The sequence below is a fragment of the Mesorhizobium sp. C416B genome (assembly GCF_030323165.1).
In the GTDB taxonomy this organism is placed as follows: Bacteria; Pseudomonadota; Alphaproteobacteria; order Rhizobiales; family Rhizobiaceae; genus Mesorhizobium.
Genome location: NZ_CP100471.1, coordinates 671,803 through 729,473, shown reverse-complemented (window position 1 = coordinate 729,473; position 57,671 = coordinate 671,803). Strand labels below are relative to the sequence as shown.

Below are 57,671 nucleotides of genomic sequence, written 5' to 3'. Positions count from 1 at the left end.
CGGGCCGGAAGGCGCCAGGTTCGGCAAAGGCAAGCGGATCATGATTGGCCATGCCGAGCAGCAGGCCGACCGTCTCCCCCGGTTGTACGACAACCCCGGATGTCACCTCGACCTCCTGACAGGCGTAGCGGGTGAACATGTGCAGCGGCGCGTCGAAGCGCAGGCACTCCTCGACCGTCGCAGCGGTTGCTTCCGGCGAGGTGAAGAAACGGCCGGGGTCGCCGCCTTGCGCCAGCAACGTGCGCACGGCGTTGCCGGTTTGATGGACGGTCGCCTCGTGGCCGGCATTGAGCAACAGGATGGCGGACGAGACCAACTCGTCTTCCGACAGCTTCTGGCCATCCTCCTGCGCCGCGATCAGCAGCGACAGCAGGTCGTCGCCAGGCTTCTTGCGCCGCTCGGTGACATAGCCGCACAAAAAGTCGGAAAAATCGCGCGCGGCGCGATTGGCCGCTTCCTCGGTCTCGCGCGTCCGGCCATGCATGTACATGGCCACCATCCGGTGCGACCAGTCGAGCAGTTGCGGCCCCATTTCGACCGGCACACCGAGCATTTCGGCAATGATGGTGATCGGCAAAGGTGCGGCGAAGCTGGGCAATAGATCGACCTGGCGCGGTTCGAAACGGTCGATCAGCTCATTGGCCAGCGCCTCCACGCGCGGCCGCAGCCGCTCGACCTGGCGCGAGACGAAGGCGCGGTTGACCAGGGTTCTGAGCCTGGTGTGCACCGGCGGCTCCAGCTCCAGCATCGAATTGCTCTCGATGCCGTCGAAAGCGGCCAAATGCGAGCGATCCTCGCCGATGCCGCGGCTGTCGGGAATGCCGGCCGGGTTCTGGCGGCCGAAGCGGCGGTCGCGCAACAGCCGGTTGACGTCGTCGAAGCCGCCAAAGCACCAGAAGCCGAATTCCTCCCAGAAGAAGGCATTCGATGCGCCATGCAGGACGGCATAGGCGTCGTAAGGGTTCTGGAAAAACGCCGGTTCGTGCGGATCAAGCCGCAGGCGGCGCGTGGCTGGATCAAAGGCGAGGTAGGGCGGCATGGATGTGGTCATGCCAGACCATTAGCGCGGCTTGCCAGCTTGGTGCCAGACCGGATGTTGGCCCCCGACGGGCCTATGAATTGAGCCAACCGAGACGGACCTCGGCGAAGTACCGAAGTCTAATCCTGGCAATGCCTGGCAATATGCACGCGGCGCCAGCTGGTCGAGCCTTCCTGCACCACCACCCGGCGCGCCACCCTCTGGTATGACGGCGCTATCTGGGTGACGTGCCGCCGCTCGGGCCGCACCAGCACTTCATGGGCGACGCTTTCATATTCGGCCGGCAGCACAACCCGGCGTGTGCGCTCCGGTTCAAGCATCACCGTTTCGGCGACACGCGCGTAGCGGGCCTTGCGCCACACCTTGCACAGCACCTTGCGGCCGTGGATGACGCGCCATTCCCAGGCATAGCCGCCATCGTCGACCTGGACCGTGCGGTAAACGGTGCGGGTTCTCGCCGGTACGATGTCATAGGTGACTCGGGGCGGCGCGATCTGCTCGACGCGCTCCATGGTGCCATAGATCGGCGGATCATAGTCGACCAGCTGCCCGCCGGGACTGACCATGACGTCTTCATAGACGGTGTCATAGAGCGCCGGCCTGTGCACCGGCTCATAGCATTCGGCGGCCCGGCCGTCGGCAACCGCATCGGACACCATGCCGAGACCGGCAAGGCCGGAAATGGCGAGGCAAACAGTTTTCCTGATCATGGCACTCCCCCTGTTTGAACGCGAGAAGGTGAGGTTCAACGTTGAACTGTAGGGGATGGTTCTCCGGGGGAAAGCGGTTTCGCCGCGTTTCGTTAAGCGACGCGGTTAAGGAATTGCTACACCGCAAAAACGCCGCTGGCCGCGTTCGGACTTTCCCTTGCGCGGAAACCTTGATTCGACTTAACCAGATGGCTAGGAGGAGGCGGCCTTGCGCTAGGGTGAGCCGGCATCCTATTTACATTCTAACCGTCAAGAACCGATTCTGCCCGATGTTCCGGCGCCGGAATCCCCATCTCCAAAAAGGGTAGTCCATGAAGAACCCCGTCGAAACCTACATGAACCTCGTTCCGATGGTGGTCGAGCAGACCAATCGCGGCGAGCGGGCCTACGACATTTTCTCGCGCCTGCTGAAAGAGCGCATCATTTTCATCACCGGCCCGGTCGAAGACGGTATGGCGACGCTGGTTTGTGCACAGCTTTTGTTCCTCGAGGCCGAGAACCCGAAGAAAGAGATCAATCTCTACATCAACTCGCCGGGCGGCGTGGTGACCTCGGGCATGGCGATCTACGACACCATGCAGTTCATCAAGCCGGCGGTGTCGACGCTGTGCATCGGCCAGGCGGCGTCGATGGGCTCGCTGCTTCTGACCGCCGGCCACAAGGACATGCGTTTTGCCACGCCGAACGCCCGTATCATGGTTCACCAGCCTTCCGGCGGTTTCCAGGGCCAGGCCTCCGACATCGAGCGGCACGCGCAGGACATCATCAAGCTGAAGCGCCGCCTCAACGAGGTCTACGTCAAACACACCGGTAAGAGCTACGAAGACATTGAAAAGACGCTTGACCGCGACCATTTCATGACAGCCGACGAAGCCAAGGATTTCGGCCTCATCGACAAGGTCATTTCGTCGCGCGAGCCGGTCGAAGGCGCTGCGGCATAAGCGCTGCATGGCAGTTGCGTGGCTGGATAACGCGCTTTTGCTGGGATTTGCGGCATTTCGGCCACAATTGGCTGTTCCCTCGGTGGATGGGATTGCCTACGTTAAGGCTATGTTGATTTTCGACGGCTTAGCTTTGTGCAGGGTTGGCGCGAATCATTGCGACGTTTTCTGATTTGTGTTTCGTACGGAATGCGTTGCGGGAGCCGGGACACTGGCGGCGGCGAATTCCCGCGATAGATAGAATATGCGCCCTTTCAGCCAGACCATCGGCGGGCGGCCATGAAAGGACAGGAAAATGAGCAAAGTCGGCAACAACAGCGGTGATTCGAAGAACACGCTTTATTGCTCGTTTTGCGGCAAAAGCCAGCACGAGGTGCGCAAGCTGATCGCCGGCCCAACGGTGTTCATCTGCGACGAGTGCGTCGAGCTATGCATGGACATCATCCGCGAGGAGAACAAGACCTCGATGGTGAAGTCGCGCGAGGGCGTGCCGACCCCGCAGGAGATCCTGAAGGTTCTCGACGACTATGTCATCGGCCAGCCCTACGCCAAGCGCGTGCTGTCGGTGGCTGTCCACAACCACTACAAGCGCCTGGCGCATGCCGGCAAGAACAACGACGTCGAATTGGCGAAGTCCAACATCCTGCTGATCGGCCCGACCGGCTGCGGCAAGACGCTGCTTGCCCAGACGCTGGCCCGCATCATCGACGTGCCCTTCACCATGGCCGACGCGACGACGCTGACCGAAGCCGGTTACGTCGGCGAGGACGTCGAAAACATCATCCTGAAGCTGCTGCAGTCGGCCGACTACAATGTGGAGCGCGCCCAGCGCGGCATCGTCTACATCGATGAAATCGACAAGATTTCGCGCAAGTCCGACAACCCATCGATCACCCGCGACGTGTCGGGCGAGGGCGTGCAGCAGGCGCTTCTGAAGATCATGGAAGGCACCGTTGCCTCCGTGCCGCCGCAGGGCGGCCGCAAGCATCCGCAGCAGGAGTTCCTGCAGGTCGACACCGCCAATATCCTGTTCATCTGCGGCGGCGCCTTCGCCGGGCTGGACAAGATCATCTCGGATCGCGGCAGGAAGACTTCCATCGGCTTCGGCGCCATCGTGGCTTCGCCCGAGGATCGTCGCACCGGCGACGTGTTCCGCCTGGTCGAGCCCGAGGATCTCTTGAAGTTCGGCCTCATCCCCGAGTTTGTCGGCCGTCTGCCGGTCCTGGCGACGCTTGAAGACCTCGACGAGCCGGCGCTGATCCAGATCCTGACCGAGCCGAAGAACGCGCTGGTCAAGCAGTATCAGCGGCTGTTCGAGATGGAGAGTGTCGACCTGACCTTCCATGAGAATGCGCTGTCGGCGATCGCCAAGCGCGCCATCGAGCGCAAGACCGGCGCCCGTGGCCTGCGCTCGATCATGGAAGCAATCCTGCTCGACACCATGTTCGAACTGCCCGCTCTGGAAGGCGTGCGCGAAGTGGTGATTTCGGAAGAAGTGGTGACCGGCAGCGCCCGGCCGCTCTACATCTATTCCGAGCAGAAGGAAAAGAAGGGCAACGTCAGCGCCTGATCTGGCATCTGGCCTAACCTTTTTATGGAACGGCGCCCGCGGGGCGCCGTTTTGCTGTGGTGAGGTACCGATCCTTGTGACGGAGTGGATGAACGTACGTGTCGACCCTTGATCTTTGCCCCTCGTGCATCCAACTAACATCGGAAGGCCGAGGTGCCGAATTCTGTGCTGTAAAACTCCCGTCACAAACGGTGGTAGGCGGAACGATCCCCGGTCGTTAATATGAGATTCGCGGTTGGCTCAATTAGCGGCCGCGACATGAAAGGTTGGACAATGGCCAAAATATCCAAGGCTCCCAGCGACGGCGTCTTCGCAGTCCTCCCACTGCGCGACATCGTGGTGTTCCCGCACATGATCGTTCCGCTCTTTGTCGGGCGTGAAAAGTCGATCAAGGCGCTGGAAGAGGTTATGGGTCAGGAAAAGCAGATCCTGCTTGCCACCCAGATGAATGCCGCCGATGACGATCCCGAGCCCGATGCGATCTTCGACATCGGCACGCTCGCCAATGTGCTGCAATTGCTGAAGCTGCCCGACGGCACCGTCAAGGTGCTGGTCGAAGGCGCTTCGCGTGCCAAGATCGTCTCGTTCACCGACCGTCCGGACTTCCACGAAGCTACCGCCACGGCGCTGGTCGAGCCGGAGGAGGAAGAGGTCGAGGTCGAGGCGCTCGCCCGTTCGGTCGTCACCGACTTCGAAAACTACGTCAAGCTGAACAAGAAGATCTCGCCTGAAGTGGTGGGCGCCGCCAGCCAGATCGACGACTATTCCAAGCTCGCCGATACGGTTGCCTCGCACCTCGCCATCAAGATCCCCGAGAAGCAGGAGATGCTGGCCACGCTGTCCGTCAAGGAACGGCTGGAAAAGGCGATGGGCTTCATGGAAGCCGAAATCTCCGTCCTGCAGGTGGAGAAGCGCATCCGCTCGCGCGTCAAGCGCCAGATGGAGAAGACGCAGCGCGAATATTACCTCAACGAGCAGATGAAGGCGATCCAGAAGGAACTCGGCGAAGGCGAGGACGGCCGCGACGAGGCCGCCGAGATCGAGGCGCGCATCAAGAAGACCAAGCTCTCCAAGGAGGCCCGCGAAAAGGCGGAAGCCGAGTTGAAGAAGCTGCGGACGATGTCGCCGATGTCGGCGGAATCGACCGTCGTGCGCAACTACCTCGACTGGATCCTGTCGATCCCGTGGGGCAAGAACTCCAAGGTCAAGCAGGACCTGGCGTTTGCGCAGAACGTGCTCGACACCGATCATTTCGGCCTCGACAAGGTCAAGGACCGCATCGTCGAGTATCTCGCCGTGCAAAGCCGCCAGAAGAAGCTGAAGGGGCCGATCCTGTGCCTCGTCGGCCCTCCCGGCGTCGGCAAGACCTCGCTCGGCAAATCGATCGCCAAGGCGACCGGCCGCGAATTTATCCGCATGGCGCTTGGCGGCGTGCGTGACGAGGCCGAGATCCGTGGCCACCGCCGCACCTATATCGGTTCGATGCCCGGCAAGGTCATCCAGTCGATGAAGAAGGCCAAGAAGTCCAACCCGCTCTTCCTGCTCGACGAGATCGACAAGATGGGCCAGGACTTCCGCGGCGATCCGTCATCGGCCTTGCTCGAGGTGCTCGATCCCGAGCAGAACTCGACGTTCATGGACCATTACCTCGAGGTCGAATACGACCTGTCGAGCGTGATGTTCGTGACGACGGCGAACACGCTGAACATCCCTGCGCCCCTGATGGACCGCATGGAGATCATCCGTATCGCCGGCTACACCGAGGACGAGAAGATCGAGATCGCCAAGCGTCACCTGATGCCCAAGGTGATCCGCGACCATGCCCTGCAGCCGAAGGAATTCTCCGTCGGCGAAGACGCGATCCGCGGCATCATCCAGACCTACACCCGTGAAGCGGGCGTCAGAAGCCTGGAGCGCGAGCTGATGAAGCTCGGGCGCAAGGCGGTGACCGAGATCCTGAAGACGAAGAAGAAGACGGTGAGCATCACGGCGGCGAACCTCGCTGATTACCTCGGTGTTCCGCGCTTCCGCTTCGGCCAGGTCGAGGCTGACGATCAGGTCGGTGTCGTCACCGGTCTTGCCTGGACGGAAGTCGGCGGCGAGCTGCTGACGGTCGAAGGCGTCATGATGCCCGGCAAGGGCCGCATGACGGTGACCGGCAATCTGCGCGACGTGATGAAGGAATCGATCTCGGCGGCGGCCTCTTATGTCCGCTCGCGGGCCATCGATTTCGGCATCGAGCCGCCGCTGTTCGACAAGCGTGACATCCACGTCCACTTGCCCGAAGGCGCCACGCCGAAGGACGGTCCGTCTGCAGGTGCTGCCATGGCGACGGCCATCGTATCTGTCATGACTGGTATTCCGGTCCGGGCCGATGTGGCGATGACTGGCGAGATAACGCTTCGCGGCCGCATCTTGCCGATCGGCGGCCTCAAGGAGAAACTGCTCGCCGCACTGCGCGGCGGCATCAAGAAGGTGCTGATCCCGGAAGACAACGCCAAGGATCTGGCGGAGATACCGGACAATGTGAAGAACGGTATGGAGATCATTCCGGTCTCACGTGTCGGCGAGGTTCTGAGGCACGCGCTGGTGCGCATGCCGGAGCCAATCGAGTGGGTCGAGCCAGTCAATCCGCCGGCTTCCACCGATACCGTTGACGATGCTGGAAAGTCGCTTGCACATTAGAAACTACTAAAGTTGCAGTGCACAAAGAGAGAGCCGGGCCTTGAGCCCGGCTTTTTCATGTGAAAAACCCACCATTTCCGGGCTTTTTTCAACTTTTTTCCGGCTTTTTGACTTGGGTTTGCGAGCGCTTCTTTCTAAAGTCCCTCTCCTGCCGGATGAGTCGAAAGTTCCGGTTTTCTCATGGAAGGGAATTTTTATGAACAAGAACGAACTGGTTTCCGCTGTCGCTGAATCCGCGAGCATTTCGAAGGGTGACGCACAGTCGGCGGTTGAGGCGGTGTTCTCCGTCATCACTGGCGAACTGAAGAAGGGCGGCGATGTACGGCTCGTCGGCTTCGGAAATTTCACCGTCTCCAAGCGTGCGGCATCGACTGGCCGCAACCCGCAGACTGGCGCGGAAGTGAAGATTCCGGCGCGTACCGTGCCGAAGTTCTCGGCCGGCAAAGGCCTCAAGGACGCGGTCAACTAAAAATTTTTCAGAGAATGTTGAAAAGCCGGGTTCGCCCGGCTTTTCTTTTGCCTCGATGGCGGCAGGCCGTCAGCCCGCTGAGACGAGCCTTCAGCCCACCGGCGCATCCGCGCGCATCAGGCCTTCCTGCTTGAGGTCCGCCCACAGCGCCGCAGGCAGCTTGGCATCGAGCAGGGCGCGGTTGCTTTCGACTTCACTCGGCCGCTGGCCGCCGGGGATGACCGACACCACGGAAGGGTGCAGCAGCGGAAACTGCAGCGCCGCCTCGATCAGCCTGACGCCATGGCGCTGGCAGACGGCCTCGATGCGCCCGACGCGATCCATGATGTCCCTTGGCGCCTCGGAGTAATTGTAATAGGCGCCTGGCTTCGGCCCGGTCGCCAGGATGCCGGAATTGTAAGGACCGCCGAGAACGATGCCGATGCCGCGTTGCTCACAGAGCGGCAGGAAGGTGGCAAGCGCTTCCTGTTCCAGCAGCGTGTAGCGCCCGGCCAGCAGGAACAGGTCGAAGTCGCCACGCTCCGCCAGCGTCTGGCAAACCTCCCATTCGTTGATGCCGCCGCCGAAGGCCTTGATCACGCCCTGGTCGCGCAGCGCAACCAGTCCGTTGTAGCCCGAGGCCATGAATTCCTCGATGCGCTGGTCTGACGCCTCCTTGCTGCCATGGGTGAAGATGTCGAGGTCATGGACGAAAAGGATGTCGATGCGGTCGACGCCAAGCCGTTCCAGCGACGCCTCGAACGAGCGCATGACGCCGTCGTAGCTGTAGTCGTAGACCTCCTTGCGCGTCGGTGTGTCGAAGAACTTGCCGATGCCGGTTCGTTCCTCCGGCGGGCAGGCGCGCAACAGGCGACCGACCTTGCTCGACAGCACATAATCGTCGCGCTTCCTGCCGCGCAGGAAGGCATTGAGCCGTGTTTCGGCAAGGCCCAGGCCATAGAGCGGCGCGGTGTCGTAGTAACGGCAGCCGGTCGCCCACGCCGCCTCCAGCGTGGCGTTGGCATCCGCGTCGGGGACGGCGCGGTAAAGGTTGCCGAGCGGCGCGCTGCCGAAGCCAAGCTCGGTGAAGTCGAGGCCGCCATTGCCGATGCGGTCGAAATGCCGTGTCTTCATGTCGTGCTGATTTCCTGGATTGATTGTCTGACATGACACTATCACGCCGCTGGCTCAGCAAAAGCCGCCATGGCCGTTGGACAGGCATTTTCGCGGTGATAGCATGAACAAAAACAAGCCTTTTTCCGAAAGCGCGCAACCCGAAATCACCGGCCACAAACCCAGCCGGACAGATGGGACTCTCATGACGAATGCCGGCTCGGATATGTTTTCGACCGCCCTGCAAGAGCTGGGCGCCGTACTGGCGCGCGTCGACGAAGCCGGCATCGACACCGCCTGCGAAACCCTGGCCCGCGCGCAAAAGATCGTCGTCTATGGCTGCGGCCGCGAGGCGTTGCAGCTCAAGGGTTTCGCCATGCGCCTCTATCACCTTGGCCTTGAGGTGTCGGTGGTCGGCGACATGAACACGCCACCGCTTCGCCCAGCCGATGTCTTCCTGGTCAGTTCCGGCCCGGGCGAGACGACGACGGTGCTTACCTTGATGCAAGTCGCCCGCCAGGCCGGCGCCACCGTGCTTTTGCTCACCGCCGAGGCAGGCAGTAGTGCGGTCGCGCTTGCCGACTTCACCTTGCTGATCCCGGCGCAGACCATGGCGCGTGACCAGGGGCCACAAAAGACATCGCTGCTGCCGATGGGCTCGGTCTTCGAAGGGGCGCTGTTCCTGCTGTTCGAGGTGATGGTGCTGAAGCTCAAGGCGCTGACCGGCCAGTCGTCCGAGGCCATGCGCACCCGCCACACCAACATGGAATAGATCATGCGCTACGAACTGATGTTGCCGCACCAGATCCGCAAGGCGATCGCCGAGAACTGGCCGGTCGCTCTCCCGCTCGGCGTGCTCGAATATCACGGCGAGCACATGGCCGTCGGCATGGACACGCTGGCCGTCGTCAAGACGCTGGAGCTCTACGAGAAGGAGGCCGACATCGTCATCCTGCCGGCTTTCTACTACGGTGCGGCGAGCTATGTGGTGGCAGCACCTGAAGGCAACGGCTCGGTGCAGGTCGGCGGCAACCAGCTGGCGCCGTTCGCCGAAGAATTGTTCTACAGCCTGCTGCGCATCGGCTTTCGTAACATCAACGCCATCATCCACCACCAGACCGAGAACTTTGCCGCCGGCATGCCGACCGATCTCGCCTTCAAGGCCGCCGGCCGCCAGGCGATCTTCCGCTTCCTCGAGAAGCAGCGCGGCGAGGGCTGGTGGGGCTCAGACGAGATGGCCGATTATTATGCCGGGCACGCCGCCGGCGAGAATTTCTTCAACTGGGTGCAGGTGCACCCGCTGATGTCGGCTGCCATGAACGGGAAGTATCCGTTCGATCACGCCGGTGTTGGCGAGACATCATTGATGCTAGCACTGTGTCCGGAAGCGGTCGATGCCGGGCGTTTTGGCGAGAATACCGCGTGGTATACGGCGAGTGCGCCGGAGGCCTCGGCGGAGCTGGGGCGAAAGGGTGTGGCGATGATCATGGATCACCTGAGGGCGATATTGGGGCGCTAGCAGACAAAGTCGCTCTGTAGCGATCCTTCACACCCCCCTCTGTCCTGCCGGACATCTCCCCCGCAAGGGGGGAGATCAGATGTCATTTCCGCTTTCGTCATCACCTACGTCGCAAGAAAAGCGATGCAGCCAAAGCTGCCGATCTCCCTCCTTGCGGGGGAGATGGCCGGCAGGCCAGAGGGGGGTGCTGTCCCGCCGAGGTCAACAGTAGAGGGGCACGCCGCCTCTCGCCCTACTTCACCGCGCCCGCCGTCATGCCCATGATCAGATACCGCTCCAGCGCAATCCCGATGACCGCCAGCGGTGCGATCGCGGCGGTGGCAAGCGCCGCCATCGACCACCAGTTGATGCCTTGCGAGCCGGTCTGGCTCGCCACCATCACCGGAATGGTCTTGGCGTCGGTCGACGTCAGGAGTGCCGCAAAGAAGTACTCGTTCCAGCACAGCACCATCGCCAGGATGAAGGCGGCGACCATGCCCGGCAGCGCAATCGGCATGACGATACGGAAAAAAGCGCCCCAGATCGAGAGGCCGTCGACCAGCGCTGCCTCCTCGAGCTCGACCGGGATCGAGTTGAACTGGTCGCGCATGATCCAGATGACGATCGGCAGCACCATCAGCGTGTAGAGCAGGATCAGGCCGATGCGTGTGTCGAGCAGACCGACTTCGCGGTAGAGCACCAGGAAGGGCAGGGCGAGCACCACCGGCGGTAGGATCAGCTGCGACAGGAAGAAGAAGGAGATGTCCTCGTTCTTGAACCAGGCGAACTGATAGCGGTAGCGGGTCAGCCCATAGGCGGCGAGGCTGCCAATGACGATGGCGAGGCTCGACGCACCGACCGAGGTGATGACCGAATTCATGAAGCGCTTGAAAAACTCCTCCCGCACCGTCGAGGTCTGGAAGATCGAATCCGGCGACAGGCCGAGCGAGCGCCAGCCCTTCCAGTCCGGTTGGAAGTCGACGAACGGAATGAGGTGTCCTTGCGTGACATCGACCGCGGTCTTGAACGAGGTGGTGATGGTCCAGTAGATCGGGAACAGGCAGATGAAGGCCCAGAACGCCAGCGCGCCATAGATGAAGATGCGATTGGCCAGAAAACCCAGCGGTGAGCGGATTTCCGAGGCAGCATAGTCGGTGGTCTGGACGCTCATTGTGCCTCGTCAGTTCACGTTGCGCACGAAGCGATTGGCGAATTTCAACAGCCAGGTCACGAACACGACGATGATGACAAGATAGGCCATCGCCAGCATGGTGCCGTAGCCGACATTCGAACGGTCGCGGTATTCGCGGTAGATGAAGCTCGACACCGAATCCGTGGCGCCGCCGGGGCCGCCGGAGGTGACGGTAATGATGATGTCGGCAAGCTTCAGCTTGAAGATGATGCGCAGGATCACCGCCGTGACCGACACCGGCAGCATCAGCGGGAAGGTGACCTGCCAGAAAGTCTGCCAGGGCGTGGCGCCATCGACGCGCGCCGCTTCCAGCACGTCGCGCGACATCGCCTGCAGGCCGGCAAGCAGCATGATCATCATGAACGGGATGAAGGTCCAGGCGTCGAGCACCATGATCGAGATGCGGGCGGTGATCGGGTTGGAGAAGAAGGCGGGGTTTTCCCAGCCGACATGGCGCGCCAGCGTCGCCGCCGGCCCGAAACGGTACTCCATCAGCGATTTGCCGATCATCCACGACACCGCGACCGGCGACAGCATCAGCGGCATCAGGAAGACGACTCGGAAGAATTTGCGCGCCCGGATCTGCGCGTTGAGCAGCAGCGCCAGGCCGAAGGCAATCACATACTCAACCAGCACGGCGAGCACATAAAGCACCATGTTGAACAGCGCGTTGCGGTAGTAGGGATCGGCCAGCATCTGCCAGAAATTGTCGAGCCCGTTGAACTTGCGGCCGGAAAAGGACGACAGGTTCCAGTCGGTCAGCGCGATATAGAAGCCGAACAGCGTCGGGAAGATCACCATGGCGATGGTGAACAGCAGCGCCGGCAGCAGGAACAGCGCGCGCTGGCCGTCCTCGCCGCGCGTCAGCACCTGGCCGATGCCGAGCGCCACCCCCCACAGAACATATGCATAGACGATGGGACGCCAGGTCTCGAAGCCGAGCGTGGTGATCTCGTTCTTGTAGAGGATCTCAAACGCGATCACCGCCAGCAGGCCAAGCGTGGCGGCCGCCATCAGGGCAAAACCCGCCCGCTTGCGGGCCGGCGAGATCAGATCGGCTGGGCCGGCGTTGGCCGGCCATGCATTGGTGGTCTGGTCAGCCACGCGTCCCCGTCCGTTTAAAAAATCAAGCCTGCGACCGGCCCGAGCCGGTCAGGTCCGGCGGCTTGCACCGCCGGACGTGTTGTCACGATAGGATCAGCCTACACGCCGAGCGAGGCCTTGTAGAGCTTGATCTGGTTTTCGCGGCCGATCTGGTCGGTCAGCTTCTCCCAGGCCGCGGCAATGGCGTCGGCGCCTTCCTGCGCCTTCATCTTGCCGGCGAATGTGTTGGCCAGAATGTCCTCGGCAGCCGAATAGTACTGGAAGATGCCGGGGATGCGCGGCTCGATCGCCGCGTTCGGATGGTTGTAGCTGTCGGCTTCCGACTTCAGATACGAGGTGATGAACGCCTCGTCGTAGCCTGCCGCCACCCATTCGGGAATGTCGAAATGCGAGTTGCGGTAGGGCTGGAAGCCGGACGGATACATCGCCGTCCAGATTGACAGGTCCTTGCCGCCGAGATGAGCGGCGGCCGACCATGCCGCTTTTTTCTTCTTTTCGTCCGTATCGACGCGGGCCATGACGTAGACGCCCCAGCCGAGATAGGCGCAGTTCGGCGCATAGTTCGGGCCGCTGGCGAGTTTGTCCCAGGCGCCGGTCTTGGCATTGTAGACGTCGTCGGACCCCGGCAGGATCGAGAAGCCGGTGACGTCGCCGATGACCGAGCTATCGTTGGTCTTGACGTTGGAGCCGACGTCGCCCCACCAGGTGACCATCGAACCGGTGCCGGCCAGGAACTGCTGGAAGGCTGTCGTGTTCGGGTCGGCGTTGATCTGGTCGGCGGGCTCCGACGGCAGCGCGTCGATGACGTCCTGGATGGCGCGCACCCAGGCCGGATTGTTGATGCGCGGCTTCATCGTGTCGGCATCGAACAGCCAGGCCTTGTCGTCGGGATGCTTGGCATAGGCGGTGGCGCGGCTGCCGAGGAAGTAGAAGCCGAAACCGCCCCAGGCCTTGGGCGCATCGAGATAGCCGAAGACGTCCTGGTCCTTGAACTTCTTGCCCTTGAGGAATTTTGTGACGGCCTGGACTTCCTGCCAGGTCTTCGGCACACCCCATTCGGTGGCCGCGCCGCCGTCCTTCCACGCCTTGGCGAGGTCGGCATCGGCAAAAACGTCGGTGCGGTAATTGAAGTTGTGCGCATCGCCATCGACGGTGATCCGGTACTGCTTGCCGTCCCAGGTGCCGACCGGCGGCTGCAGATAGGCCACGACATCCTTCATGTCGATCTGCTCTTTGACCCAGTCGGGCATCTCGGACGTCAGGCCCTTGCCGCAGACATCGCCTTCGAAGGGCGCGCCCATCTCGATGATGTCGAAGTCGACGGTGCCGGTGGCGATCGACTGCTGCAGGCGGGCATTGTAGTCGGCCTGCGCCAGGTCGATCCAGCTGATCTTGGCGCCGGTATAGGCCTCCCACGGCTTCAGGAAGCCGCGGAACAGCACATTGTGCAGGTTCTGGTTGTTGAGGCCCATGAAGGTGAGCTCGACGCCGGCGAATTCGCCTTCCTTGACGTTGGCCTTGGTGGCTTCCAGGCAGAGTTCGCCGACCTTCTGGAAATCGGCATCCGTCGGCTGACCCTTGCCGACGCCGGGGATCTGCAGAATTTTGGAGCGTAGCTCGCTGGCGGCTTCAGCCGGGCGGGTGAAAGCGCCGAGCCCAGCACCCGATGCGGCGGCGATCGCGGCCATCGAGGCCGCGCCTTTGAGTATGTCACGCCGGGTGGCACCCGCGCGGACGAGTTTTTCGTACAGACCGACTCTCATCTATTCCTCCCAGAACAACAGTCGTGAATTAAAATGCCAACCCCTCCGACGCCGAAACGTCGGCGGTTCTCCTTTATCATACGGGGACGTGGGACCCCACCCTGCGTCGCCTGGAGCTCCGATTTTCGGATAAAAATCCGACTGCCGGATTGGCAACAGCCAATATTTGCGTAATCGATTACCTTGTCAACACGAATGGCTTTTTATCGATAACATACCGACTTGCCCTTGCCGTTGGCAATGGCTAGCTTCACCGCGAGAAAAGGGGGGACGATGGCTCAAGTCGCGATCAGCAATGTGGCCAAGGCGTTCGGAACCGTCAAGGTCCTGCACGAGGTCAGCGTCGATATCGCCGATGGCCAGTTCGTGGTGCTGGTCGGCCCGTCGGGCTGCGGCAAGTCCACGCTGCTCAGGATGGTGGCCGGGCTGGAGACCGTGTCCGGCGGCACGATCGCCATTGGCGAGCGCATCGTCAACAATCTGCCGCCGGCCAAGCGCGACATCGCCATGGTGTTCCAGAACTACGCGCTCTATCCGCACAAGACGGTGGAGCAGAACATGGCGTTTGCGCTGAAGCTGCGCAAGACCGATCCGGCCGTGGTCGCCGAGCGGGTCAAGCGCGCCGCCGACATTCTCGACCTCAATCCGTACCTGAAACGCTATCCGCGCCAGCTCTCCGGCGGCCAGCGCCAGCGCGTCGCCATGGGCCGCGCCATCGTGCGCAACCCGCAGGTCTTCCTGTTCGATGAGCCGCTCTCCAATCTCGACGCCAAGCTGCGCGTGCAGATGCGCACCGAGATCAAGGAACTGCACCAGCGGCTGAAGACCACCACCATCTACGTCACCCACGACCAGATCGAAGCCATGACCATGGCCGACAAGATCGTGGTCATGCGCGACGGTCGTATCGAGCAGGTCGGCGCGCCATTGGAATTGTTCGACCGGCCGGCCAATCTGTTTGTCGCCGGCTTCATCGGCTCGCCGTCGATGAACCTGCTCAAGGGCGTGGTGCGCAAGGGCGACAAGGTCGAGATAGCGGGCACGCTGTTCCCGATCGCGGCCGGCAGCGCCGCCAAGGAGGGCCAGGCCGTGGTCTATGGCGTGCGGCCCGAGCATCTCGAAATCCATGCCGACGGCGTGCCAGCAAAGATCTCGGTGGTCGAGCCGACCGGTTCCGAAACGCTGGTCTTCGTGCGTTTCGGCGAGGGCGAGATGGTGGCGCTGTTTCGCGAGCGCCACGACTTCAAACCCGGCGACACGCTCAATCTCAAGCCGCGCCTCGACCAGGTCCATCTCTTCGACGCCGAGACCGGCAACCGGCTCTGATTTCCAATCGACTTTGACCAAACCTGTTTGACGAGGACTGCCATGCTCAAAGGGATCAACCCATTGCTCAATGCCGATGTGCTCCAGGCGCTCAGGGCAATGGGACACGGCGACGATCTGGTCATCGCCGACACCAATTTCCCCGCCGATTCGGTGGCAAAGCAGACCGTGCTCGGCAAGCTGCTGCACATCGACGCCTCGGCGGCCGATGTGGTCAAGGCGGTGCTGTCGCTCTATCCGCTGGACACTTTCGTCGACGATGCGGCCGCGCGCATGGAGATCGTCGGCAAGCCGGACGAGATCCCGCCGGTGCAAAAAGAGGTGCAGAAGGAGATCGACAAGGCGGAAGGCAAGGCCTGGCCGATGATCTCGGTCGAGCGCTATGCCTTCTACGAGCGCGCCAAGAAAGCCTATTGCGTCATCCAGACCGGCGAGCGCCGCTTCTATGGCTGCTTCGCCTTTCGCAAGGGCGTCGTGCCGCCGGACGCCGAGTAGGGCCATGGCGTCGGGCAAACCCGTCGTCATTCTGGGCGTTTTCGTCGCCGACACCGCCTACCGCGCCGATCGACAGCCGCGCATGGGTGAAACCATTCTTGGTAATTCCTTCAAGCTGGGACCGGGCGGCAAGGGCTCGAACCAGGCGGTGGCGGCAGGCAAGCTCGGCGCGGACGTCACCTTCCTGACCCGGCTTGGCGTCGATGCTTTCGCCGACATGGCCAAGGCGACCTGGGCAGAGGCGAGCGTCAAATCCGCCGTCATCGAGACGCCGCAAAGCTATACCGGCGCGGCCTATATCTTCATCGAGGAGACAACCGGCAACAACGCCATCATCGTCAGCCCGGGTGCGGCGATGCTGATCTCGCCTGAAGACATCGAGGCCAACGCCGGCCTGATCGGCGGCGCCGGCGTCTTCGTCACCCAGCTCGAGCAGCCGATCGACGCGGCACTGCGCGCACTCGAAATCGCGCGCGGTGCAGGGGTGACCACCATCCTCAATCCGGCGCCGGCGGCCAAGCTGCCGGACCGCATCTATACGCTTTGCGACTATGTCACCCCCAACGAGACCGAGGCCGAAGAGCTGACCGGCATCAAGGTTTCTTCGATCGACGAGGCTCGCCGCGCCGCCGACAGCCTGCTCAAAAAGGGCGTCGGCTCGGTCATCATCACGCTCGGCGAAAAAGGCGCGCTGCTGCACACGGCCGCTCGGTCCGACCATGTTCCCGTGGTCAGTGCCGGTCCGGTGGTCGAAACCACCGGCGCGGGCGATGCCTTCAATGGCGGCCTGGCCGCCGCACTCGCCAAAGGCGTGGAGCCGCTGCAAGCCGTCCGCTTCGCCTGCGCCGTCGCCGGCATTTCGGTGACAAGGCCGGGTACGGCGCCATCCATGCCGACGCTGCATGAGGTCGAGGCGCTGCTGGCCGAGGGGTGAGGTCGTTGCGGGAGAGATCGAGTTCAGATCCGACCGGATCTGAATTGCCTCATGCAAGACCATGATTCTAGACGATTATGTCACATTTCTCCTGAGGAGAAATGGCGCGAGTGACGGGGCTCGAACCCGCGACCTCCGGCGTGACAGGCCGGCGAAAACGCCTGATTAATCAACGACTGATTCAATTCCTTACGCTCTCGAATTTGCGGGAAAAAGCGCGAAATTGAAACATGCTTATCAGAACTCCTCGTCGTAATCCGCGAGTCATTAACTTCCGATCCTCAGCTTATCGACGACGCGTCCGGGGGGTGCACGATCCTTCTGACGACGACGGGCACTGCGCGCGCGTATTTGTAGCAAGCCGCCAGGCTGAAGCTACACAACCGCCGGGCATGTTACTGCCTCGGATCATTAATTTTTCGCTAGCGTTTGATTAAGCCCCTTAGAGCCGGACGTCTGGGCGTTTTGTAATGCACGGCAATAGCCGGGCGGGCGCCGGTCGCCTCCGTCATGTCGCCGCTGCGCCGCGTCAGGCTTTTTTCTCACCAAGCCCGAAAAGTGTTTTCGAGAACTCCCATATCGTCTCCGCGCAAGGTTTCGCACCAATGCAGCGAGAGCTTGGGGCAAGGAGCCCGGCATTGATCGCCAGGGCTCCTGAGAGAACGGTGGACTCGGCGTCAGAGTCTCGTCGGTGGCCTTTTTCCAAGTGCCAGATTGAGGAGCGACACAGCTTCGTCGCGGCCAAGTTCGGAAGCCCATGTGTTCATCGTGCAAAAGCGCGAAATCTCGTAATGCTCGAGGGCTTGGGCAACAGCTAGAAGGCCGGCATCTAGTGCAGGCGCGCCCTTGTATTCTTCCATGATCTCGGCGCCTTCATCCGTGATGCCGACGATAGCCGCGCAGGTCTTTGCCTGTGGCTTCTTGCCGATCTCTTCGAGAACCTCTGGGGCCTATTAGCTGCCGTTCAGCATTCGATACGCCCCGAAATCGCGGTCACGCGTCTGGTGCCACCGTCGCCCATTGCTCGCCCAAATTGCAGATCCTTAGCGGGAGAGCGCTTCTGCTCTCACCACTCGCAGGCACGAGATATTTCGGTGTTGGGCGTGATGCACCTTTTTTCTCCGTCGATCAAAAATGGTGGGGCGGGAGATTCGCTCCCTTTTCGCGCCCCCTAAAAGCAGACGCTTGATTCGTTGACTGACCCTTGGGCGAAATTGTCTGTCCGCAAGCCAAGTATGTTCCGGAAACCAACAAGACCATCAGCGTCGAGTCGAGAATATCATGGCCGACAAGGATGCCTGTCATCCCTCCAGCAACGTATATTATGACGGTGACCACCATTATGGTGGCGCCAAAACGTTCCAGCGGATCAGCACTGATGCGCAGGACTCTTGTCGCATTCCGGATCGTCACGACGAATATTGCAGCCAATGTCAGCGCACCTGCGAGTCCGGCCTGCACCAAAGCCGTAAGGAAGCCGTTGTGAAAGTGGTTGAAGCCTTCGGTGGCGCCAAAGCGCTGTTTGAACCCCTGCCTTGAAAGCATCCGGCCGGCGGCCATTCCGTGACCAAAAACGGGCGCTTGGCGAAAGGCATCGAGCCCGACGTCCCACAACCCGACCCGCAACCCGAGCGGCGTGGTATAATCGCCGTTGACGGCGAGGGCATTCCAGTCCTCGAACAGGACATGTGTGCGATCGGCGACAATCGGAGACGTAATTGCCGTGATGATCAATGTCGATGCGCCGGCAATCACCAGCAACTGCTTCATGTCTGATCGGAAGACCCTTTCGCGATGGGTCACAAGCACCGCTACCAGCGCGATGAGCAAGGCCACCCAGACCATGCGCGAGCCCGAGTAGAGTGTCGCCACCACACCGGCAAGCGCGGCGGCCGTGAGCGGCTTCCACGCTTTCTCGACCCCAGACAGAGCACCTGTAAGACACATCATCACGGCCAGGCAGGTGACCGTGGCAAACACGATGGGGTTTCCGGCCCCACCTTCGGGTCTCAGCATCCCAATCCAGTGGTATTGGACGATGGCCAGCACCAGTGCCCCAACACATGCTGCGGCGCTGGCACGAACGGCAGTGCGTGCGAGGCTCTCCTTGTCCATGATGCTCCACGTCGAATAGGAAATCGGGAACAACAGCAAGGTCATCAGGGGCAAGAAATGAGTGGCATCGGCCCGCAGCGTCCCGTTTACGATCGACGCCAGGATCTGGGCGGCGCAATAGGCATAGATGGCAGTGGTCATGGCAAGCATAGGCCGATCAATGTTAAGGCGCCGCCGGCCGGCCGCCAGCAGCGCCAATGACCAGAGCGCGCCGCCATGGAAGACGAAGCTCACCACCGAACCGAATACCGGCGGCGAAAAGAAGCAGGCGATCGAGAAATACTGGTTGACCTGGTCAGTCGTGAAATGGCGACGGAGCGATTTAAACAGGGTTCAATGCCTTTGCTTCGTTGGCTTCCAGGTCGCCTGAGGGTCGGTTCGAACGACCCTGGCGCACGTCGGTTCGCCTCTCCCTCCCGTATAGCTGCTCGCTTTCGCGTCTGATAGTGCCGAACGTCTCGTCCCTTCCGACGGCATGAGAGGGCACCGCAAAGACTAAACCGCCCGGGCTCACCACCCATCACGCTGCGATCGCGTTTGAAAATCCCTTGGTCGCTCCCCGCCAGGACTGGAACATCAACACGTCCCAGAGTAGATATTGGTTGTTTTGGTGCCCGGAGAGGTGTTCGAACCAGGCACGCCGGATCGCTTCAGGCCGGAAGAATCCGTCTTCGCGCAGCCGGCGCTCGTCGAGCAACTCCTCGGCCCATTCGCGCAAAGCGCCGCGCAACCAGGAATCAATGGGCACGCCGAAGCCCATCTTGGGGCGTTCGACAAGCTCTTTTGGAAGATGCCTGTAAAGCAGCTGTCGCAGAGGCCACTTGGTCTGGCCGCCGGCGCGCAGAATTGAGAGCGGTAGCGACAGCACGAAGCTTATGAGTCGATGGTCGAGAAACGGTACACGTGTTTCAAGACTGACGGCCATGGCGGCGCGATCGACCTTCACCAGTATGTCGTCGGGTAGATAGCTCATAAGATCGATGTACATCATCCGCTCGACGCTACCGGGCAAATCCGGCAACGGTTCCAGGCCGGTCAGCATTGTTGGCGGCTCGACCGCATCCGAGATGATCTCGGTCGGGTCCCAGTGCGAGCACAGGCGACGGTAGACATCGTCCATGGTCCGCAGCGAAAGCACAGACGCGGCTTTGTGGATCATGTCGCCGACGCGTTCGCGGCGCAGGCGTTGCGGGAGGAGCGGCATGATCCCGCCCGCGAGGTTGTTGTAGAGGCCGGCCGACGGCAATGTCGCCAGGCTAGCAGACGCGCGGCGCAGACCGACCGGAATTCGGGACAACTTGTTCCAGAACGCATCGGCGAGCGCGTAGCGGTTGTAGCCTGAGAACAACTCGTCGCCGCCGTCACCCGATAACGCCACGGTAACGCTGCCACGTGCCAGTTTCGAGACGAGGAAAGTCGGGATTTGCGAGGAGTCAGAGAAAGGCTCGCTATAGATGCCCGACAGTTGCGGCACCACGTCGAGCGCGTCGCGCTGGTTGAGATAGAGCTCTGTATGATCGGTGCCGAGATGGCGCGCCACTTGCTTGGCATGGTGCGCCTCGTTGTAGCCGACGTCCTCGAAGCCGATTGTGAAGGTGCGCACCGGCCGCGCACTGATCGACTGCATGACTGCCACGACCGCGGAAGAATCGATGCCGCCAGATAGGAAGGCGCCAAGCGGCACGTCGGCGATCATCTGCCCTTCAAGTGAGCGGCGCAGATGACGCTCGACCTCGTCGACCACCTCTTCAGAGCTGCCCAGGAAAGGCTCGCGCCGGCCTTGCGCTGCGACGTCGCTGGCGCGCCAGTAATTTTCGACGCGCGGCTCATTCATAGGATCGGAGAGGACGAGTAAGTGGCCGGGTCTCAGTTTCCGTATGCTCTGATAGATGCTGTAGGGCGCGGGGATGTAGTTGTGGCGCATCATCAGCGCCAACGCATTGCGGTCTATCTCCGGGCGCCAGTCCGGCAGAGGTTGAAAGGCGCTGAGTTCCGAGGCAAACGCGAAGGCCTTGCCGACACGGCCGTAGTAGAGCGGCTTTTCACCCACGCGATCGCGACCGAGAACCAGAGTTCTTTCACGCCGGTCCCAGACGCCAAAAGCAAACATACCGGCGGCCAGTTCGAGTGCTTTTTTGGTCCCTAGCTCTTCGATGGCGACCAGGAGGACCTCGGTATCGGAATGTCCACGCCACGCGTGTACACCAAATTGCTGGTCAAGGTGCGCCCGCATCTCGCCGTGATTGTAGACCTCGCCATTGAAGACAATGACATAGCGGCCTGTGTGAGAGATCATTGGCTGGGCGCCAGCCGAGGACAGGTCGATGATGGCAAGGCGGCGCTGGCTGAGCGCGACGCCCGCCTCGGCGTCGCTCCAGACCCCGTCGCCGTCGGGTCCACGATGTCGGATGTGGTCGGCCATCCGACGCACAGTATGGCCGCCGCCGCTCGTCGCAGCCGCTCCACCCACAATGCCGACGATACCGCACATCCGCCGTTACAGCTCCATATCGGCTTGCCCAAGTTATCCGCGCGTCACCAGACTGGGAAGAAGCCCGTGGCTATAAATCTATCCGCTCGAAACACCATTCACCACAGCCGGTGCCGAAAAGGCCAACTCCCGGCAGCACATTGAAACGCCGATCCGTGCGAAACCCAAGATTTTCCACAATCCGCTCCAACTCGCTGGCTAACGCGGATTGATAGGGATAGCCGCCAAGCCAGTCGTCGACATCCGCCAGAAATTCCATGCCTCGGCGCGCGCGGTAGTTCCTTACAAACGATATCGGGTCCCGGTGGCGCAGGGTCCTTGCGACCATATAAGCCGAGACAAAGACCGCCTTGATCGGCGGCCGTACCCATCGATGCGAGGCGTAGAACCTCTTTTCGACCGTCCATAGTCCGCACAGCGGCGTCTTAAGATAGATCGCAATACCCAGTCGCCCAGAGCGGCCGACCAAGCCAGCCGCATTGGCGATCGCTGTCCACATATCTCCGGTATGGTGGAGGACCCCCCATGAATAGACGACATCGAACGTGCCGGTGGGCAGCGAGGATCTGTCAAGGATATCGGCCCGCTCAACGGTCCAATCGGCATCGGGTGCAAACCGGGACAGGACGGCCCTGGTCGTCTCCACGCAATCCGCGTCATAATCGAGTGCTGTGACTTTCGCCGCGCCGAGCCGGAGTGCGGCCGCTGAATGCAGCCCCGAGCCGCAGCCGATGTCCAGAAAAGTCATGCCGTTGAGGTCACCCGCCAGTCGACCAAGATCCTCACACGCCCGGTCCAGATGTTCGGCCTCGAAACGCGCGGCAAGCTCGGACCAGTTGCGGCCGAAATCATAGCGCGCGTTCATTTGTCGCCCACCTGTCGTCCTTTTTGCGTGGCACCGCCTCTGCGGATCATACCCGATAGTACTCCCGATACCATTCGCAAAGCGGAGAACTCCGACCTCTATTGGAATCCGGCCTGGATCCCGTCGCCTCCTCGAGCGAACTGACATCGACGAAAGTTGCCGGCACGTCACCCGGCTGCAGCGGCATGGGATTGCGGTTCGCCTTTAGTCGGAGCGCGTTCTCCAGCACCGCGATGAGCCGTTCAGCTGAACTGGCGAACTGCCGTCGATATTGTGGATTCTGAACGGCGCGTTGCTGATCGCTGGATCCGGCGACGCTTTCCCACTGCGGGTTGGGTGTCGCGGGCTGACGCATGGCGCGGACGATGCCTTCGACAATATCGCCGACATAAGTGAAATCGCGCTGCATGTTGCCATGGTTGAAGAAGTCGATCGGCTCGCCAGCGACGATGGCCTCAGCGAAGATGAGCAGGGCCATGTCTGGCCGTCCCCACGGACCATAGACGGTGGAGAAGCGTAATCCTGTCGTGGGCAGTGCAAACTGATGGCTGTATGTATAGGCCATCAGCTCGTTTGCCTTCTTGATGGCGGCGTAGAGGCTGAGCGAATGGTCAGCCGAATCGGCCACGCAAACGGCATGCGCGTGCTGCGGCCGTAGATCGAGCTCGATGACGCATAGACAAGATGGTTCACCGAGGCGTGCCATCCCAGGCCGATAACAGCAATGCGTTCGGACATAGGCAGGTTTCCTCAGGTAGTGAGTCGACGTCCTTGTATGGTAGGCGTTACGTCAATTCAACGACACGCTGTTGCCAAGGGGCAAGTCTCCGCTCGAAAGCAACTCTGAGACACTTTTGGCGAAGCATCTGCTCGATGTTGTGGATAACATGCGCCATGATTGGGTTTTGCGTGTCAAAAATCTACAAGGGTCGGATGGGTCGCGAGCAATCACCCCAAGAAATGACTGCATGAAACGAATCGTCGTCATCGTCAGCGAACCAACGTCCCTCGCAAGCACCAGGGGACACTTGCTTCTTGCGCTGCGCGATTCCGGGTACGAAGTTCATGCCATGGCGCCGGTCGACGCCATGACCATCCGTTGGCTGGCCGAGAACGGCGTCCACTTTCATCCATTGCCAATGGAACGAGCCGGGATTGCTCCGTTCGGCGATACGGTGTTGGCTTTTCGTCTCCACAACCGGCTAAGAAAACTCAAGCCTCAGGTGGTGTTGACCTGTGCAATCAAGCCGATCGTCTACGGCATCCCGGCTGCGTTGCTTGCCGGGATCCAGCGACGGCACGCACTTGTCACCGGCCTCGGCTACGCCTTCACGGACCGGCACAAGTCACCACGCTGGAGGATGGTAAACGCAGTGGCTCGGCTCCTCTATGCCGCAAGCCTTCGGGTTGCCACCACGGTCACCTTCCAGAACGACGATGACCGCAACGACTTCCGTCGCCTTGGGCTGCTCGGGCGGACCCAAGCTAATGTCGTCAACGGCTCGGGAGTCGATCTAGACCGATTCAAAGTCGCGCCACTACCCGATCAGCCGCGATTTCTGATGATTGCACGCCTGCTGCGTGACAAAGGCCTCGCCGAATATCTGGGTGCGGCGACGCTGGTTAGGGCTGTCAGACCTGACGCCCGTTTCCACCTCGTCGGAGATATGGATCCAAACCCCTCGGGGTTTCCATTATCGGAGGTTGAGGAGGCAGTCGCCGGCGGAGCCATCCGTTATCACGGACCGGTCGAGGACGTCCGTCACATCATCGCGGATACGCGTATCTTCGTGCTTCCGTCGTATCGCGAGGGGACGTCGCGATCGGTTCTGGAGGCCATGGCGATGGGGCGCCCGGTGATCACAACGGATGCGCCGGGTTGCCGGGCGCCAATCGTGCCCGGGGTCAACGGGCTGCTGGTTCCGGTTGGTGCCACCACATCGTTGGCTGAAGCCATGATCCGCTTGATAGACAACCCCGACGAAGCCGTATCCATGGGCAAGAACAGCCGATCGATTGCCGAACAGCGCTATGATATTCAGAAAGTTACAGCTGACATGATGGGCATCATCGAAGGGGGAGACCGAGCCGCAGGATGACATTCACAGGCAACCCATCGTCGAATCGGTACGAGTTCGGAGCCAATTGGGCGTCGTTCGTCGACAAACACTACTCGACTGAACGTCGGCAGGTGGCGGCCGACAAGCTTCTGTCCTTCCTCGGCAAGCAGAGCCTGGAAGGAATGGATTTTCTCGATATCGGCAGCGGCAGCGGGCTACACTCGCTTGCCGCCTTCGACGCAAAGGCGGATCGGATACATTCCTTCGACTTTGATCCGCTTTCGGTAAGTACCACCGGCAGGCTTCGCAAATTGGCCGGGGACCCGCCGAACTGGGCCGTCGAACGAGGTGACGTTCTCGATGCCGACTATCTTGAGGCGCTGGGCACTTGGAGCTTGGTCTATTCATGGGGCGTGCTCCATCACACTGGCGCCATGTGGCAAGCAATTGAGAATGCTGCACGAAGGGTAGGGCCTGGCGGCCTTTTCTTCATCGCTCTCTATTCGTCGAATGTCGTAACGCCTTCCGCGCAATTCTGGCTCAATGTAAAACGTCGGTACAATGCCGCCAACCCTCGTCAAAGGCGATGGATCGAATGCTGGTACATCTGGCGTTTCGGCCTTGGCAGAAATCCACTTCGGCTGCCAATGCTCCTGAAGCAGATTCGCGAGAAGAAAAAAGGTCGCGGCATGAGTTACATGACCGACGTCCGCGACTGGCTGGGAGGGTGGCCAATGGAGTTCGCCGACGACCAGGCCGTGATCGACTTCTTGAAGCAACGGTTCGATTTCGAAATCGTCAGGATATCCACCGGTGAAGCCTGCACGGAATTTCTCTTCCAGAACCCTGGCAAGGTGCAATCCAAACCGAACTGACGTGGCGGCCTTGCTGCACCGGCGGCGCCAGCCCGATCAGGCACGTTGCCGAACCCGTCCACGCGATGCATTCAAGCGATCTGTCCGCCGGTTGTCGTCGAGATATGCGGCTGGCGGTGTTCAAGGGTTACGATCTCGTCGCAACTTTCAACTGTCGTGAGACGGTGTGCGATGATCAATATTGTCAGATCGGTGGGCAGTTCTCGGATCGCCTCCATGACTGCCGCCTCGGTCTCCATGTCGAGAGCGCTCGTCGCCTCGTCGAAGACGAGCACAGATGCCTGTTTGTACAAAGCCCTCGCGATGCCTATTCGCTGGCGTTGACCTCCCGACAGGCGGACGCCGCGCTCGCCAACACGCGTCTCGTAGCCCTGCGGCAAGCTTTCTATGAAGTCCGCCAACGCGGCCTGCTGCGCCGCGCTGCGGACGCGCTCGTGGTCGGTCCTGGCAGGGTCGATGCCGAAGGCGATATTGTCTGCGATGGACGCATCCGCCAGGAATATGCTTTGTGGCACATGTGCGATCTGTCTTTGCCAGGCACGTCGCGTAGCGCCGTCCAACGTCTGCCCGTCGATCTCGATCGCTCCGCTGGTCGGTTCCAGCAAACCCATGATCAGATCGACCGTCGTGCTCTTGCCGCTGCCGGTCTTGCCTACGAAGCCGACCTTGGTCCCCTTCGGGATTTTGAGATTGAAGCCTTCGAGTATCGGCGGCTGGTCGGAGGCGTAACGAAACGACACGTCCTTGAGTATGATCGCTTGTTCGAATGGCAGGCGCCTGGCTGGAGGCTCGTTCCATTCGGGGCCAAGTGGTGCTTCCAGCGCCTGGAGCACAACTTCGGCGCCGGCAAGATTGCTGAGTATCAACGCCCAATTGCCGTATACAAGCTGCATCGATGGCAGCAGACGCTGGGCTCCAAGCACGAATGTTCCAAGTATTGGCAGTACCTCGCCGGCATTGTTGGATCGGATGATGAGGAAATAGGCGAGGGCCGCGATGATCACCATACCCGCGGCTTCAATCGCGAAACGCGGAGCGCTGGCTGCAAGCGCGTTCGTTGCGTTGGCGCGTTGCAGGCGCAGGTCGAGTTCGCTGTAGCGGGAAAGAAAATATGGCTGTGTGTCGTTGATAATGACATCGCGGATACCGCCCAGCCCCTCCTGTACAGAACGAATGCCTTCGGCCTGCGCGCTAGCGATGATCCGCGCATTCTGCTTGAGGTGTTTTCGGATCACAAGCGACATGGCGAGATACACCGCACCAAAGCCCGCGAAGATAACGAAGGTGATGATCGAACTTAGTATGAAAAGCGCTGCGACGACGAAGACACCGATGATTATGCCGCTGATTGATTGCAACAGTGGCAGCATCACGCCAGCGGTGATTGCTTGTACCTGTCGTAGCGCCGCCAACACCGAACTGGAGTTGCGCGAAACGTGGTAGTTGTAGGGCTGGCGCAGCACTCGGTCATAGACGGTCACGCCCACCTCATGTCCCAGCGAGAAGACGTATGAATTCGTGGCCCAGGTGAGGAGTATACGCACGGCACCGGCCACGATGGCCACTACGGAAAACAAAACCGTGAGCCCGAGCAGGCTGTCAGAAGAGCCGGTCAGCCGAAAGCCTGCAAGCTGACGCGCCAGAAACGACTGTCCGCCAACCGTCTCAGGATTGGCGATGCGCGCAAGAAACGGCAGCAAGGCACCAAGCGTGGCCGCTTCCGCCAGAGCACCGAACACCATCAGGACAAGGAGGCCGAAAAACTGCCTTTGCCGCCGCTGCGATACCTGCCGCCACAAGCGCCGCATTGTGTCGAAAGTGCTGCCCGAGTCTCGTTTTCCGCTCAACGCCAAATCGATGTCCGTATTCAGAGGGCCCAATGCACACGTCCAGCGGGCCACGACAAGCCACAACCGACGTCGATTGGCAATTTATCACAGAAGCGCCGAAGGTGGTCCGTCCACAAATTTCCTCGCAGTGGACTAGAAGCCACGGCCGCGACGAGGTGATAGTCTTCGACCATGAATGATGCCTTTGAGATTCGGTATCAAAAGTTGCGGCCAAGCTTAACTGCTGCATTGCTGTGCTCATTCGGCTTCTTCTCGGCAGGGGTTGGGGCGGCTTTCCTGCTGTTTGTCTCGGCCTATCCGCTCGGATTGATCAGCGCTTACCCGGCACCACCTGCCGAGGCAACCGAAGGGCCGCTGGGATTCCAGCAGAAGGTGGTGGATGTCGATGACCTCTACCGCGCTACGGACGAACCCATGCAGGCCTATCTCGAGCGCCTGACAAAGGCTGTCGCGGGTGGAATGGTGCATTATTGGACGGAAGGCGACAGCTGGGCGGCGACCGACACGTCCTACACGCGCATCAGCGTTTTTGACAACTACCTGCTCTGGATGCTCAGCTTCCGGCCGCAATATCGCGAAACGCTGCAAAATTATGAGTTTGTAACGCCCCGCAAAGGGCTTGCCCGGGGGTATGGGTTCTGTTCCCAGGTGTCCAAAATCGTCTATTCCATCCTTGCCGATCAAGGCATCGAGGCGACGATCTACAGTGTTCCCCAACACACCGTGGTAGTGTCGAACGGCAATATTCTGGATTCCGACTACGGTGTCTTTGTTCCTCGCTCGCTTGAGGACGTGCAGAGGGAGCTGTCAATCATCGACACCTACTACGCGCAATTCGCGCCGATGTTGCCCCTGCTGAAGACGGCTTATGGTGGGGCTTGGCAACCGGCTGGCACCATAGAGGACTTCGACGGCGTGCGTGCATACGAGGCAAAGTTCGAGCGGCTCAAATGGGCACCGCCACTCGCCCTCCTGGCAACCGGAATGGTGCTTGCCACGTTCGGGATGATGCTGCGGCATCGTGAAGGACGCAGCCCGTCTGCTGCGCGGCAGGCTGGAGCTGATCTTGCCGGCTCGTGACCTTTTGTGGATTGTACGCGCAATACGACTTCTTCTTGCCGGCTCTGGACGCTATGTGGAAGCGGGAACGGGCGAGAACAGGCGGAGGGGTGAGCGACGCTGCGAGAAGACCTTGCGTTGACTAGTGCTGAAAGCCAACAGCGCGTTGCCGCGCCTTCCACCGCGCGCCTGAGAAGGACCCGTCGCAACGTGCTCTTCATTATCGGGACGCTCGATCTCGGAGGCACGGAAAGCCAACTGGTGCTGCTTGCCAAGGAGTTGAAGGCGCGGGGCTGGCAGGTCGAGGTCTTTGCCCTCTCGTCGGGCGGTGTTCTTGCGGAAACGCTGAATCGTGCCGGTATCCGAATATCCTACGGGCTTCATCGCCCCAATCCCTTGCCCGCATCACTGACAGCGGCGGGGGCGGAAGAAAAATCGAGCGTTGCCCCCAAGACGCGGCCGAGCGTCAAGGCAATGCTGGTGCTCGGCGCCGCGATCACTTTGCTCGTTGGTCGCATCATTTTGACCCGGCCACGCGTGGTTCACGCCTTTTTGCCATTGACCAACTTTCTGGGCGCGTTGGCAGGTCGGTTTGCGCTGGCCCCACTCGTCATCACCTCCAGGCGCGGTCTCGGCAACCACCAGGAGCGATGGCCGCGGCTGAAGCGCATGGATCGAGTCGCCAATCGGTTTTCACATGTGGTGGTCGCTAACTCGCATGCGGTCGCGGCCGACATGGCGGCCCGGGATGGCTATGATCTCGCCCGCGTGCGCGTGATTGCCAATGGTCTCGATCTGAGCCGTTTCGATGGTATCAGCCATCGCCGTGATGAGATCAGGCGCAGCCTTGGTCTTGAACCTGACGATGTCGGGGTCGTCATCGTCGCCAATCTTATTCCCTATAAGGGACACAAAGATCTTATCGACGCTTTCGCAAGCGCAAGCCAAAGTCGGCCGGAGCTGAGGTTGTTCATCGCCGGACAAGATCGAGGCATTGGGCAGGCGCTGATGGAGCAAGCCCAGCGGCTTGGCGTCGGATCGACAGTTCGGCTGCTCGGGGCTCAGGACGACGTACCAGGCCTGCTTGCCGGCATGGACATCGGCGTGATCGCCTCCCACGAGGAAGGCTTTTGCAACGCCCTGATGGAAAAACTCACCGCAGGCCTCCCAGTGGTGGCCACCAATGTCGGTGGAAATCCGGAGGCAGTTTCGGGCATGCCGGGTTGTGTGCTGGTGAAGCCTCGTGACCCTGCCGATCTGGCCCGCGGACTGCTTGCCGTTCTCGAGCGGTTGCCCGAGCAGACAGTGGACCGAAAATTTCGTCAGCGGGCGATGCGCGAACGCTACTCCTTAAGGGCTATGGTGGACGCTTATGAAACCCTCTACCTCGCGGGCAAGTGAATGAGCGGGATTGCTCACTTCCAAGGCCCGGTGAATTCGGCGCCTACGCCGCGCAGCATCCTGCCATGTGTCGCCGCCGGGCTGTGTGCATTTGCCATAGTTATCTATCAGTCGTGGTTCATGCCCTATTTTCTGCCGTTCTTTACGGGCCGGGACGAGTTCGCCAGACTGGTTTTCCATGCCCTCTACGGCAGCGTGTTGATTGTTTCGATTGCCGTTCTTGCAATCCGTCGGTACGTGCGTGGCGCGATCCTCCTGCTCGCGATCGCCGGGGCGATGGCGGTTGCCCCGGTTGCGCTTCATCCACTTGGCATCGTCGCAAAGTGTTACCTGATTACCCTTTTCCTTGGCGGCGGGGCGATTGTCCTCATGCTCGCCTCATCGCCCGCAATGGTGCTGCGTCTATGTGCGTCGGTGACGGCGCTCAATGCGGTGGTCTGCTTCCTCGACATTCTTTTTGCCAACGGCTTCACCAGTACGCTTGGCAGAGCCGCCGGCCTGGCGATCAATCCGAATGTGGCAGCCGCTGGCCTGCTTCTTGGCGCCGCGGCGAGCTATCGCGCCGTCGCGCCAAACTGGCGTGCCACTTTCCTTGTTCTCGTAAGCGCCGCTCTGCTCGTCACGCTTTCCCGCTCGAACATTCTTGCAGCCTGTGGCACCGTGGCGGTGCCGTTTGCCGTTGATATTTGGCAGCAATTTCGGGGTCACCGTCGTTTAAGGCTCGATCCAAGGGGCTGGGGTCGCCCGCTCGCCGTCGCATTAATACTGCTGGGGACAATCGGTGTCGCGCTCGCCACAAATGTTTATTTTCGCGTTTCCGTCGGCAACTCCTTCGCCGGGATGATCTCGGTTGGAAAGGCGCTCGATGAGGCGGCGGATGCTGTCGATTCGTCACATGATGAGGTTGCGTCGTCCGCCTTAGACCCGGTTGCGCCGTCGTCTCAACAAGCTCTGGCTGAATCAAGTTCGGCTGCGACGATTGACCAGCCGACGGCAGAACCTTCGATCAGATCAGACCCTCCGCAAGCCGATCCTGCGCGAGCCACTGCCTCATCTGCGCCTCCGTTCAGCGGCCTGCCTTCGTCCGCGACAGGCCAATCCACAAACGCTGCCAAGATCCAGGCGCTAGGCGAACGTCTCGTGGACGAGGGCAAGAGAAATTCGATCTCGGCAAGAGCACTCTTTCTGGAGCGAGGCCTGCTGGCGTACAGAGAAGGCGGCTTCTTCGGTCGCGGCCTTGAGGTGGCGCAGGCTCTCGCGCCTCACAACACCCTTGTCCTTTTCGCAATTGCTTTTGGGCACATCGGCTGGTTGATCCCGATCGGCCTGGTCGCTTCCGCTCTCTGGTATGTCCGCAGCGCCGGCGATCTGGCCCTTGGTGTCGCACTCGTGGGGGTCATGCTGACATCGCATGACCTCTTGCTGACACCCTCTCTCTTTCTTCCGGTCGCGCTGGGAATTGGTGGGATGCTTGCCGAGCGGCGGGGATTTACTGAAACACATTCCTCAGCAAAAAAAGGCGAGTATCGCAGCTTTGCTTTTGGAGCTAATGCAGGCGTGATGGCCTTTGCGGCTGGCTGCATTGCGATATTGCTCATCACACCGTCGCTTGTTACCGGACGGCTGGAGAACGAGACCATGTTTACCGCAAGAGGCGGGTACGAGACGCTGCTACCACGCTCGCAATTTCCTGGCCTTTTCCAATTTGACAACCTTGTCCTCGATCCCCTGTTGAAGGCTTCAGACCTGCGTGAAGAAGGGACCCCGCTCCACCAAGTTGAATGGGCGCCGAACGCATGGCCGGCTGTTGGCCCGGGCGAATATACTTTTCGCCGGCGGGACGCGGTGCTGTTTTCGGCCACGGATTCGAGCGACCCTCGCCAAAACGGACGAACCTACGCAGTCGCCGTTCCGCTCTCAGTCAGCGCGCTGTGCCTTGCTCTCCTGGGCACAATCATCGCTTGGTCGATTGTGTCGACGTCTGCCTTGACGCCACGGATAAGTCGTCGCGAAGCCTCTCTATGACTTTCGGAACAACAAGGCGTGCCCCGTAGATGGAGAAGTGGTTCTCATCCAGGTAGAGGCTATGCCCTGCGCCGTCCGTCACATCACAGCCATTTGCCGAACAGATGGTTTCGCCGGGATCAAGCAGGTGAAAGCTGGAATGGCTGGCGAAAGCCATGAATGCCTGGTCGAAGGCGACGTTCTCCACCCGGGTGGGAACCGGGCAGGGCAAGGAAAGGTAAGTCGGTCTCAAATGGCAGACCACATTGGCGTCCGGCGTGTGTCCGATCAGGATCACCGGGCCGCGAAAAGCGGCATAGAGTTTCGCTAAGTCCCCAAGCATGGTCGCATACAGTTTTGCCAGGTCGGGCATCTCGACAGGCGCACCATCCACTTTCCGTTCGAGAAGAGTGCGATATCCGGGCCAGCGCTGCGCTTGGACAATGGCGAGAATGTCACCGGCCTTCAACCAGCGAGCCGCCTGGTCGGTAGCATTCCGGCAGTGCCGCGTGACCGCGCCGTTTGTTCTGGTCTGGAACTCTGCTCCGAAATAGCAATTGCCGGCATCGGCCAGCAGGAAATGGAATTCCTGACCGCCGAGTTCTTGAAGCGCCCGCGTGTATTGGTCGATGTGCGAATCGCCGACCACGAGTATCTTCTTTGGACTTTGAAGGTTGCCGAACTCGCAGAAATCCAAGCAGGCCAACGAGCCGGTGATCGCCTTCAGGGCTGCGCTGTTGGCAAGTTCGTTCCCCGCGACGGAATGAAGACGCCACGGCATTCCGCCCGACATCGCGTAACTGACCACGGAACATGAGAGCAGGCCAGTCAAGGCAAGTCCAAAAGAGGGGAGGAAGCCATGGCCAGCGCGAAAAGGCTGCTCGACGAAATGAAACATCGACATGGCCATGACGAGGGCCAGAAGCCCGACGAAGAGCGCTTCGGTCGGAAGCAGGGGGCGAAGCAAACCGTATTCGCAAAACACGATCAGGGGCCAATGAACGAGGTAGAGCGAGTAGCTGATGCGACCAAGATAGCCGACTGCGCGATTGCGCAAGGCGAAACCTCCCAATCGCGAACGGTTCGCAGACAACACCATCGCGGCGCCGGTGGCAGGGGCAAGCACGTTCCAGGCGGGCGCGCCCGAACGGCTGTCGAAAGAGAACACTGCAAACGCTATGAGGGCCAAGCCCAGCCAGGCGAGCAGCTCGTGGACAAGGACAGGTCGCGGCTTGGGAAGCCAGACCAGCGCCGCGCCACAGGCGAACTCGAACACGCGAAATGGCGTGTTGTAAAACACGGTTGCACGGCCCTCGGCGATCCAGTCCGCCGCCGGGGTCCCTGCAAACGGCCAAAACGATCCGTCCTGGAATGCGACAATGAGCCAGAAACTGAGAATGGCAATCGTGATGATCGACCAAACCATTCGCCCTGGGAATGCGGCAAGCAAAACTGAAAGCAGCATCGGCCAGACGAGATAAAACTGCCACTCCACACTGAGTGACCATGTATGAAGGAGCGGTTTCATCCGCGCGGCGAGATCAAAGTAGCCGGACTGGCGCCAGAAAAAGATGTTCGAAACGCCGTAACTCGATGCCATCAGCGATTTCGCGAAGGTCTCCAGATGTTGAGGCGTAAGCAGAAGAAACGCGGCGATGCATGACAGGGATAATGTCGCGAAAAATGCCGGCAGCAGGCGGCGAGCCCGGCGCGAATAGAAATGCGCCAAACTGAAACGCCCTGCCTCCACATCGGTGGCCACAATGCGGGTGATCAAAAAGCCGCTGATTACGAAAAACACATCGACGCCGACAAAGCCGCCGGAGAAACCTGCGAATCTCAGGTGGAAAAACAAAACAGCCAGCACCGCGACCGCTCTAAGCCCGTCTATGTCCGTGCGGTGACCGTCCCCAGCCGCTGCCGCACATGACGGGCTGCCGAACTGTCCTCCAACCCGCAACGCGCGGCTGTCTTCCGAACAGGCCATTCCAGCCGTGGTCGAGAGCGGAGCCTGGCCGCTTCGCATCCCGTTCAATTGCTCTTGCCAGCCGTTTGAGACGGCGTGGTGTTGGCGGCCGACAACCGGTTTTGCTCCTGGCCTTTCAGGGCCGGATAGAGACCCATCATTCGCGCGACGGCTTCGTCTGTCTCGGGCTTCAGGTTTCTGCGTATATGCGAACTATCTCGGTAGATGAACTCGCCATTGACGTAGGTTGCGCAGTGTCTGTCTGGACACATCCCTTTGAGCGGATCGACGAAGACGACGTTATTGTCATGAACGAGCGATGCGAGCGCGGACACCATAGGCGACCAGATCCGGAAGACTTGCTCGCTATTCATCTCGGTCGAACAACGCCTTAGCATACCGCTTTCGAGCATCGCTGCGCATGAAGTCAGGTCCAGGCCGGGACCAGGCACTTGGCCAATGATTGCGACGCGCCGATCCGCCCTTTCGACTTCCTGGATGAGGCTACGCAGGCCATCGCGCAACAACAGGACTTTGCTGGTCTGCCTCTCACCATTGTCAGCAAGGACATTGGTGTCGGCAAGGCTTGTCCAGGCTGCGGAGAGCACCACGAGGTAGATGTCATTGCGCTGTTTCAGCATGGCGACCGCGGCCTTTCGCGACGATGAGCAGCTTTCCCGATATCCGGCCAAATCCGGAAAGTCGCGGTGGACACCTTCTCCAAAGGCGGCCGGACAGGCGCGGTAAAGAAAGAAAGCCGTGTTTTCTCTTTTACCTGCGCTGTCTAACAGCGGCGCAAGATGCTCGGCATGGCTGTCGCCCCAGAGCACGGCGTGGCGCGCCGCTTTGTCCCAAGGCGCACCGAACGCGCAAAAGGTACTGCCCAACTCAGCGATGCTGACCATCTGCGGGCATGACCAGTCCCACATCACATCGAGGCTGCGCATTGCCTCGACTTGCTTCGAGATCCTGCTGGTGAAACCACGGGCTTCGAACACGGCATTGGCACTCAGGCAAACCATTGCCACCGCGGCGGCACCAGCGAGAAGCACGCTGGATGGCGGCGCCCGCAGGCGGCGAACGGGTTCCTCGATGAACCGCCAGGACAGATACGCCACCAGCCAGGCAACCGCTAAAAGCACGCACGATTCAACCGCCGAGGGCATTGCGGTGCCAATATAATGGCGGAAGAACACGAGGATCGGCCAATGCCAGAGATACAGGCTGTAGGAGATTCTGCCCGTCGATCGTAACGGCGCGCTCGCAAGCACGGCCGAAATCGTCGACTGCGACCGCGGCCAGACGACCAGAGCAGCCCCGATCACAGGACCCAGCGCGAAAACGCCTGGAAACGGTTGGCTCGGCGAGAGAAAAAGGATGCTTGCGACTACAAGACCAAGGCCGCTCAGCTCAAACCATTTGGACGTACGCCCGCGGCCTTTTGGTGGCGCAAAGACGAGCAGGCCGCCGATAGTCAACTCCCAGGCTCGGCTGAAGGGAACATAGAATGCCTGCTTCGGATCGGCCTCCACCAGATTGAGAGCGATAGAGAAGCTGACCAGCGCAACAATGCAGATCAGCGCGACGACGGGGAGCTGGCGGCCGCGTGACAGCCGGTTGGCAACCAGAAGCAACAGAGGCCATACGAGATAGAACTGCTCTTCGACGCCGAGCGACCAGAGATGAAGCAGCGGCAGCAGCGCCGCCTCGCGATCGAAATAGCCGGTATTCCAAAGGAAATAATAGTTTCCCAATCCGAACGTGGAATATGCCGCACTGCGTCCCAGACCTTCATAGTCGCCCGGCAGCAACAGAAACCAGCCGGCAACGAGTGAGAAGCAGATCATCACCAGCATCGCCGGCAATATTCGACGCATGCGTCTGCCGTAGAATTCCACAAGGGACAGTCCGCCGCCTTCAGCCATTAAAAGGCGCGTGATCAGGTAACCGGAGATAACAAGGAAGATATCAACGCCAGCAAAGCCGCCCCGAAAACCGGGCACGTCAAAATGGAAAAAAACCACTGCGACCACTGCGATAGCGCGCAACCCGTCAATATCTGGGCGATAGTCGGACTTCAAAGCTCCCCCCGAACAGTCCCTTGGCCTCTTAGCCTAATTGCGCGATATGAGTCGATGGCCTGAGTTATGCAGTGGCGGCACTCGCTGTTGGAGGTTCAAGTTGCATTGCGAGAAACGTGGAGATACCCCCACAATTTGTTTCGGCCAGAACGACGGAAATCTCCACATTGGTGGGGATGTGCCAGAATCAGCTATGGTCTGGTGACCAAAGGACGGAGAACTGGCAGGATTTCGGGTGGGTGTTTGTTCGCTGATGATATCGAGGGCGACGAAAACTCGCCAGCCTTGATATGAAAGTGGTTGTTTGCCCCATCCTCGACTGTATAGATGACGCTCCCGTGGGAGGACGTGGCAACCTTGGACAACCATAGCGCGGACTTGGTCGAATTTGGCCAGCACACACATGTGCTGGTTACTGGCGGAGCAGGCTTCGTAGGGTCGGCGCTTGTCGATCTTTTGCTCGCCCGCCATTGCACCGTAACCGTCATCGACGATCTCTCGAACGGGCTGCTGCCCAATCTGCCCACCGGCAATTCCCGGCTGACGATCCGCACTTTCAGGGTTGGCGATCCGGCATACGGCGCGGCGGTCCACAATGAGGTCGGGTTGGCCGATGCAGTCTTCCACCTGGCGAGTCCGATCGGCGTTCAGCTTGCCCACATGGAGCGTTTTGCCGTCACCAGCCGCATTCTCGAATCAGGCTGTGCGATCGTGGAGGCGTGCAGAGTACACCGACGTCCGCTGCTTTACACGTCGAGTTCAGAAGTCTACGGCTCCGGCCGGGACAGGCCAATCACGGAATCCGATCCGGTGACGACGGACCTGCGACCGAGATGGGGCTACGCAGCTGCCAAGGCCGCGATCGAACATTTAGTGGCCGGACTGTTTTTTGAATTCGGAATCCCGACCTGGATCGTTCGACCATTCAACATGGCCGGACCGCGCCAGCGCTCGGCGACCGGCCTCGTCCTGCCGGTGTTCGTCGATGCAGCGCTGCGTGGTGAACCACTCGTAGTCCATGACGATGGAGAGCAAAGGCGGGCGTTCCTGCACGTTGCCGACGCCGCCGAAGGTCTGCTGCTGGCAATGCAGTGCCCGTCATTGCGTGGCCGGCCAGTCAACTTGGGCGGAAGCGAAGCGATTCAGATTGGAAATCTTGCAAGAATGGTGATTGAGGCCACCGCGACGACCGCGCCCATTATCATGAAACCATCCAGCACGGTGTTTGGTGATCGGTTCGCCGTAACATACGACCGAGTACCTGACACAAGCCTGTTAACAACCATGACCGGATGGCGACCCGTGCGAAGCACGAGGCAGATGGTCCTCGACTGCATCGAGCACATGCGTACCGAACGAGTGGTTGCTTGACGTCTGGCTCCTTGGTCTCGTTCATCGGGGCCCTGCTCATCGCGGTTCCCGGCGTCTGGCTGTTTGCGCGTCTTGCGCGGCGTATCGGAGCGGTCTCCAAGGTCACGAAAGATCGGTGGCACACATCAGGCGAGGTTCCCCGGCTCGCGGGGCCCGCCATGCTGATCGCGATGTCACCATGGCTCCCCGTTGAACATACTCTCCTGCTATCAGCCTTCTGTTTGATCGGGGCGCTCGATGACCTCCGATCTCTTTCTGCCGGTGCCAAGGCAGCAGCGTTGGCCGCCGCAGCTGTTTTGGCCGGTATCATTACGCATCTGTGGTGGGTTCCGATCATCATTTGGATCGCTTGCAACGCCGTCAATATGCTTGACCATGCCGATGGTCTTGCCGCGAGCGCAATCGCGGCCGCCTTCCTCGGGCTGGGCGGCGCTCTCGGTATGGCGGGCGTCGGAGCATGCCTGGGATTTCTATTCTTCAACTATCCGCCGGCACGCGTTTTCATGGGCGATAGCGGCAGCCTTCTCCTCGGAGCGGCAATCGTGCTACTCGCGTCGCAAAGAGGGTTTGACGCTTCCCTGGCGTGGAATGCCGTACCGCTGATTGACGCCGTCTTCGTAATCAGTCGCCGCTTGCTGCAGGGGCGAAAACCTTGGATCGGCGGCACAGATCATCTTGGTCACACCTTGCTCCGCCTGGGCGTGAACCGCCGGGTTTTGCCCGCCCTATATGCAGCGACGGCACTGACGATCGGGCTTATGTTCTCGGTCTGGGCAAACACATAGGCACTTGAAGGCGTTGGGTCGAAGCTTCGGACACACGCCAGCGGCGTGTCGGCTTGCCGTGACTTCAGCCTAAAAGCTGACAGTCCGCTCGCGGCCCCAACTTGTTCTTGGGTTGCTATGACCCATCTGGCGGAAGATGCAACGGCAGAGCTTTGCATCTTGTCGGGGTAGCGCGCGTTGATTTAAAAATATGTGCGCTGGATCGCTTTGGCGACAACCGCGTTGCCAGCGATGGTCTCACACGCGCCTGAACATCGGTTTGTCAACACCGGGAGCATTGGGCTTCACGTCGTCCAGGTTGGGCCTGCCGAAGGCAGGCCGGTCATGCTCCTGCACGGCTTTCCCGACTTCTGGATCGGCTGGAGACGGCAGATCGATGCGCTCGCTACCGCCGGATTCCGGGTCATCGTTCCCGACCAGAGGGGCTACAACACCAGTGACAAGCCGAAAGCCATCCGTGAATACACGCTCCCCAAGCTCGTCGGCGATGTCGTTGCCATCGCCGACGCGCTCGGCATCGGAAGGTTTCACCTCGTCGGTCATGACTGGGGCGGTATCGTCGCCTGGGCCGCAGGCGCAAAGCTGCCGCACCGCCTGGAAAGGCTGGTCATCCTGAACGCGCCCCATCCCGAGGTGCTGCTTGCCCATTCCTTGCGATCTCCGACCCAGTTCCTGCGGAGCAGCTATGCGGCCTTCTTCCAGTTCCCCTTGCTGCCGGAGGCTTTTCTGGGGGCGGGGCGCTCGGCTCTGCTGGCACGGGCGCTCATCAAATCCAGCCGAACAGATGCCTTCACGGCGGAGGAAATCGCAGAGTATCGGCAGGCCTGGGAACGGCCGGGGGCGCTGACAGGCATGCTCAACTGGTATCGGGCGCTGCGCTTCCGCCCAAGCCTGAAGGAGCGGATCACGACGCCGACCCTTGTACTGTGGGGGATGCAGGACCAAGCTCTGGAATATGGCCTGGCCGAGCGCAGTCTGGCCTTTTGCAACGATCGGGGCCTGCAGACGTTCGAGAAGGCGACGCATTGGGTACAGCGCGAAGAGGCCAGCGCGGTGAATGCCGCGCTTCTGGCGTTCCTGGACGGCTGAGATGCCGTTCCGTTCTGTAGGTGGCCTGACTCGCCGTGATCTCCTGACCGTGCTCGCTGCCGCGGTCACAACCCACCACCTTACCTCCTCTGCTGATGCAGCATTGGCAGAGGCCTCAACGGAGCATCCGATGCCACACGTCGTCCTTCTCGGGGATTCGATCTTTGACAACGCTGCCTATGTCGCGCACGGGCCCGACGTAGTGCGGCAGCTGCGGGAGCGCTTGCCGGAGGGGTGGCGTGCAACGCTAAACGCCGTCGACGGCGCCGTCACAAGCGGCGTCGAGCGGCAGCTTGAACGGCTCCCCCAGGATGCTAGCCATCTTGTCGTCAGCGTCGGTGGCAATGATGCTCTTCGTCATGCAGGGATTCTGGAGCAGGGGGCCTGTTCGGTCGCCGAGGTTCTGGACAGGATCAGCGATATCCGGGAGGAATTCGAGCACGACTACTGTACGATGCTCGAGGGGGCGCTGGGCCAAAACCTACCCACAGCTGTCTGCACGATCTACGAGGCGCGCTTTCCCGACCCACAGCGTCGTAGACTTGCCGCAACTGCCCTGACGGTCCTCAACGACGTCATCACCCGGGCGGCGTTCTCGCGCGGTTTGCCGCTCGTCGACCTGCGCTTGGTATCGAATGAGGACGCGGACTTCGCCAATCCTATCGAACCGTCAGTGCAAGGCGGCGCGAAGATCGCGGCAGCCATCGCGGCACTTGTAGTCGAGCACGATTTAGCCGGACGTCGGTCGGTGGTCTTCGTCGGCTAAACGGCGTAATCCCGCCCGATCGTCTGCACTCCCGATGGTCGGTCGGACTGAAAGCAACAATTCAGACGGCCAGCACGATCTTGCCTTGAATACTGCCGTCGGCGGCGCGCTCATGTGCGCGCGATGTCTCGGCCAGCGGGAATGTGCTGTCGATGACGACACGCACAAGGCCGTCGTCGAGCAGGCGGGCGGCTTTTGCCAACTGCGCGCCATTGGATCGAACCTGTGTGGATGAGACCGTGATCCCCAGCCTCTCTGTCTCTTCGTGACCAGCGAAGCCCAGCGGGTTGACCAGGAACAGCGCGCCGCCCGGCTTCAGAACCTGGAAGAAGCGCTCCATGTCCGCGCCGCCCACCGCGTCGAGGACAAGGTCGACGTCTCGGACGACATCTTCCGCCCCGGTCGTCTTGTAGTCGATGAACTGATCCACGCCGAGACCGCGCATCAGCGCCTCGTTCTTCGCCGATGCCACGGCGATGACGCGAGCGCCCCGCCATTTCGCCAACTGGACGGCCAGATGCCCGACACCGCCTCCGGCACCATTGATGAGCACCGTCTTGCCGTCGAGGGGCACCGGCTCATGCGGTAAGGGCTGGAACGGATTCGGCTCGTCGTGGCCAAGTTCGATCAAGAACTGCCATGCCGTCAGAAGCGACATCGGCGCACCAGCCGCATGAATATGGTCGATGCCGGCTGGTTTCAACGCAACATGCGATGCCGGCACACTGACATAATGCGCGTAGGCATTGCTACCCGTCATCAAGTTATCGGGGAAGCGAACCATTGCGTAGACCTCGTCACCGATGCTGAACTCAGCGACGTCAGCGCCAACCGCTTCAATGACGCCCGACACGTCCGTGCCGAGAATCAGTGGGAAGGACGCGTTGGGTCGCCATTCTGGCGGCAGTGCGCGATAGCCATCCCGCAGATACCAGTCGGGCGGATTAAGCCCGGCCGCCTGGACTCGGACAAGCACCTCGCCGGGCTTCACACCCGGCCTAGGCGCGTCTTCGTACACCAGCATCTCGGGACCACCGAATGCGTGCAGACGGACTGCCTTCATCTTATCGCTCATTGGTGAAATCTCCGCTCATCCATGTCATTGGAGCGAATCTAGCGGCATGTCCGCGGGTTGATAATCGGTGCCGATGGCGGTTAAGTAATGCCATGGCGGAACATATCACTTTGGATCGGCTCACTGGCATCATCGCCTTCGCGCGTGCGGGATCGCTGGGCAGCTACACGGCAGCGGCGCGCGCGCTGTCGATTTCCCCGTCGGCGGTCAGCAAGAGCGTCCAGCGGCTCGAGCGGCATTTAGGAGTGTCGCTGTTTACCCGTACAACGCGCTCGCTCACCTTCACGCCCGAAGGGCGCGACCTGCATGAGCGCGCGCTGCGTCTGCTACGCGAGGCGGAGGAAATAGAGCAGGCGGCAATGACCGCGCGCTCCGAACCATCGGGCACGTTGCGCGTGGCCGCGTCGCTGCCGATCGGACTGCATCTGATCGCTCCGGCTTTACCGGCTTTCCGTCGGCTCCATCCGAACCTGATCGTCGATCTCAGGCTGGGTGACCAGATGGTGGACATGATCGAGGAAGGGATCGATGTCGCCATACGCATCGGTGATCTGGCTGACACCCGGCTACTATCACGCAAGCTCGCACCCCATCGGCTTTGCTGCTTCGCCTCGCCAGCCTATCTCGAGGAACGCGGCACACCGACCCATCCCGATCACCTGGAAGGGCACGACACCGTCAACCTTCGATATCAGAGCACAGGCCAGGCCTTTCGCTGGCCCTTCCGGATTGGCGACCGTGAAATCGAGATCGTGCCCAATTCCGGTGTGGTCGCCGATGCCAGCGATGCGGTGCTCATCATGCTGGCAGCCGGCGGTGGGATAGGCATAGGCGCCTCCTTCATGGCGGCTCCCTATGTGAAGCGCGGCGAACTGGTCCCAGTGCTGTCCACGTTCGCGGTCGAGCGAAACAATGTCACCGTGCTCTGGCCGGCAAGCCGACGCGCCAACCCCGCCGTGCGCGCCTTTCTGACCATGCTCGACGCCGCTTTCACTCTGCGAATGGCAGCTTCAAGCATCGACTGATCTGGCGCGGAAGGGTCGCTAAAGGGCGAAAGCGGTCAATCACTGCTGATTGGCTGAACGGCAGCTATTCCGGGCACAACGTCCAAAAGCTGCTATTCCGTTTCGGCCCCACTACAGGCCGCCCCTCCTCGTCGAATAGCATTAGACTAGTTGATCGGCTACAACGACCTAGAGTGCTAGCAACGGGGAGGGCACATGTCGGCGAGTGCTTACGCATTGACTGGCTTCATCTCGTGGGCCCTGGCCCTGCTGATCGTGATGGAAGTTATCCGGAGCTACCTGGTGATCTCTGGGCAAGTCCCGGCAAACGGCTTTACGCCAGATAACGGAGCCCTCTCCCCGTTTATGCGGAGGTTAGCCCGTGCCCACGCCAACTGCATTGAAGGGCTTCCAATCTTCGGAGGTCTGCTCGGAGTCGCGATCATCATTTCAAAGACAGATGTCACGGATCCCTTGGCCTCCACGATGTTAGGCGCACGTATAGTGCAGTCGGTGATCCACCTCGTCTCAACCAGCCAACTCGCGGTCAGTCTCAGGTTCACCGCGTTCGCTGTGCAAATGGTGATTGGTGCTTATTGGTGCTGGTTGCTGTTGATCTGAAGAGTGGCGGAGCCCCGACGCAAAAGTGGGCCACCTCGATTCCGGGAGCCTTGGCAACCCACTCCGGATCGTGACCCGAAAGACTGTCCCTTTTGACAGGCGAGCGAACCGCAAAACTGGCAGTGGCAAAACCGCCGTTGAGGCATGATATTGCTGTTGGATTTTGGGGCTACTCCCCAGCTTCGGAGAAGGATCGGCGTTCAGAGAGCAATTTGCACGCCTGGGCGCTGCGGCGCTCCCCAGCTTTTGGCCACACGCACGCCCTGCAAACGCTCGGGCTCCAGAGCGCCTGGCAGCGGAGCAGAGAATTGTTGGACTTTGTGAGTGTTAGAGGGAGAGGAACTGAGATTCAACCTTCTCCACCTGCACTTGTTCCTTGCACGCTGGCCTCAGCAGCACCTAATCCTGCCACGCAACCTGGAGGAGCAAGCCAGTGCTACCGAGCTGTGTAGACACCGATCGGCTCGTCGCTGTAGCCATAGGCCTCCGCCCGTCGGGGTTCACCGGCGTCGGGGTGGGGGCCGGCCTAGGGGGGCCCAGCAACGCGCACGTCAGCCTGGCTATCTTTCGAGTCGCCGGGTCCGGTGACCGCCAGATCGTCAGGCTGGATTATACCCGACAAATCTTGATAGGCTGCCGTTCTGGGGGTCGCACGATGAACGAGGTTGAAAAGCTGGCCGTCGAGGTTGTCGCGACCGGCCTTGGCTGGCCCGAGGGCCCGACGGTGCTGCCCGATGGCCGAATTGTCATCGTCGAAAGCTATCGCAGCCAGCTGACGGCCATAGATCGCGACGGAAGTGCTCGCCAGTTCGCGTATGTTGCCGGAGCGCCCAACGCCTGCGTTCTCGGATCGGATGACCTGCTCTATGTCTGCCAGAACGGCGGCACGACCGGACCTTGGCGGGCCGCGGACATGACGACGCCATCGATCCAGCGGGTTGCCGAAGGCGGAAAGCCGGAAATCCTGCTGAGCGAAGTCGCGGGCATTCGGCTCAATGGGCCAAACGATCTTGTATTTGCTGCTGACGGCCGGCTCATCTTCAGCGATCCCGGCACATACAACCCGGGGAATCCGGACCCAAGCTACATCTTTGCCGTCAACCCCGACGGCAGTGCGTACCTTGCTCTCGGCTTCGACAAGCCGACCTTCCCCAATGGTGTGGCGATCGAAGCCGACGGCTCGATCATTTGGGGGGAGTCCTATACGGGGCGCGTCAAGCGGCAGCGTCCGGATGGTTGCGTCGAAGACCTGGGCCGCTTGCCTGGGCCCAATCCGATCCCGGACGGGCTGAAGGTCGGAGCCGATGGCCGCCTTTATGTCACGGATATTGCCGCCAACGGCATTCACGTTCTGAAGCCCAACGGCACAGCGGAAGGTTTCTTCGTCTGCGGCAAGGCAACGACCAACTGCGTCTTCTCGGGCGAGATGCTTTGGGTGACAAATGCCGGCGTGCTGGCGACCGGCAGCGATCCCTCCTTTGAGGGAACACTCTCCTGCGTGCGTGTTCCGGGAGGCGGTGGACCGACGCATCATGGTCGCATCGGCGGAAAGCAACCGTGAGTAGCTCCTCGTCCGCCTCAAACACAGGCGATGACCCCGGCGCCGGCGGTGCGGCATCGTCTGCTTCGATGGCGGCGTTGAAGCGCCTGTACAGCGTGGCCGCGGTCCGCATCGCCGCGCGGCGGACTTTGCCACGCCCGGTGTTCGACTTCGCCGATGGCGGTGCCGAGGATGAGCGAACGCTGCGCCGGAACGAGCAAGCTTTCAACGAGGTTGCCATTCTGCCGCGACCGCTCAACGGTGCAACGACGCGAGACCTTTCCCTTGACCTCTTCGGCGCGAAACTTGCCATCCCGCTGGGCATCGCGCCAACCGGCCTGGCTGGGCTGTTCTGGCCCGACGGCGAGCGCGCAGCCGCCCGAGCCGCAGCGGCCGCAGGGACATTCTACTGCGCCAGCCACGGATCCGTCTGCACGCTGGAGGACATAGCAGCCACCGGAAGTAGCCCACGGTGGATGCAGGTGTTCGTCTACACCGATCGCGGCTTCACCCGAGAAATGGTGCATCGGGCGCGTGCCTCAAGCTACGACGCGCTGGTGCTCACCATCGACAACCAGATGCTTGGCAACCGTGAACGCGACATCCGCAACGGTTTTGCCATCCCGCCGCGCTTCGGTGTGGCCGGAACCCTCGCGACCGCCACCAAGGCGGCGTGGCTTCTTCGTATGCGCACCCGACTCCCGAAACTGACCTTCGGCAACTACGCGCGCCCCGGAGATACGGCGACGGTCGGTGCATTGGCGGGCCGGATGGCGGCAATGCTCGATCCCGGACTCTCCTGGGCCGATGTCGACTGGCTGCGCACTGTCTGGTCCGGACCGTTGTTGCTGAAAGGCGTCCTGCATCCCAGCGAAGCCGCCGAGGCTGTAGCCCGAGGAATCGACGGCATCATCGTATCCAATCATGGGGGACGTCAGCTTGACGGCGCCGCCGCATCCCTGGACGCGTTGACGGCAGTTGTCGCGGCTGTCGCCGGCCGCGTACCAGTGCTTATTGACGGAGGCATCAGGCGAGGCTCTGACGTCGTCAAGGCCCTAGCGCTCGGCGCCTCGTGCTGTCTGATCGGGCGGCCGCAGTTGTGGGGGCTCGCGGTCGCCGGCGAGGAGGGGGTACGCCACGTGCTCGAACTCTACCGCAAGGAAATCGACCGCGTCATGGGACTGATGGGCGCGCGGAGCCTGCGCGACCTCGGGCCGGACTGTATTTCGTTCGTTCAGGGAATGGGGCCGCTACATGATTGAAGACCCACCACTGCTCACCATCAAGCGCCGTTTCGAACGGCCCGCAGCAGAAATCATCAGTGCTTTTGCGGGCGTGCCGGTTAGCCAGGTCGTAGACGCGATGGGGGGACGCGGCGCCTTGCATTATGCGATCAAGCCACTGTCGCCAGCTACTGCGACGATGGTCGGCGTCGCCGTGACCTGTCACTGCGGTCCCGCCGACAACCTCGCCCTGTTTGGAGCACTGGATGCCGCAGCAAGTGGCGATGTCATCGTCGCGGCCACCGACAGCTTTGCCGGTACGGCGGTAACTGGCGATCTCGTGCTCGGCATGGCGCGCAACAAGGGAGTCGCCGGCTTCATCACTGACGGCCTCGTGCGCGACGTTGTCGGGATCGAGGCGGTCGGGTTGCCGGTTTACTGTGCCGGGATCATTGCGAACTCGCCTGCGCGCAATGGTCCAGGCACGGTCGGATTCCCGGTGGTAGTGGGAGGAGTGACTATCTCGCCGGGAGACATACTGGTCGGCGACCGCGACGGTCTCGCCGTGGTGCCTCGCCTGGAGGCTGAGTCGGTGCTGGCCCGGCTCTCCGCCATCAGGGCGGCTGAGAAAACTCTTGATGGCCTGGTGCGGCAAGGTCTCGAGATGCCCGACTTCGCCAAGGTCGTCCTCAAATCGAACAGGGCGCGCTTCGTTGACTGAGATGTGAGCTTCTCTAGCTGCGGGACATATGAAGCGCAACACGATTTCGTCCTTCCGATTTGGCACGAAACAGAGCCAAATCGGCGGCATTGACGAAATCATTTGGCGTCTCGTTCTCGGTGGGCACCGCTGTTGCGACGCCGACGCTGATGGTCACGCGATCCGGGCCGTGGGGTATGTTCAACTCTCGCACGCTCTGGACGAGCCGCTCGGCGATCGCACTGGATTGTTCCAGTATAGTGTCGACCAGCACGATGACGAACTCTTCGCCTCCGTACCGCGCAGCGAGATCGGTGGAACGGCCGGAACCGCTCTGGATTACGCGGGCGATTTGCTTGAGCACATCGTCGCCGGCCATATGGCCATAGGTATCGTTGTATCGTTTGAAGTTGTCGGCATCGATCATCAACAGCGACAGTGGGGACTGTGCGCGAAAAGCGCGTTTCCATTCAGCCGCCAGATATTCGTCAAAATAGCGCCTGTTGCCGAGACCCGTCAGGCCATCGATCCGCGTCAGACGTTCAAGCTCTAGATTTGCACTGATCAGCTGTCGCTGGCTTTCCCTCAGCGCTCGGTGTGCCGAGTCTCGCTGGACGTGATCCAGATAGGCCCGCGTGTGATATCGAATGCGTGCAATCAACTCGATACGATCCGGCAGTTTGACGAGATAGTCGTTCGCGCCCGCAGCGAAGGCTTCGCCCTTGGTGGCTGGATCTTCCTTGCTCGACAGCACAATGACTGGAACCGCGCGTGTCGACGCATGCTTCCTGTATTCTCGCACCAGATGTAGCCCATCCACCCCGGGCATGACGAGATCCTGCAGGATAACGGTTGGCTTTACCTCATCCGCGACCGTCATCGCTCTCAACGGGTCGGTGCAGAAGTGTAAGGATATATCGGGCTCGTTGGCTAGAGCGCGCCTGACCGCCTCGCAAACCATGATCTGATCATCGATGAGCAGAACCATGGATGAATAGTTATCTGCGAGTGGCGGGACCAACTCTGGTTCTTGCGTCATCGGAACGGGCCTTTCACGTGGGGGCGCTCGCAGGCTTCGATTATACGTGAGCCGATCGCACCCAAAGGAAGAATATCAACAGCCGCGCCGATGTCGGCGGCGGCCTTCGGCATGCCATAGACGGCACTGGTTGCTCTATCCTGCGCGATTGTGAGATGCCCCTTGTCACGGAGCTGTCTCAGCCCGCGCGCACCATCCCTGCCCATGCCTGTGAGCAGAACACCAATCACTGAGCCAGGCCACCATTGCGCCGCACTTTCGAAGAACACATCTACGGACGGCCGATAAACATTGTCCTTGGGGCTGGGCGTATAGCCAAGTTGCTGAGCTGACTTGAAAACCAGATGATCCGCAGAACTGGCTACGAGAACGGTGCCCGCTTGAGGACTATCCCTTTCCCCCGCCGGACGGATCGGGAGACGCGTATGCTGCCCTAGCCAATCAACAAGGCCTGGAACGAACTGAGCATCGAGATGCTGGACGAGCACAATCGCGCCGCCAAAATCAACGGGAAACGCGCTCAGGACTGCGGCAACGGCAGCCGGCCCGCCCGCAGAGGCGCCGATTGCTATCAGGCGTCGAGTTGACGGCTCAGCCGCACGTGACATCCACCTTTTTGCCTGGGTAGGCGCATCACCGATCAACTTGCCTATCGTTCGTATCTTGTTCGTCAAAAGCCGGGCGGATTGCGAGGACGCGTTGCCTTCGATGCCCACCGACGGAATATCGACTGCGTCAAGCGCGCCATGACCCATTGCTTCGTAGACGCCGGCGAGGTTGGCTTCGATACTGGCGGTCACCAGCAAGATTGAGCACGGGGTTTCCGCCATGATTCTGCGCGTCGCTTCCACGCCGTCCATCTCTGGCATCGCTAGATCCATGAGTATCAGATCCGGCAGATCACGTCTGCAGACCTCGACCGCCTCACGCCCATTGGTCGCGATCCACGCGACCTGATGTTCGCCGGTCGACAGGACCAGTCGACGCAGAAGTTCAACCGCCATCGGCATGTCGTTGACTACGCCGATTCTCATTCGCTGGCTTCCAATCTCGATCTCATTCAGCCGCCTCGCCAATCATGTCCACGACGGCATGGATCAGCGCCTCGTCCTGAAAACTACTCTTGGTCAGATAATAGTCCGCACCTGCGTCGAGCCCGCGCGCGCGATCTTCTTCCCGATCCTTGTATGAAACGATCATAATGGGTGTGTTCTTGAGATCAGCGTCCTTTCTGATCAAACTCACCAGCTCGATGCCATCCATGCGAGGCATGTCGATGTCGGTGACGACGAGATCGAAAGGACCAGACCGGACGGCATTCCACCCGTCCATGCCGTCTACCGCCACTTCGACCTCATAACCGTAATTGCCGAGCATCTTGCGCTGGAGTTCGCGAACCGTCAGTGAATCGTCAATCACGAGCACGCGCTTGCGCCTGCTCGCTTCGGGACCGCCCGCGGCGCGCCGAAGAGCTCGAAATCCGCTGGACGATGCAAGCTTTTCCACCGATCGGATCAGATCGTCGACATCGAAGATCAGAACGGGCGAACCATCTTCCATCAGGGCCGCTGCGCTGATGTCCTTGATCTTGGCAAACCGTGGATCGAGAGGTCTGATCACTAACTCGCGTTCCCCGAGAAAACGGTCAACGATCAGGCCGTACGCATCGCCCCGACCCGCATCTACGACGACGACCGATAGTTCGTTCGGTTCCGATCCGGGCTCACCTCGATCGAGCACCTCGCGAGCGGTGACCAGCCCGATCTGTCGATCGTTCAATCGAAAATGCGGCCGGCCCTGCAGGACGTTGATCTCCGTCCGCTGCAGTTTCAAAGTCTTGGAAATGGCAGCGAGTGGAAAAGCATAGGGCTCTCCATCGACATCGACGAGCAGCGTGCGCAGGACCGACAGTGTCAGCGGCAATTGCAGTTGAAATCGGGTTCCGTGGCCAAATTCTGAGGAGACGCTTGCGACTCCCCGGACTTCCTTCGTCATGGCTTGCACTGCATCGAGCCCCACACCGCGACCTGAGACGTCGGTAAGGCCCGCTTTCATGGAAAAGCCTGGCAGAAACAGAAACGCGAGCAATTCGCTTTCGCTGAGTGTTTCAGCACTTTCCCTGGTTGCAAGTTGCCGGGCGACGACGGTCTCGCGCAGCTTCGAGAGCTCTATCCCCCTGCCGTCGTCCACCACGGCTATCTGCAGCAGCCCGGCATTGTGCCTCGCTTCGAGCCTGATGAGCCCCTCTTCGGGTTTGCCCATCGCGAGGCGCTCCTCAGGCGGTTCAAGCCCATGGTCTACAGCGTTGCGCAGAAGGTGCCCCAAAGGGGCATCGAGCTGCTCGAGGATATCGCGGTCGATGCCGGTCGAGCCGCCTACGATCTCCAGTCGCACCCGCTTGCCAAGGGTACGACCGAGGTCGCGGATCATTCTCGCATAGTGTCGCACGCCGTCCTCAAAAGGCCGCATCCGGCTCGCCAACGTTTCGTCGTACAATCTGTTGGCAAGATCGGTCGCTTTCCGATCCACTGAATCCAACTCATCGAAACGCTCCGCCAGGAACGCTTGGCTCAACCGAAGCTTTCGCTGCGCTTCAGCCAGCGCCTCCACCACCGCCGCATCGTTTGAAACCGGCGGCAGCACTGCATGAAGATTGTCGAACGCACTTGCGAGGTCCGATTGAAGTCGCTTCAGCCGTAGCAGCCCGTCAGCGAATGGCCTGAGCCGCCGAGCTTCCATCAGCGACTCGCCAGCCAGCCCGAGCAATCGGTTCAGGCTGTCTGCCGTCACCCGAACCATTCTATCAGAGCCGATGCTGCCGTGGGCTTGCGGTACCGCCCCAACGAGGAGGTTCGCTGAAGAGGTCGTCGCCAGTTGCTCCTGGGCATGATCTGGAGTTGCGAAATCAGCTGCAGAATCTTGGGGACCGGGCTTTGCCTGGGGGAGGGACAACCCCTCGAACTTCGCGAGAAAGGTTTCGACTTCTGAGTTGGCGCTCTCGCTCGATGATCCCGATGCGATCAATTTCAAAAGGTCAGAACCTTGCAGAAGCGCGTCTATATGCTCCCGTCGCACCCTCAGATGCCCGCGTTGCGCTGCGACCAGGCAGTCTTCCATCGCATTTGCAACTTTGACTGCGGGCATCAGGTCGATGATGCGGGCAGCTCCTTTCAGGGAATGCGCGGCACGCATGCATGCTTCCAGGGCGTCGGCGGCGATAGGATCGCGTTCGAGTGCCAGAAGTCCAGAGGTCAGAGCCCGTGACTGCGTCTCCAGTTCGGCCTGGAAGAGGCTGAGCATCGAAACCTGGCTGAAGTCTTCATCTGTCATGCGATGCTCCGATCCAGCATCGTGAGCAGTTGTCGTGGATCGAGACAGCCAACGGCTCGTCCTTGCCATGGCAGCACGGCAACCGTAGCGGCAGACAGTGCCTTCCCAATCATGGCCGGAACAGCGAGAGTGTCGCGTTCCTGGTACCGATGTAAGCCGTGGATCTCATCAACCATAAAAGCAACCCGCTTGTCGCGCTCGCCTACCACGACAAGGCGGCGAAATACCTTGGTTCGTGTGCCTTGTTCCCCTTCCTTGCGCTCGTCTATCCCGAGCAATTCGGCCAGGGAAAGGCAAATCAGCAATTCACCACGGACATTCGCAATGCCGAGCAGTGCACTGTTCCTGCGATGTGGAAGTGAATGAACGCGACGAGATTCAGCCACTTCATGAAAAATACCGACCGGAAGTGCCAGCCATTCCTCCCCCAAACGGAAGAGAACGGCCGTCTGCAGCGCGTCGCTGTCTGCCGAATCGATCCCTGCACGACCAGCGTTGTCAGGCCATTCGTCGCGAGATGCCGAGGGAGCTGCACGGTCGAGGAGGCGTCGTGCGATCTTCTTGTAGGTCGGGCAATTGCGGCAGTGGAGATGCTGCTCTAGTAGCGGACATGACTTGTCACCCCGTACGCCTATTTGCCGCCAGCAGTCGTTGATTTCGATCTCCTCCACCGGCTGAGCGATCCTTGTCGAAGCCGCCATCAACTGCCGCTCCTTTTCTGGACCCGACCCAGCCGGCCGGCCAGCGCCTCGGCGCCGTTATGGTCGCCTTGCTTGCTAAGCAGCAAGGCCAGATGGACAAGAGCTTCTCGATGATTTGGCGCGAGATAGAGCGCCTTGCGATAACTTTGCGCGGCTTCGGGTGCAGAACCATCCGCATCCTGGACGAGGCCCAGCAGGTAGAAGATTTCTGCGGAAGGACCGAACTCCCTGAGATGCGCCAGGGCGACCTCCTGTGCCTCCTTTACGCGTCCTGCATTGGCGATCCGTTCAACCGCGATGAGGCTTTCCGAGGCGTGTGCAAGCGGCTTGGCCGGAGCCTGCCCGCGGCCTTCATTGCCAATTGTCGGTCGGAACGGACGAAGAGGCTCGCTCTTGTTGACCTTAGGGCTTGGCGTCCGCACCGGGACGGCGGCCGAAACTTTCGGCGCCGTGGTCTTGACGGGCTCCGATTTCAGAAAGGCGAAGGCCAATGGCCATTGAGCGGAAATAAAGCCATGCACCCTTGGAAGAGCTGCTTCCGCCGGACCGACCAGAAGAAGTCCGTCTTTGGCCAGCAGGTCCTTCAGGCAGATCAATGCGCGATCCTGCAGCTCTCGATTGAAATAGATCAGCAAATTGCGGCAAAGCAGGATGTCATAGACCTCTTGCCCGAAAGGCGCGTGAGAACCGAACAGGTTTCCTACCATGAACCGAACCTGTTTCAGCACCCCAGCAACAGGCCGCAACCCGCCCTCGGTCGCTTCGAAATAGCGATCCTTGAATTCGAGATGGCTGCCGCGAAACGAATTGCGGCCATAGATGGCGCGTTCAGCCGTCGCGATATTGCGGCTGCTGACGTCCACGCCATCGATCTTGAACTCATGCGCCTCAAAGCCGGCATCGAACATGGCCATGGCGACCGAGTAAGCCTCTTCGCCGGTTGAACATGGCAGGCTCAGGATTCTTATCGGCTGAGCAGGCTTGTGCGCGCGCGCATGCCGCGCCAGCATCGTGAACGCTTCTCGGTCGCGAAAGAACCAGGTCTCTGGGATCACCACCGCATTGATCAGCTCCTGCAGCTCCTGCGAGGAACCGGCCAAGTGTTGCCTATAGGCCTGAGGGTTGGTTATCCGGCATGCTTCCATCCGTTCTCTGACCGCCTGACGAACCACTGTCGGACCAACGCTGGCACTGTCCAGTCCAATGGTTTCCGTCAGGAGCTTTTCTATTGCTCCGGTCATTGATCACCTATTGCCGCCTGGCGGAGCAAAGCGGTACGAATCTCTTCCGAAAGCAGCGCTTCCACTTTGACCCACTGAATGATCTCCAAACCATCGGAAGCCACCGGCCCAAGATAGGGCGGGGTTCCTGGTTCCAGTCCGAACGGCGCGAAATCGCTCGGGTCTCGCTCGATCGTATCCGTCACCCGTTCCGCGATCAGCCCCAGCAGGCGTCGCTCGCCATCATCCGCCGGATAGCGCGTCACAACGATCCGGGTGCTCAACAGGCGCTCCGATGGTCGGCCAAGCGCAAGAAGGGTGACATCGATCAGGGGGATGGGTATTCCGTTATAGCTGACCAAACCCACCACACCAGTTGGCGCACCCGGAAGAACTTTCACGTCGATATAGGGCAGCACCTCTTCAATTTTGTGGACATCGATCAAGTAGCGATCCGGACCCATGTTGAAGGCGAGGAATAGCATTGTCACCTCCTACTGCCGGCTCGCTATGCTCGTAGCTTGAACCTCGATATGCTACTTCGCATGCCGCCTGAGACTTGATTGAGCTCGTCGATCGCGAGCGTCGATTGCTGAAGGGACTCGACTGTTTGCTGAGCTGCCTCGCTTAGCTGGGTTAGCGTGTCGCTGATCTGCCCCGCGCCGGTCGCCTGTGCTTGCATGCCTTCATTGGCGACTTCGAAACGTGGCACCAGCCCCTGAACCTGCTGAATGATCTCGAAGAGTTGCCCGCCGACCTGCTGGATGTCCTGCATACCCCGACGGACCTGCTCGGAAAACTTGTCCATGCCCATCACCCCGGCCGCGACTGCCGACTGGATGTCCTTGACCATTTGCTCGATATCGTAGGTGGAGACAGCTGTCTGGTCCGCGAGCCTTCGGATTTCCGTCGCCACCACTGCAAAACCCCGGCCATATTGGCCTGCCTTCTCCGCCTCAATGGAAGCGTTGAGCGACAACAGGTTCGTCTGATCGGCCACTTTGGTGATGGTCGTCACCACCTGATTGATGCTGCCGGCTTTCTCGCTCAGGATCGCCAGTTTGGAATTGATCGCGCCAGCCGCTTCCATGACCTGCTGCATGGTTTCTTCCATACGGGTCAGCCCCGCTTGCCCCCCGCCAGCCACGGCAGCGGTTTGTTCGGCAACTGTGGAGACCTCGTTCATCGTGCGGACCAGTTCGTTTGATGTGGCGGAGATTTCCTTGGCTGTCGCTCGGATTTCTGTTGTGGTCGCTGCGATTTCAGTCGCAGTTGCCTGCTGTTGCTTGGAGGTGGCGGCGATCTCAGTTATCGACGTGCCGACCTGTATGCTGGACCTTTGAACCTGACCAATGAGGGTTGTGAGATCGTCCGCCATTGCGTTGAAGCCGTCGGCAAGCACGCTGAATTCGTCTCGGCGCCTCAGATCGAGCCGTTCGCTGAAGTCGCCTTGCCGCATCAATTGAACCGCGTCGACCAAACGGGTGAGCGGACCTGTAATGGCGCGAAACAGCTGGTAACCCAAAAGAAGGGCTAGCCCGAGGGCTATCAACAAGCCAACGCTCAAACCGACTTCGGCCGTTCTGACGATCGAGCTGATCCGCTGCGTCGCGCTGTTTGCCTCGCCTCTGTGATCCTCAACCATGGCCTGCAGAGCGGACTGCAATTTTACAAAGATCGGCTCTACTTCGTTCTTGATAGCTGGGCTTTCATTGGGAGTTTCACCTTTCGACAAGGCAGCCCGGCTTGTTTCCAGCACAGCAGTTTCAGCCAGACGGAATTGGTTGGCGAGTTGTTTGACGGTTGCATAATTCTGCTTGTCGATATCGGAGACGATCGTTGCCTCATAGTCGTCCATCGACCGCTGCACCTGGTTGCGATTGGTCGTGATCGCGTTTGCAACCGTGCTTCTGTCTGACGGGTTGTCCTGAAGGGCATATTCCTGAAGCAGACTATGGGCCGCCATCTGGCCCGTCATGATCTCGGTACTGTGATAAAGGTCCGGAAGGATGCCCTTCTCGACCTCAGTCGCCTCCTCCCCCGCCTGAAGAAACCAGGCGTACGCGATGAGGGCTATCACGGACATGACCACCAGAACGGCTGCGAAACTGACGAGGATGCGGTGGCGTATTGTCAGACTCTTCATGGAACCGGTTCACCAATGGGGGGCATCGTGGGCTGCGCGACAAGCGCTCGTTCCGACATATTCGAAAAGGTGCGTCGAAAAGCGGTAGTCTGATGCTGAATGGTTTCTTTTCCGTTCCATAGCTAATGATGGCGAGGCGGCTCGCCAATCGGCGCCGCCAGAAGCGGTGGTCAAAGGACGACTGCCGTCCACGCACATCAGCCCGAGATCGGCTGGATGGCCAGGCGGGAACGCGCCTCATATCAGCCGTCCAGCATGATCGTCGCACTGAAAGCGGATCGCCGAAACCACATGTCGCAAACTGGCCAGCGCGTAGATTGGCGCCGAGTACGGGTTCGACATGCGCAGGTGACGATAACTAAATGGCAAGCGCCCCCGCCTGAGGCCCCTCAGGACTAAAATGATCTTGAGACAGTTTCAAATGCGCATCCTCAAGCGGCGGCCGCTAACCGCACAAGGATGAGCACAACGTGACGAGCGCTCTGGAGCGTAGAGGGGACTAACCCGACAATCCCTTCCTTTGCGACATTGCGGCGGGGAAAAAGATTACGAGATGGAGCAGGCGTATTGCCAAAGGGGTCCAGCAGCGAGAGTTCGCGTTTTCCGCCTCGGCTGTGAACCCGCTTCCATTCGCTGATCTTGCTCAGGTCGAGGTCTACTTGCCATCGAGGGCTCATGTCCCAGCTCATAAGCAGGCGGTTGGGTAGGTTTCGGCCAGCACACGGCCCGGTGGCACTCCTGGGGTCCACACCGCAGGTTCAAACTGACCACCGACCCAGGGTTCGAAGACCGTTCCCGATCGGAACACCGAGCAGATTGTGCTCGCTCTCCCTCAAGTTACTGAAATCTTCGTGAAGACATTGAAGGCGTCGCAAAGGACGCCTGGACAACGACGGAGTCGCTTTAAGGGCTGCCACCGGATGCTTAGATCTCGTTGACAAGGGGTGCTATGGGATCATAACGTACCTAATTGGTATAACAGGTATGCCACATGATCGGAGTTCTGATCAAACAGCGGAAGCTTTCGGACGAGGTGGTAGCGCACCTCGAGCGGATGATCCGAGAGGGAGAGTTGGCCGAGGCCGACCGTCTCCCATCTGAACGGGAACTCATGCGGCAGTTCGGGGTAGGGCGGCCTTCCATCCGTGAGGCCCTGCTGCATCTGAGCAAAATGGGCCTTGTCGAGATAAAATCGGGGGAGCGTGCCCGCGTCACTCGACCCACTCCTCAATTCGTGATCGACGCCCTTTCAGGGCCGGCTCGGCACATGATTTCGGCGCCGGGAGGGGTTCACGACTTCCAGAGCGCGCGGCTGTTTTTCGAGGTCGGTCTTGCCCGCAACGCCGCTGTGCATGCTACCCCGGAAGACGTTGAAAGCCTCAAGGAGGCGCTCGAACTCAACCGGCAGTCGATCGGCGATCTGGCGCGCTTCGAGCGCACGGACGTAGACTTCCATTACGTGCTGGCGGTAATCACCCGCAATCGGATCTTTACAGCTATTCACGCGGCCTTAGCTGAATGGTTGCTCGAACAGCGTCGCACCACATTGGCCAAGGGTGAAGACCGCAAGGCTTACCAGGCTCATCGCGAAATCTTCGAGGCCGTCGCCGCGCGCGATCCAGACGCGTCAGAGGCGGCCATGCGCAGCCATCTCGAATATGTGGCCAAGCGGTATCTGCAACTTGCGAGGCCCAAGTGATGACCGGATTTGTCGTCTGGGTCGATTTCTGCCTGAGGCCTGGTGCCCGGGACAGATTCCGTGAACTTGTCGACGCCAATGCGACCGCCTCGATGCGCACCGAGGCCGGCTGTCGCCGCTTTGACGTGACGGAGGCGCGCGGCGAACCGGATCGGGTCCTGCTCTATGAGATTTACGATAGCGAGGCCGCATTCGAGGACCACTGCCGCACCGCTCATTTCGACGAATTCAATACGCAGAGCGCGCCGCTCGTTGTGACCAAGTTGGTGACGACCTGCGACCTCGTTCTTGAAGCCACGCATTGAAGCGAACATAGGCGGATTGGCCCATTGGGGCAAACGGGAGGAAGTGCATGTCGGAGCCAAGTCTCAGGGCGTTAGCTTCTCACAGGCGGGTCAAGCTCGGTACGCTCGTCGCCGAGTTCGCCACGCCGGGAATCGGTCACATCCTGAAGTCCGCTGGCTGCGATTTCGTCTTTTTCGACATGGAGCATTCGGGATTTAACTTGGAAACGCTGAAGAGTGCGATCCGCTATTTCGAGGCGGCTGACCTGCCGGTCATGGTGCGTGTGCCATCGCAGGACTACCACTTCCTTGCCCGCGCCATGGACATGGGCGCCGAAGGCCTGATCGCGCCGATGGTGAGCAGCGTCGAACAGGCGCAGCACATCATCAATTCCATGAAGTACCACCCTGCCGGCGCCCGCGGCGTGGCGCTGCAGATCGCTCATGACCGCTACCGGCCAGGCTCGGTCGCTGATAAATTCGAGGCCGCCAACAAGCGCTCGACGTTCATCTGCCTGATCGAGACCGCCGACGGCGTCAAGAACATTGACGGCATCGCGGGACTGGACGGGGTCGATTGTCTGTGGGTTGGACATTTCGATCTGTCCGTCTCGCTCGGCATTCCTGGCGACTTCGCCCACCCCACTTTCACTGCTGCAATGGCCAAAATCGTTGCCGCCGCCAAGAAGCACAACAAATCGCTTGGACGCTTGGTGCCCAACGTCGCCCAGGGACACGAGTTCTACGCAAAGGGCTTCGATTTCATTTGTTATTCAGGCGACGTTTGGGTCCTGCACGACGCGATCGCCGACGCGGTTTCCAAGATCCGGGCCGGGTGCCAATAGGAGCGGAGGAGACGATGGACAGCGTGAAATTCAGGGTGGCGCTTTCCGGTGATTTCCGCAGGCCGGACGGCTCGCCGACCTACCCAGATTTCGATCTGGAGCCGCTGCGCAATGCGACAGCTGTCGAGATGGTGTTCCTGGAGTCAAACAGTCCGCTTCGCGCCGACCAACTTGAGGATTTCGATGCGCTGATCCTCCTCGCCCATCGTTTCGATGTCACGAGTGTCCCCAGGAGCGGCCGCCTGGCCGTCGTTGCCCGCTTCGGGGTCGGCTACGACACTGTCGACGTTGAGGCATGCACCGCAGCCGGTATTGCCTTGGTCATCACGCCCGATGGCGTGCGACGGCCCGTCGCCGTATCCGTCATCACCTTCATGCTGGCGCTGACCGGCAAGCTGCTGACAAAGGACGCACTCACCCGCAAAGGGTCTGTTGGTTTTGAGAAGCGCTCCGAACATATGGGGGTCGGCCTCGTCGGGCGTACGCTTGGGTCGCTGGGCATCGGCAACATCGGTGCCGAGGTCTTCCGCTTGGCGAAGCCCTTTGACATGCAATTCATTGCCCATGACCCGTTTGCCGACAAGGGGGTCGCTGCCGACCTGGGCGTCGAGCTGGTAGGGCTGGAGGATCTGTTTCGCCGCGCCGACG

At 60.6% G+C, this 57,671-nt stretch carries 49 protein-coding genes (2 of these 49 only partly in view); 27 read left to right on the top strand and 22 right to left on the bottom strand.

Annotated elements, in window-relative coordinates; translation table 11 throughout:
* Window positions 1-1,051, bottom strand: the 5' portion of a protein-coding gene (locus tag NLY43_RS03705) for a cytochrome P450 (RefSeq protein ID WP_023711521.1). It extends 197 nt beyond the left edge of the window; 1,051 of the gene's 1,248 nt are visible here — the first part of the coding sequence; the start codon lies at window positions 1,049-1,051; the stop codon falls past the left edge of the window.
* A gap of 107 nt (window positions 1,052-1,158) precedes the next feature.
* Window positions 1,159-1,749 (bottom strand): hypothetical protein, encoded by a 591-nt coding sequence (locus NLY43_RS03700; protein WP_023711520.1) that lies wholly within the window; start codon window positions 1,747-1,749, stop codon window positions 1,159-1,161.
* 311 nt (window positions 1,750-2,060) lie between these two features.
* Between NLY43_RS03700 and clpP the strand changes: the two genes are divergently transcribed.
* The 4 genes from clpP (at window position 2,061) to NLY43_RS03680 (ending at window position 7,414) form a co-directional block, all read left to right on the top strand.
* Entirely contained in the window at window positions 2,061-2,690 is a 630-nt protein-coding gene (clpP, locus tag NLY43_RS03695) for an ATP-dependent Clp endopeptidase proteolytic subunit ClpP (protein WP_023682306.1), read from the top strand.
* A 295-nt stretch (window positions 2,691-2,985) separates the two neighbouring features.
* Window positions 2,986-4,260: an ATP-dependent Clp protease ATP-binding subunit ClpX gene (gene clpX, locus NLY43_RS03690; protein WP_023682305.1), complete on the top strand. Its 1,275-nt coding sequence runs from the start codon at window positions 2,986-2,988 to the stop codon at window positions 4,258-4,260.
* 273 nt (window positions 4,261-4,533) lie between these two features.
* Window positions 4,534-6,945: an endopeptidase La gene (gene lon / locus NLY43_RS03685; protein ID WP_023682304.1), complete on the top strand. Its 2,412-nt coding sequence runs from the start codon at window positions 4,534-4,536 to the stop codon at window positions 6,943-6,945.
* Between the two features lie 196 nt (window positions 6,946-7,141).
* Window positions 7,142-7,414, top strand: coding sequence for an HU family DNA-binding protein (locus NLY43_RS03680; protein ID WP_023669423.1), 273 nt, complete (start codon window positions 7,142-7,144; stop codon window positions 7,412-7,414).
* A gap of 90 nt (window positions 7,415-7,504) precedes the next feature.
* Here NLY43_RS03680 and NLY43_RS03675 read toward each other — a convergent pair whose 3' ends face one another.
* Entirely contained in the window at window positions 7,505-8,527 is a 1,023-nt protein-coding gene (locus tag NLY43_RS03675; RefSeq protein ID WP_023669424.1) for an aldo/keto reductase, read from the bottom strand.
* A gap of 184 nt (window positions 8,528-8,711) precedes the next feature.
* Here NLY43_RS03675 and NLY43_RS03670 point away from each other — a divergent pair, with 184 nt between their 5' ends.
* Entirely contained in the window at window positions 8,712-9,278 is a 567-nt protein-coding gene (locus NLY43_RS03670; protein WP_023689464.1) for an SIS domain-containing protein, read from the top strand.
* Between the two features lie 3 nt (window positions 9,279-9,281).
* Complete coding sequence (locus NLY43_RS03665; RefSeq protein WP_023711519.1) at window positions 9,282-10,025, top strand: creatininase family protein; 744 nt, start codon at window positions 9,282-9,284, stop codon at window positions 10,023-10,025.
* A 232-nt stretch (window positions 10,026-10,257) separates the two neighbouring features.
* On the opposite strand, the gene NLY43_RS03660 is transcribed toward NLY43_RS03665, so the two are convergent.
* The 3 genes from NLY43_RS03660 to NLY43_RS03650 all read right to left on the bottom strand — a co-directional run bounded on the left by NLY43_RS03660 (window position 10,258) and on the right by NLY43_RS03650 (window position 14,063).
* Entirely contained in the window at window positions 10,258-11,175 is a 918-nt protein-coding gene (locus NLY43_RS03660) for a carbohydrate ABC transporter permease (RefSeq protein WP_023669427.1), read from the bottom strand.
* Between the two features lie 9 nt (window positions 11,176-11,184).
* Window positions 11,185-12,300 carry a carbohydrate ABC transporter permease gene (locus NLY43_RS03655; RefSeq protein ID WP_023711518.1) on the bottom strand — a complete coding sequence of 372 codons (1,116 nt, stop codon included), beginning with the start codon at window positions 12,298-12,300 and terminating at the stop codon, window positions 11,185-11,187.
* Between the two features lie 98 nt (window positions 12,301-12,398).
* Entirely contained in the window at window positions 12,399-14,063 is a 1,665-nt protein-coding gene (locus NLY43_RS03650; protein ID WP_023669429.1) for an ABC transporter substrate-binding protein, read from the bottom strand.
* Between the two features lie 273 nt (window positions 14,064-14,336).
* On the opposite strand from NLY43_RS03650, the gene NLY43_RS03645 reads away from it, so the two are divergent.
* Genes NLY43_RS03645 through rbsK form a run of 3 tightly spaced genes read left to right on the top strand, consistent with a single transcriptional unit; the run spans window position 14,337 to window position 16,818 of the window.
* Window positions 14,337-15,389 carry an ABC transporter ATP-binding protein gene (locus tag NLY43_RS03645; protein WP_023711517.1) on the top strand — a complete coding sequence of 351 codons (1,053 nt, stop codon included), beginning with the start codon at window positions 14,337-14,339 and terminating at the stop codon, window positions 15,387-15,389.
* Between the two features lie 42 nt (window positions 15,390-15,431).
* The gene (locus NLY43_RS03640; protein ID WP_023711516.1) at window positions 15,432-15,884 is read left to right on the top strand and encodes an RbsD/FucU family protein; all 453 of its coding nucleotides are present in this window, start codon (window positions 15,432-15,434) and stop codon (window positions 15,882-15,884) included.
* A gap of 4 nt (window positions 15,885-15,888) precedes the next feature.
* Window positions 15,889-16,818, top strand: a complete 930-nt coding sequence (gene rbsK, locus NLY43_RS03635; protein ID WP_023689460.1) for a ribokinase — start codon at window positions 15,889-15,891, stop codon at window positions 16,816-16,818.
* A gap of 677 nt (window positions 16,819-17,495) precedes the next feature.
* On the opposite strand, the gene NLY43_RS03630 is transcribed toward rbsK, so the two are convergent.
* The 5 genes from NLY43_RS03630 to NLY43_RS03610 all read right to left on the bottom strand — a co-directional run bounded on the left by NLY43_RS03630 (window position 17,496) and on the right by NLY43_RS03610 (window position 22,917).
* Window positions 17,496-17,702, bottom strand: coding sequence for a DUF892 family protein (locus NLY43_RS03630; RefSeq protein ID WP_502882182.1), 207 nt, complete (start codon window positions 17,700-17,702; stop codon window positions 17,496-17,498).
* A 244-nt stretch (window positions 17,703-17,946) separates the two neighbouring features.
* Window positions 17,947-19,167: an O-antigen ligase family protein gene (locus tag NLY43_RS03625; RefSeq protein ID WP_245260010.1), complete on the bottom strand. Its 1,221-nt coding sequence runs from the start codon at window positions 19,165-19,167 to the stop codon at window positions 17,947-17,949.
* 286 nt (window positions 19,168-19,453) lie between these two features.
* Window positions 19,454-21,424, bottom strand: a complete 1,971-nt coding sequence (asnB, locus tag NLY43_RS03620; RefSeq protein WP_023713503.1) for an asparagine synthase (glutamine-hydrolyzing) — start codon at window positions 21,422-21,424, stop codon at window positions 19,454-19,456.
* A gap of 70 nt (window positions 21,425-21,494) precedes the next feature.
* The gene (locus tag NLY43_RS03615; protein ID WP_023713502.1) at window positions 21,495-22,289 is read right to left on the bottom strand and encodes a class I SAM-dependent methyltransferase; all 795 of its coding nucleotides are present in this window, start codon (window positions 22,287-22,289) and stop codon (window positions 21,495-21,497) included.
* Window positions 22,290-22,335: 46 nt separating this feature from the next.
* The gene (locus NLY43_RS03610) at window positions 22,336-22,917 is read right to left on the bottom strand and encodes an NAD-dependent epimerase/dehydratase family protein (protein ID WP_050590323.1); all 582 of its coding nucleotides are present in this window, start codon (window positions 22,915-22,917) and stop codon (window positions 22,336-22,338) included.
* A gap of 340 nt (window positions 22,918-23,257) precedes the next feature.
* Between NLY43_RS03610 and NLY43_RS03605 the strand changes: the two genes are divergently transcribed.
* Window positions 23,258-24,388 (top strand): glycosyltransferase family 4 protein, encoded by a 1,131-nt coding sequence (locus NLY43_RS03605; protein ID WP_023713501.1) that lies wholly within the window; start codon window positions 23,258-23,260, stop codon window positions 24,386-24,388.
* Complete coding sequence (locus tag NLY43_RS03600) at window positions 24,385-25,224, top strand: class I SAM-dependent methyltransferase (RefSeq protein ID WP_023713500.1); 840 nt, start codon at window positions 24,385-24,387, stop codon at window positions 25,222-25,224. Before NLY43_RS03605 ends, NLY43_RS03600 begins: the two co-directional genes overlap by 4 nt.
* Before the next feature lie 71 nt (window positions 25,225-25,295).
* On the opposite strand, the gene NLY43_RS03595 is transcribed toward NLY43_RS03600, so the two are convergent.
* A complete protein-coding gene (locus tag NLY43_RS03595) occupies window positions 25,296-27,104 on the bottom strand; it encodes an ABC transporter ATP-binding protein (RefSeq protein ID WP_245264034.1) in 1,809 nt (602 codons plus the stop codon).
* Window positions 27,105-27,245: 141 nt separating this feature from the next.
* On the opposite strand from NLY43_RS03595, the gene NLY43_RS03590 reads away from it, so the two are divergent.
* The 3 genes from NLY43_RS03590 to NLY43_RS03580 all read left to right on the top strand — a co-directional run bounded on the left by NLY43_RS03590 (window position 27,246) and on the right by NLY43_RS03580 (window position 31,559).
* Complete coding sequence (locus NLY43_RS03590) at window positions 27,246-28,154, top strand: hypothetical protein (protein ID WP_156935540.1); 909 nt, start codon at window positions 27,246-27,248, stop codon at window positions 28,152-28,154.
* Between the two features lie 117 nt (window positions 28,155-28,271).
* Window positions 28,272-29,534 carry a glycosyltransferase gene (locus tag NLY43_RS03585; protein WP_084568331.1) on the top strand — a complete coding sequence of 421 codons (1,263 nt, stop codon included), beginning with the start codon at window positions 28,272-28,274 and terminating at the stop codon, window positions 29,532-29,534.
* The gene (locus NLY43_RS03580; RefSeq protein WP_031202177.1) at window positions 29,535-31,559 is read left to right on the top strand and encodes a hypothetical protein; all 2,025 of its coding nucleotides are present in this window, start codon (window positions 29,535-29,537) and stop codon (window positions 31,557-31,559) included. It begins immediately after the preceding gene.
* Here NLY43_RS03580 and NLY43_RS03575 read toward each other — a convergent pair.
* Both NLY43_RS03575 and NLY43_RS03570 read right to left on the bottom strand, forming a co-directional pair.
* Window positions 31,489-33,564, bottom strand: coding sequence for an acyltransferase family protein (locus tag NLY43_RS03575; RefSeq protein WP_084568330.1), 2,076 nt, complete (start codon window positions 33,562-33,564; stop codon window positions 31,489-31,491). The two genes, NLY43_RS03580 and NLY43_RS03575, sit on opposite strands and share 71 nt — an antisense overlap.
* A 5-nt stretch (window positions 33,565-33,569) precedes the next feature.
* Entirely contained in the window at window positions 33,570-35,585 is a 2,016-nt protein-coding gene (locus NLY43_RS03570) for an acyltransferase family protein (protein WP_023713494.1), read from the bottom strand.
* Between the two features lie 357 nt (window positions 35,586-35,942).
* Between NLY43_RS03570 and NLY43_RS03565 the strand changes: the two genes are divergently transcribed.
* From NLY43_RS03565 to NLY43_RS03550, 4 genes are all read left to right on the top strand, one after another.
* A complete protein-coding gene (locus tag NLY43_RS03565) occupies window positions 35,943-36,956 on the top strand; it encodes an NAD-dependent epimerase/dehydratase family protein (RefSeq protein WP_196813567.1) in 1,014 nt (337 codons plus the stop codon).
* Between the two features lie 158 nt (window positions 36,957-37,114).
* Window positions 37,115-37,741, top strand: coding sequence for an MraY family glycosyltransferase (locus NLY43_RS03560; protein ID WP_245264033.1), 627 nt, complete (start codon window positions 37,115-37,117; stop codon window positions 37,739-37,741).
* A 231-nt stretch (window positions 37,742-37,972) separates the two neighbouring features.
* A complete protein-coding gene (locus NLY43_RS03555; RefSeq protein ID WP_023713491.1) occupies window positions 37,973-38,830 on the top strand; it encodes an alpha/beta fold hydrolase in 858 nt (285 codons plus the stop codon).
* Window positions 38,831-38,960: 130 nt separating this feature from the next.
* Entirely contained in the window at window positions 38,961-39,596 is a 636-nt protein-coding gene (locus NLY43_RS03550) for an SGNH/GDSL hydrolase family protein (protein ID WP_023669434.1), read from the top strand.
* 61 nt (window positions 39,597-39,657) lie between these two features.
* Here NLY43_RS03550 and NLY43_RS03545 read toward each other — a convergent pair whose 3' ends face one another.
* On the bottom strand, window positions 39,658-40,671 hold the full coding sequence (locus tag NLY43_RS03545; RefSeq protein WP_023713490.1) for an NADP-dependent oxidoreductase: 1,014 nt from the start codon (window positions 40,669-40,671) through the stop codon (window positions 39,658-39,660).
* 92 nt (window positions 40,672-40,763) lie between these two features.
* On the opposite strand from NLY43_RS03545, the gene NLY43_RS03540 reads away from it, so the two are divergent.
* The 5 genes from NLY43_RS03540 (at window position 40,764) to NLY43_RS03520 (ending at window position 45,780) form a co-directional block, all read left to right on the top strand.
* Window positions 40,764-41,696 carry a LysR family transcriptional regulator gene (locus NLY43_RS03540; protein ID WP_023689456.1) on the top strand — a complete coding sequence of 311 codons (933 nt, stop codon included), beginning with the start codon at window positions 40,764-40,766 and terminating at the stop codon, window positions 41,694-41,696.
* Between the two features lie 195 nt (window positions 41,697-41,891).
* Window positions 41,892-42,296: an MAPEG family protein gene (locus NLY43_RS03535; RefSeq protein WP_023682292.1), complete on the top strand. Its 405-nt coding sequence runs from the start codon at window positions 41,892-41,894 to the stop codon at window positions 42,294-42,296.
* Between the two features lie 433 nt (window positions 42,297-42,729).
* Window positions 42,730-43,857 (top strand): SMP-30/gluconolactonase/LRE family protein, encoded by a 1,128-nt coding sequence (locus NLY43_RS03530; protein ID WP_156935538.1) that lies wholly within the window; start codon window positions 42,730-42,732, stop codon window positions 43,855-43,857.
* Window positions 43,858-43,925: 68 nt separating this feature from the next.
* The gene (locus NLY43_RS03525) at window positions 43,926-45,098 is read left to right on the top strand and encodes an alpha-hydroxy acid oxidase (protein WP_023827589.1); all 1,173 of its coding nucleotides are present in this window, start codon (window positions 43,926-43,928) and stop codon (window positions 45,096-45,098) included.
* Window positions 45,091-45,780 carry an RraA family protein gene (locus NLY43_RS03520; RefSeq protein ID WP_023713487.1) on the top strand — a complete coding sequence of 230 codons (690 nt, stop codon included), beginning with the start codon at window positions 45,091-45,093 and terminating at the stop codon, window positions 45,778-45,780. The genes NLY43_RS03525 and NLY43_RS03520 overlap by 8 nt, the downstream gene beginning before the upstream one ends.
* A 13-nt stretch (window positions 45,781-45,793) precedes the next feature.
* Here the strand turns inward: NLY43_RS03520 and NLY43_RS03515 are convergent, their stop codons facing one another.
* From NLY43_RS03515 to NLY43_RS03485, 7 genes are read right to left on the bottom strand one after another with little or no spacing between them, the layout of a single operon-like run.
* Window positions 45,794-46,747, bottom strand: coding sequence for a response regulator (locus NLY43_RS03515; RefSeq protein WP_023669440.1), 954 nt, complete (start codon window positions 46,745-46,747; stop codon window positions 45,794-45,796).
* Between the two features lie 47 nt (window positions 46,748-46,794).
* Window positions 46,795-47,832, bottom strand: coding sequence for a chemotaxis response regulator protein-glutamate methylesterase (locus NLY43_RS03510; protein ID WP_023713486.1), 1,038 nt, complete (start codon window positions 47,830-47,832; stop codon window positions 46,795-46,797).
* 22 nt (window positions 47,833-47,854) lie between these two features.
* Complete coding sequence (locus tag NLY43_RS03505; protein WP_023713485.1) at window positions 47,855-50,128, bottom strand: hybrid sensor histidine kinase/response regulator; 2,274 nt, start codon at window positions 50,126-50,128, stop codon at window positions 47,855-47,857.
* Window positions 50,125-50,829 (bottom strand): chemotaxis protein CheW, encoded by a 705-nt coding sequence (locus NLY43_RS03500; RefSeq protein WP_023819373.1) that lies wholly within the window; start codon window positions 50,827-50,829, stop codon window positions 50,125-50,127. The genes NLY43_RS03505 and NLY43_RS03500 overlap by 4 nt, the downstream gene beginning before the upstream one ends.
* Complete coding sequence (locus NLY43_RS03495; protein WP_023713483.1) at window positions 50,829-52,070, bottom strand: CheR family methyltransferase; 1,242 nt, start codon at window positions 52,068-52,070, stop codon at window positions 50,829-50,831. Before NLY43_RS03495 ends, NLY43_RS03500 begins: the two co-directional genes overlap by 1 nt.
* Complete coding sequence (locus NLY43_RS03490; RefSeq protein ID WP_023713482.1) at window positions 52,067-52,534, bottom strand: chemotaxis protein CheW; 468 nt, start codon at window positions 52,532-52,534, stop codon at window positions 52,067-52,069. The genes NLY43_RS03495 and NLY43_RS03490 overlap by 4 nt, the downstream gene beginning before the upstream one ends.
* A gap of 23 nt (window positions 52,535-52,557) precedes the next feature.
* On the bottom strand, window positions 52,558-54,195 hold the full coding sequence (locus NLY43_RS03485; RefSeq protein ID WP_023713481.1) for a methyl-accepting chemotaxis protein: 1,638 nt from the start codon (window positions 54,193-54,195) through the stop codon (window positions 52,558-52,560).
* 991 nt (window positions 54,196-55,186) lie between these two features.
* Here NLY43_RS03485 and nanR point away from each other — a divergent pair.
* The 4 genes in view from nanR to NLY43_RS03465 are tightly spaced (at most 47 nt apart) and all read left to right on the top strand, a layout consistent with a single transcriptional unit that may run on beyond the window.
* A complete protein-coding gene (gene nanR / locus NLY43_RS03480) occupies window positions 55,187-55,894 on the top strand; it encodes a transcriptional regulator NanR (RefSeq protein ID WP_023713480.1) in 708 nt (235 codons plus the stop codon).
* Window positions 55,894-56,199, top strand: a complete 306-nt coding sequence (locus NLY43_RS03475; RefSeq protein ID WP_023713479.1) for a putative quinol monooxygenase — start codon at window positions 55,894-55,896, stop codon at window positions 56,197-56,199. The genes nanR and NLY43_RS03475 overlap by 1 nt, the downstream gene beginning before the upstream one ends.
* A 47-nt stretch (window positions 56,200-56,246) precedes the next feature.
* The gene (locus NLY43_RS03470) at window positions 56,247-57,023 is read left to right on the top strand and encodes an HpcH/HpaI aldolase family protein (RefSeq protein WP_023730901.1); all 777 of its coding nucleotides are present in this window, start codon (window positions 56,247-56,249) and stop codon (window positions 57,021-57,023) included.
* 14 nt (window positions 57,024-57,037) lie between these two features.
* A protein-coding gene (locus tag NLY43_RS03465) for an NAD(P)-dependent oxidoreductase (RefSeq protein ID WP_023713478.1) crosses the window boundary here: on the top strand, window positions 57,038-57,671 show its 5' portion. 419 nt of this gene lie beyond the right edge of the window; 634 of the gene's 1,053 nt are visible here — the first part of the coding sequence; its start codon is at window positions 57,038-57,040; its stop codon lies beyond the right edge, outside the window.

Coding starts and splice junctions, on each gene's coding strand:
- NLY43_RS03515 (WP_023669440.1), bottom strand. CDS start 46,747: ATGGTTCTGCTCATCGATGATCAGATCATGGTTTGCGAGGCGGTCAGG.
- NLY43_RS03660 (WP_023669427.1), bottom strand. CDS start 11,175: ATGAGCGTCCAGACCACCGACTATGCTGCCTCGGAAATCCGCTCACCG.
- NLY43_RS03700 (WP_023711520.1), bottom strand. CDS start 1,749: ATGATCAGGAAAACTGTTTGCCTCGCCATTTCCGGCCTTGCCGGTCTC.
- clpP (WP_023682306.1), top strand. CDS start 2,061: ATGAAGAACCCCGTCGAAACCTACATGAACCTCGTTCCGATGGTGGTC.
- NLY43_RS03535 (WP_023682292.1), top strand. CDS start 41,892: ATGTCGGCGAGTGCTTACGCATTGACTGGCTTCATCTCGTGGGCCCTG.
- NLY43_RS03575 (WP_084568330.1), bottom strand. CDS start 33,564: ATGCGAAGCGGCCAGGCTCCGCTCTCGACCACGGCTGGAATGGCCTGT.
- NLY43_RS03560 (WP_245264033.1), top strand. CDS start 37,115: ATGCTGATCGCGATGTCACCATGGCTCCCCGTTGAACATACTCTCCTG.
- NLY43_RS03665 (WP_023711519.1), top strand. CDS start 9,282: ATGCGCTACGAACTGATGTTGCCGCACCAGATCCGCAAGGCGATCGCC.
- NLY43_RS03490 (WP_023713482.1), bottom strand. CDS start 52,534: ATGCTATTCCTCGCCTTCAACATGGGTCCGGATCGCTACTTGATCGAT.
- NLY43_RS03615 (WP_023713502.1), bottom strand. CDS start 22,289: ATGAACGCGCGCTATGATTTCGGCCGCAACTGGTCCGAGCTTGCCGCG.
- NLY43_RS03650 (WP_023669429.1), bottom strand. CDS start 14,063: ATGAGAGTCGGTCTGTACGAAAAACTCGTCCGCGCGGGTGCCACCCGG.
- NLY43_RS03545 (WP_023713490.1), bottom strand. CDS start 40,671: ATGAGCGATAAGATGAAGGCAGTCCGTCTGCACGCATTCGGTGGTCCC.
- NLY43_RS03670 (WP_023689464.1), top strand. CDS start 8,712: ATGACGAATGCCGGCTCGGATATGTTTTCGACCGCCCTGCAAGAGCTG.
- clpX (WP_023682305.1), top strand. CDS start 2,986: ATGAGCAAAGTCGGCAACAACAGCGGTGATTCGAAGAACACGCTTTAT.
- nanR (WP_023713480.1), top strand. CDS start 55,187: ATGATCGGAGTTCTGATCAAACAGCGGAAGCTTTCGGACGAGGTGGTA.
- NLY43_RS03475 (WP_023713479.1), top strand. CDS start 55,894: ATGACCGGATTTGTCGTCTGGGTCGATTTCTGCCTGAGGCCTGGTGCC.
- NLY43_RS03470 (WP_023730901.1), top strand. CDS start 56,247: ATGTCGGAGCCAAGTCTCAGGGCGTTAGCTTCTCACAGGCGGGTCAAG.
- NLY43_RS03580 (WP_031202177.1), top strand. CDS start 29,535: ATGAGCGGGATTGCTCACTTCCAAGGCCCGGTGAATTCGGCGCCTACG.
- rbsK (WP_023689460.1), top strand. CDS start 15,889: ATGGCGTCGGGCAAACCCGTCGTCATTCTGGGCGTTTTCGTCGCCGAC.
- NLY43_RS03505 (WP_023713485.1), bottom strand. CDS start 50,128: ATGACAGATGAAGACTTCAGCCAGGTTTCGATGCTCAGCCTCTTCCAG.
- NLY43_RS03540 (WP_023689456.1), top strand. CDS start 40,764: ATGGCGGAACATATCACTTTGGATCGGCTCACTGGCATCATCGCCTTC.
- NLY43_RS03640 (WP_023711516.1), top strand. CDS start 15,432: ATGCTCAAAGGGATCAACCCATTGCTCAATGCCGATGTGCTCCAGGCG.
- NLY43_RS03600 (WP_023713500.1), top strand. CDS start 24,385: ATGACATTCACAGGCAACCCATCGTCGAATCGGTACGAGTTCGGAGCC.
- NLY43_RS03555 (WP_023713491.1), top strand. CDS start 37,973: ATGGTCTCACACGCGCCTGAACATCGGTTTGTCAACACCGGGAGCATT.
- NLY43_RS03520 (WP_023713487.1), top strand. CDS start 45,091: ATGATTGAAGACCCACCACTGCTCACCATCAAGCGCCGTTTCGAACGG.
- NLY43_RS03645 (WP_023711517.1), top strand. CDS start 14,337: ATGGCTCAAGTCGCGATCAGCAATGTGGCCAAGGCGTTCGGAACCGTC.
- asnB (WP_023713503.1), bottom strand. CDS start 21,424: ATGTGCGGTATCGTCGGCATTGTGGGTGGAGCGGCTGCGACGAGCGGC.
- NLY43_RS03485 (WP_023713481.1), bottom strand. CDS start 54,195: ATGAAGAGTCTGACAATACGCCACCGCATCCTCGTCAGTTTCGCAGCC.
- NLY43_RS03500 (WP_023819373.1), bottom strand. CDS start 50,829: ATGGCGGCTTCGACAAGGATCGCTCAGCCGGTGGAGGAGATCGAAATC.
- lon (WP_023682304.1), top strand. CDS start 4,534: ATGGCCAAAATATCCAAGGCTCCCAGCGACGGCGTCTTCGCAGTCCTC.
- NLY43_RS03675 (WP_023669424.1), bottom strand. CDS start 8,527: ATGAAGACACGGCATTTCGACCGCATCGGCAATGGCGGCCTCGACTTC.
- NLY43_RS03605 (WP_023713501.1), top strand. CDS start 23,258: ATGAAACGAATCGTCGTCATCGTCAGCGAACCAACGTCCCTCGCAAGC.
- NLY43_RS03510 (WP_023713486.1), bottom strand. CDS start 47,832: ATGAGAATCGGCGTAGTCAACGACATGCCGATGGCGGTTGAACTTCTG.
- NLY43_RS03495 (WP_023713483.1), bottom strand. CDS start 52,070: ATGACCGGAGCAATAGAAAAGCTCCTGACGGAAACCATTGGACTGGAC.
- NLY43_RS03525 (WP_023827589.1), top strand. CDS start 43,926: ATGGCGGCGTTGAAGCGCCTGTACAGCGTGGCCGCGGTCCGCATCGCC.
- NLY43_RS03680 (WP_023669423.1), top strand. CDS start 7,142: ATGAACAAGAACGAACTGGTTTCCGCTGTCGCTGAATCCGCGAGCATT.
- NLY43_RS03590 (WP_156935540.1), top strand. CDS start 27,246: ATGAATGATGCCTTTGAGATTCGGTATCAAAAGTTGCGGCCAAGCTTA.
- NLY43_RS03550 (WP_023669434.1), top strand. CDS start 38,961: ATGCCACACGTCGTCCTTCTCGGGGATTCGATCTTTGACAACGCTGCC.